Here is a 57,671-nt window from a genome sequence, read left to right as displayed (position 1 = left end):
GGCCAAGGCAGTGCGCGCAGTAGTCGATACTTCCGCCGAGGCAACGATCGAAAACCTAGAAATTAGGCCGGTCGTAAAAACCCCCACCGCCTGAAAGAGGCATCCTGATAAACTTCACATAGTTCCTATCCAGATGGAGAAGCTATGTCCCTTGAAGAAGCCCAACAGGATCTCTCGGATCCGCAGCTGGCACCCATAAGGTTGCAGCAGATCGCGGGGGAGTTCCCGCAGCTGCGCCCGCAGATTGCCTTGCACCCACAGGCCTATCCGGCCCTGCTGGAGTGGCTACAGAACCTTGGGGATCCGCAGGTGCAAAAGGCGCTCTCGCGGCGCAGAGCTTTCGAGAGGTTGGGTGGGCAGGCTGGGGGTGCTGCCGCCGCTGCCATCGAAAATGTGCCTCCCGAGGGCCCCGACCCTGACGAATCGACGTTGGAACAGGAACCCGAAAACATGCCGGCCACCCCCGCCGAGGACGAAGCTGAGGGGCAGGGTAAAGCCGAAGAGCCCGCATTTGAAAAACCGGAACCCCAGCCGGAGGTTACCTACACCCAGGTGGAAGTTCCCCGGCAGAAAGATGAGCAGGTGTCCGGGGCCGGCTCGTCTCCCGCTAACGTTGAAACTACTAGCGTGGTAGCTGGCGCGGGTAAACAAGACGCAGCGGCACCAACCGTCTCCCCACAGAAAGAACACGCAAGTAACGGCCCGGAAACTATCTCGTACACCTCCGCCTACGGTGGTCAGCAGCAAAATCCAGAAGAGACAGTTGTAATACCCAAGTTTGAACAGGACCGACTGAAGCGCGAATATCAGAATATGCCTGCGCCCTCGGCAGCGGCTAGCGCCGCTAAGAAGCCAAAAAAGTCCAAGGCAGTGCCGATCTTGGCAACCCTGCTGGCCATTGCACTAATTGTGCTCGTGGCTTCGGGGATTTTACTGTTTAAAAACTGGTCTCACAGGTCCGAACCGGCCGCGAAACAGACCCAAACTCAAAGCCAGGCGCCTAGCCAGAGCGCTGAGCCTGCTTCACCTGAACCAACAGAATCCGAAAGCCCAGAGTGGACGGACCCCAACAAGGCGCCTTTCCCGATTAGCGGGCAGTACGTGCAAGCTGGGGCATTCGTTATGCCCTCGGGAAACATTGCCTGCAAACTGGAGGGCGATACCGCCAGCTGTACTGTTTACGAAAACGACTACCGGAACGCCGGCTTCGAGAACTGCGGAGAAGGCAAAACCACCATGGTAGTAAGCGGGGACGCGGCAGCTGCGCTTCGGTGTGGCGTCGACGCGCAGACAGAATCCACCAGGCCGCTGCAATACGGCCAGACTGCCTTTAAAGATAAGGTTGCGTGCTCGGCCACCCAGGATGGGGTGAAGTGCTGGAATCTGGATTCAGGCAAATCCTTCTTTGCTAACCGCCAGGGCTGGTCTCGCGGTTCTAACGGTCAGAATCAGTGAGTCTGCGCAAGCTAGACGCGGCACTGCGAAAGTGCAATTTTTCCCCGGCGGGCTTTGCCACAGAGCTAGGGCAGGCCTGGCAGGATTGGGCGCGCGGGTTAGAATCGCCCACCCAAAGAGCGGTTTCAAAATGGTTGCAGCTGGGTGAGTTGAATGCGTTGCGAGTCGCGATCGCGTTGTTCGTGACGGGCCGTAGCGTTCCAAAAGAGCAGGTAGAAGAGTTTTTACCAGAAGCTACCTGTTTGTGTGAGGGGCAGCAGAAACTGCGCGCTCGCTGGCGCCTGTCGCCGTTGCAAATCAGCATAGACGGCAAGGACCACACCTGGTTTGTGCCTTCGGATCCGCGTTCGGTACCGGGGGTGCCGCTTCCGGCAGACCACGTGCTGGGCTTGGGCGGGGCAACGAATTCGCTCCTGGCGTGGACGCCCAGGGAACACTTCGGTACCGTCCTCGACCTGGGGTGCGGATCGGGAGCGCAGGCGTTGGCTGCCACGGCACACGCCGATTCGGTTACTGGCGTAGATATTTTGCCGCGGGCTCTTGCAGCGGCAGGCGTGGCGGCGCAGCTTGCCGGTGAACCCATTGAGCTTTTGCAATCCGACATGTTTTCGGCGGTACGGGGGCGTCGCTTCGACCTGATCGTTTCCAACCCGCCTTTTGTGATCACCCCGCAGCGGGCGCGCGAGGGCGAGCGGTTCACCTACCGCGACGGTGGGCGTGACGGGGACGATTTGGTTGCCGAGCTAATCGCAGCCCTGCCCGAGTACCTGACCGAAGGTGGGGTGGCCGCCCTCATTTGTAATTGGCAGATTACGGGGCAGTGGCGCGAGCGCTGGGACTCATGGTTGTCCCACAGCCCGCTGGATGCTTGGGTGTGCTTGCGCGAAGTTGCCTCGCCGGCCGCATACGCGAAAATGTGGTTGCGCGACGAGGGACTTATTCCCGGAACCGCCGAATACGCTGCGCGGGAAGCTCTGTGGCTTGACGATTTTGACCGCCGCGGCATTACGGGAGTTGGCTTTGGCTACGTGCTGCTACATAGGGGGCAGGGTGTCCCGGTACGCCGTTTTGAGGACGCGTTGGGCACCGACCGGGCGCCGGGCAGCGAGTTCGCCTCACATCTGCTAACGGCTTTCGCTAGAACGCGAGGGGGCGGGCTTGAAGACGCGGCTCTGAAAGAGGCGCGGTTGGTTGTGCCCCGCGACGTTACTGAGGAACGCTTTTACACGCCTGGGGCGCAGGATCCACAAGTAATCATGTTGCACCAAGGGGGCGGAGTAGGTCGCCAAATTAGGGTAGATACCGCCCTGGCAGGGCTGGTGGGCGCCTGCGATGGGGAGCTTGCCATTGGGCAGATTATTGGGGCCCTTTCGGTGCTTCTAGACGCAGATAAGGGTGAATTGGAGCGCGAATTGTTGCCGCGGGTGCGCGATTTGTACTGGCAAGGGTTCTTGCGCGAGACCGCCGGCTAGCCTGCGCGGTTTTGAGTAGAGGATTTTGAAGCTAGGGGGCTTGTTTTGTTAGAGGGCGCATTTGACACTCCTGGGCGTAGGGGTGCCTTTACTGCAGGAGCATCCTTGTGCGGGATCGCACTTGGTTGCCTAATCGGGATAATTATTATGGCGGTGCGCGCCCGGTCAGTTGCTTTCCCCGTGTGGGGAGCAATTGCAGCCAGCTCGTTTGCGGCCTGTGCGTTTGCTACGTGGAATACGTTGAGGGCGGACCCTGGCAGGGCTGGGCGTACGTTTATTGCTACAGGCGTGGCGGCATTACTAGTTTCTGTGGTATCCGCAGTGGTTGTTGCTTTAGTCTTCTAACTTTGCCGGCTTGGTAAAGCCTGCTGCCGGGTCTCCGTTTCGTGGTCTTTTTAGTTGCCTTCTTGTGCGGGCTTCAATCGGAAGATAAGTCGCGCCACGACACAGAGGCGATGACTCTCCCGGCCTGCCCCAACTCCCATGCGCGAATCATTGAATAATAATCAATAGGGGCGGCATTCTGAGGGCTGTCCAAAGTTTGCGTGAAAGATTAATAAATACTAATTAGCTATTAATGATAGATGCTCTGAAATGTGTGCGACGTGGGGGTATAGCAGGTTAAAACATTAAGGTTTGAATTGGTATCCACAAGGCGTTATTCTGGGGCGGCGCCTGGAACTGGGCGGTGTATGCCCCGATATGCGTGCGGCATCGGTGGCGGCGTGATTGGAGGTGTCGGTGGTGCACTCAAGGGAGCGGCAGACCACTGCTTCGGTTAAGTTCTATATGCTGTGCTTCATTGCGCAAGTAATTATTTTGGTTGGCAATATTTTATTGCAGTGGAGCCTCGGGGATTCATTTAAACAAGCCACACACCATTCACTAAATTATTTCATTGGCATTTTTATGGTTATTACCGTTGTGATTGGTGTTGTCGCCTTCAGACGAGCAAACGCGGGCCGCTGAGACAGGGCTCAGGGTAAGCCTCAACTTTTCGGTCTGCAGTCCAAGTCTGCTGGCGGGGCCGGTGGCCCTGCCAGCAGACTATCTATTTAGATGATTTCTTCGCAGCCGTCTTCTTGGCTGCGGGTTTCTTTGCAGTAGTCTTTTTCGCTGCAGCCTTTTTGGTAGTGGTTTTCTTAGCTGTGGTTTTCTTGGCTGTGCTCCGCTTCGTGGTCTTCTTAGTTGCCTTCTTGCGTGGGCCCTTCGCCCTCTTGTCGGCAAGCAACTGGAAGGCCCGTTCCACCTCTAGGTGTTCGATACTTTCGCCGCGCGGCACGGTCACGTTCGTGGTGCCGTCAGTAATGTAGGGTCCGAAGCGGCCATCCTTGATAACTACCGGTTTTTCGGTGGCCGGATCGGTGCCTAGCTCGCGAAGGGGCGGTTTCGCTGCTCGCCTACCGCGCTGCTTGGGCTGGGAGTAGATCTTCAGCGCCTCTTCCAAGGTGATGGTGAACATCTGCTCTTCAGTCTCTAACGAACGCGAATCCTTCCCCTTCTTCAGGTAGGGGCCGAAACGCCCATTCTGGGCGGTAATGACCTCGCCAGATTCCGGATCAGTGCCGACCTCACGGGGCAGAGACAGCAGTTGCAAGGCGTCCTCGAAAGTAATGTCCGCAAGGTTTTGAGTCTTCAGTAGCGAAGCAGTCTTGGGCTTAATCTTCTTCTTTCCAGTGCCCTGTTCCTCCTCGGGAATGACCTCGGTGACATAGGGGCCGAAACGCCCGTTCTTAGCCACGATGGTGCGCCCAGTGTCGGGGTGTACGCCCAGTTCGCGGCCGTCGTCTGCGGCAGCAGCGTACAGTTCCTTTACCTTTTCGGGGCTCAGCTCGTCCGGAGCCACGTCGTCAGGGATGGAGGCGCGCTTGCCGTCCTTATCTTCCAGGTAGGGGCCGAAACGCCCGACGCGCACGGCCACGCCCTCGCCCAGATCGATGGTGTTGACGGCGCGGGCATCAATGTCCCCTAGCGAGGAAACCGCATGCTTCAGGCCTGCCACATCCCCTGATCCGTCCGCGCCAAAGTAGAACTGGCCAAGCCATTCTTTGCGGTCTGCATTGCCCGCCGCGATCTTATCCAGATCCTCTTCCAAAGAGGCCGTGAAGTCGTAGTCAACCAAATCGGGCAGGTTCTGTTCCAACAAGCGGGTGACCGAAAAGGCCAGCCAGGTGGGGATTAGGGCCTGTCCGCGGTGTAGCACGTAGCCGCGGTCGCCGATAACGCCAATGGTGGCGGCGTAGGTGGAGGGGCGGCCAATGCCTCGTTCTTCCAAGGCTTTCACCAGGGAAGCTTCGGTGTAGCGCGGGGGCGGGGTAGTGGTGTGTTCGCGGTCTTCGTAGTCGACCTTCTTCACCTGCAGAGTGTCACCCTGGGCAAGCTTGGGTAGGCGCACGTTCTCGCCAGCGCTTTTACCGTAACGTTCCTTGTCGCGCCCTTCCTCGTAGGCCGCCAAGAAGCCGCGGTCCGTAATGACTGTGCCCGAGGCCGAAAAAGTGGCTTTGCCCTCGGAAGAGTTGGCCTCGATGCGCACGGTGGCGGTCTGCCCGCGAGCATCATTCATCTGCGACGCCACAGTGCGCTTCCAGATCAGGTCGTAAAGACGCAATTCTGCACCGCTGATCTGCCCGGCCACCTGGTCTGGGGAACGGAAGTGGGCACCCGCTGGGCGGATAGCTTCGTGAGCCTCCTGCGCGCCCTTGGACTTGGTCGCGTAAAAGCGCGGCTTGGCGGGAATCGAGGTGGCTCCGTACAGCTCGCTGGCCTGCTTGCGGGCCGCAGCAATCGCCTGCGACGACAGCGCCGTGGAGTCGGTACGCATGTAGGTGATGAACCCATTTTCGTAGAGCGTCTGGGCAACCCGCATGGTCTGGCGCGAAGACATGCGCAGTTTGCGGGAAGCCTCCTGCTGCAACGTCGACGTGGTGAAGGGCGCCGCCGGCCTGCGCGTGTATGGCTTAGTGTCCAGTTTCTGGACCGTGTACGGGGACGTTTTTTCCAGTGCCTTGCCAAGGGCAGAAGCCTGCTTCGCCTGCAACACGTGCACCTTGGCCAGCTGGGCCTTCTTCGTTAGCTGACCGTCGTCGCCAAAGTCGCGCCCGGTGGCAAGGCGATGGCCGTCGAGCTCTACCAGCTTGGCCTCGAATTCGCCCTCGTCGTTGGCTAAAGTAGCGGCAATGTCCCAGTAGGTTGCGGGCACAAATTCGATGCGCTCGCGCTCGCGGTCGACTACCATGCGAGTGGCGACGGATTGGACGCGGCCCGCAGAAGAACCGGCTTGCACTTTGCGCCACAGTAGTGGGGAAACTTCGTAACCGTACAGGCGGTCGAGCACGCGGCGGGTCTCCTGTGCGTCCACCAAGGCGGTGTCCAGTTCGCGAGTGTTGGCAAGAGCGTTAGAAATGGCGTCCTTGGTGATTTCGTGGAACACCATGCGGTATACGGGAACTTTAGGTTTGAGCACCTGCAAAAGGTGCCAGGCGATGGCTTCCCCCTCGCGGTCCTCATCAGTTGCCAGGTAGAGCTCGTCGGCTTCCTTTAGAGCTTTGCGCAACTGAGTTACCGTTTTCTTCTTGTCGGGGCTAACCACGTAGTAAGGGTCAAAGCCGCCGTCTACGTCAACGGCGAACTTTCCGTAGGGCCCCTTTTTCATGTCGGCGGGCAGGTCGGAGGGCTTGGGTAAGTCGCGCACGTGGCCTACCGATGCGAGCACGTGAAAAGACGGTCCCAAATAGCCAGCAATAGTTTTAGCTTTGGCCGGAGACTCGACTATGACTAGCTTCGAGTTCTTATCTGCCTGCGCCACTGCTTCTCCTTATATATGTAATAAAGCCAACTGCCTGAACTGTACTATGTTCCCCCGTCATATGAGCGAGTTGGCTAACGGCTTTCCCTTCACAAAGACAGAAGGTAAACCCGGCGCAGATATTACCGTTGCCAGTAACGAAGGCGCTGGTAGCGAGCGTTTTTAGGGAGTGTCAGAGAAGGTGGGGATGTGAAATGTAAAGTGGGGGATTTCACAAGTAGGAATAGTTTGTTGATATAAGGGCGAGGGCGAAAGGTGCTTTGCCGTGCGGTTGCTAGGGTGGGACCATGGCAAGTTCTGCAGGTGGCGGCGCAGCGCGAGCGCGCGGAGTTTTTATAACGTTTGAGGGCGGCGAGGGCGTTGGCAAGTCGACCCAGGTGAGGGAGCTGGCGCGCAGATTCGAAGAGGCTGGCAGGCAGGTGCTCACTACTTTCGAACCCGGCGATAGCGAGCTGGGGCGCGTGTTGCGCAAGCAGGTCATGAATGGCCCGCAAGATATTGACGCTAAAACCGAGGCGCTGCTTTACGCTGCCGACCGGGCCTATCATGTGGCTACGGTTGTGCGTCCGGCTTTGCTGGCGGGCAAGGTTGTTATCTGTGATCGCTATATCGATTCGTCTGTTGCGTACCAGGGGTCGGGCCGGAACTTGGGGCCCGAGGAGGTGCGCCAGCTTAGTGAGTGGGCTAGCTCTGGCTTAGAACCTGATGCCACTATCGTGCTGGAATTAGAACCTGCGGCGGCCAAAGCGCGTTTGGCTGAGCGGGGTGGCGCTCCCGATCGGATTGAAGGTGCCGGTGCCGCTTTCCACGCCCAGGTTAGGGCTAGTTTTGGGGAGTTGGCGCGGCAATTTCCGCACCGGGTGCGCGTTGTTGAGGGGAGTGGCACCGTAAGTGAGGTGACAGATAGGGTGAGCGCCGCCCTCGTCGAATTGGGGGTGCAATTGTGAGCGTCTGGGATCAGCTGGTTGGCCAAGAAGAGCAGGTACAGGTACTGCAAAAGGCTGCTTTGTCGGCTCGGCGGTCGGTGCAAACCCGCGCTAGTGGGGCCGAGGACGGGGGGCGGCAGATGGCGCACGCTTGGCTCATTACCGGGCCTCCGGGGTCGGGCCGTTCGCTTGCTGCAAAGGCGTTTGCGGCGGCTTTGCAATGCGAGGGCGAGCCGGTGGGGTGCGGCAGGTGTGCTGGGTGTACGCAGACTATGGGAGGTACACATCCTGATGTGCGGTATTTGCGTACCGAGAAGGTGGTTATTTCTATTGACGAGGCCCGCCAGCTTATAGGGGTGGCTTCTCAGGCTCCCTCGCAGGGGAAGTGGCGGGTTATTGTGGTTGAGGATGCCGATCGCATGGTTGAGCGCACCTCTAACGTGTTGCTCAAGGCTATCGAGGAGCCTCCTGCTCACACCGTGTGGTTGTTGTGTGCGCCTAGCCCCGAGGACATGATTACTACTATTCGTTCGCGTTGCAGGGCGTTGAATTTGCGGGTGCCTCCGGTGCGGGCTGTGGCGGAGTTGATTGTGGGGCGTGATGGGGTTGACCCCAAGGTTGCCATGTCCGCGGCGAGGGCGGCGCAGTCTCACATTGGATTGGCGAAGTATTTGGCTACCGACCCGCAGGCTCGTGAGCAACGGCGAAAGACTTTGCTTCGCCCTGCCAGGGTGCGTTCTGTTGCTGATGCGGTGTTTGCGGCTGGGCAGATGGTCGATTTGGCTAAGGCTGAGGCCGAACGTCTGACCTCCACTAAGGATGCGGCAGAGCTGGGGGAGTTGAAACGTTCGCTGGGGTTGGATGCGGATGCGAAGGTTCCTCCTGCTTTGCGTGCCCAGGTTAGGCAGTTGCAGGAGGAGCAAAAAAGGCGGGCTACTCGGGCGCTGCGCGACCAGTTGGATCGGGCGATGACAGATTTGATGTCTCTGTATAGGGATGTCTATGCCAGGCAGGTGGGCGCCGACGTCGATTTTGTAAATGATGACATGGTTGACGTGATTGCTGATCTGGCAGGTCAGATGGATCCGGCGGGTACGGTCGCGAAGATGGAGGCTATTGATGTGGCTCGGCGTCGGCTCGCGCAGAACGTTACTCCCGTGGTAGCAATAGAAGCGATGTGTGTGGCATTGAGGCCGCATTCTAAGCCAACCCCATGGGAGTGACTAATGGTTAGACGGACCGGCAAACTGCTAGCAGCTGGTTTCGCCGTGGCTGCCCTTTTAGGCGGATGCGGTTTAGGGCAGAGTGATCAGCCTTCCCGGCAGGAGCGTCTGGAGCAAAAGCAATCTGCGCCCGACCCGCAGTTGCAGAAGTTCTACGATCAACGCGTCAAATGGGCAAAATGCGACCGGTCTGTTACTACGGACAAGGAATTGGAGTGCGGCAAGGTCGAGGTGCCGCTTGACTATGCCAACCCGGCTGGGCGTACTTTGCAGCTGCAGATGGCACGCAAGAAGGCGGACTCGTCTAGGCCGCAGGGTTCTTTGTTTACTAATCCGGGCGGGCCTGGCCAGTCTGGGGTAGAGTCCCTTTCAGGCCTCGTGAATGGCGCTATCGGTAGGCCTGTGCAGAAGGTCTACGACGTGGTCAGCTTTGATCCGCGCGGGGTGGCGGCTTCAGCTCCCATCCGCTGTTCTACCGATGGGCAAAAGGATCAGTGGCGTTCACAAGATCCTACGGGTGATCCAGAAAAAGATAAGCAGCAGGCTAAAGAGCAGTCGGCCCAGTTTGGCAAGCAATGCCTTGATAAAGATGCCGACCTGGTACGGCACATGGATACCCTGTCTGCGGCAAAAGATTTGGATGTGATGCGGGCGGCGGTAGGCGATAAGAAGCTCAACTACGTGGGTTATTCTTACGGCACGCTGCTTGGTTCTACCTACCTGGGCGAGTTCCCCAAGCAGGCAGGGCGCATGGTGCTTGACGGGGTAGTGGACCCGAAGGCGGACATGGCTGATTTGTCGTTGGGGCAGGCTGAGCATTTCGAGAAGTCGTTGGCTAAATTCGCTGATGAGTGCGGCGATTATGCCAATTGCCCTTTGAAGTCGAAGAACGCTAAGGGGCGTCTAAAAGAGATTGACTCTTTTTTGAAATCCTTGCGTGGCAATCCGCTGCGCACAGCCCAGGCTGATCGTCCGTTGACTCAGTCGTTGGCAGTTGAGGGCACGGTTGCGCCGCTGTACAACTATGAGTCGTGGCCAACTTTGGTTGATGCTTTAGACAGAGCCATTAGGTTGCACGACGGGACTCAGCTGCAGTACTTGGCTGATTTTTATGCTTCAAGGCATTCGGATGGCAAGTATGCCGACAATTCGTTTGATGCCATGAGCGTAATCAACCAGTTGGATTACCCAATAGTTGGCGATCCGCAGCAGTGGGATCAGCAGGCGAAAAAGCTCGACCAAGTCGCCCCGATCATTGGCGCAACGTTCAAGTACGGGCCCTACGCGGCGCAGGCTTCCCCAATAAAGCCTGCCGGCAACCCCGAACCTACTTTCGAGGGCGTCCCCAAGGTGGTTCTGATTGGCAATAAGAATGATCCTGCTACCCCGTATAAGTTTGCGCAGTCGCTGCATAAGCAGATCCCTGGCTCTTCGCTGATAACGCTGGATTCGTGGAACCATTGTGGTTACACGGGCATTTCGAAGTGTGTTAGCAAGGCAGTCGAAGGCTACCTAATCGAGGGCGAACAGCCGAAGACAGAAGTTAGCTGTAAGTTGGACTGAGCGATTGGCGCCACATTGGTTTGATTTGCAGGTGAAAGCTTAGGTAAGCTTTTTCCTGCTGCGCCACCTTAGCTCAGTCGGTAGAGCGATTCACTCGTAATGAATAGGTCGCGGGTTCGATTCCCGCAGGTGGCTCCACATAGACGCTGGATTTGATAGGTAGGCGTCTCGTAGCTCGACAGCATCGTGATCGTTCAGATCCAGGAACAACTTCGATAGCGGTAATAACGTTTTGGTGCTCGTTCGCCTCATGCTAGGCAATAACTTGAATGATTAGTTGGCTTGAATTGCCCATCGAACTTCCCCTTGTTACAGACACTATCTCGTAAAAACGTATATTTCATATACTCGAAGATGGGCATGTCATCTCGCTATTTGTAGGCGGTTTTGAACTTGGCAAGTTTTGCCCGCTTGGAACCGCCACTTACCGGTGAAACAGTTCGTCGTGGGATCCGGTTCGCTGAAAATAGGCAAACTCGCCGTCAGTCTTCCAGATAACTAACCAGTTGCCAGCATTCGCAACGTGACACTCGTTGCTGCCATCCCATTCGCCAGAGAGCCTGTGCATCCGATGCCTGCGTTTTAGGACTCCAATAGATTCCTGTGTGTTCTCTAGAACCAGGTCGATAACAGATTCCAGTTCTGCAAGGTCCCATTGCCGTTTGGTGGCTTTCTTTTTCAGGTCTCTGCTGAATGTCGAAGTGAATTTCGCCTGTAGGCGCCTGCTCATGCCAAGGCTGCTTCGATGAGGTCGTGGCCAGTCGCATAACTTTCGCTGCCGCCTGAGGCAATCATTTCCTGAGTCTCACGGATAGCTTGAAGGCTCTCCTCATTTGGACGCTTGTAATCGAAAGACAAAGGAATCGAGTTGGTATTCACCATTTCCGTGAAGAATGCCCGCACGACGGACGATAGATCGAGCCCGTAGGATTCCACGACATTTGCCGCCCCATCCTTCAACCCACTATCAAGACGGATAGTCAGACTACTTGACGCCATTTCTCCTCCAGCCGTTAACTGCACTCACATTTTATTACGCTTGTCAGTGCAACAGCAAGCGCATAGACGCCTCATCTGACCACCACTCAACACCGATAATTCCACCCCTATGGCAATACCCATTAACGGAAGGTCAAAATCGCACCCCTAGGTCGACCCCAAAGTAAAACTAGCCGAGGTTTGAAAGCAAAAGCTGCCGCGCTGCGGGCGACGACTTCTACTAAATCCACGCCAGAAATAACTAAAACCGCTAGTCGGGGAGACTTGTAGAGAAGCTGGGCTTTTGATCATTTCCGACGTCTTTGTCTCCACTCTTACGGCGGTAAATAGTGCTAAACGCAATGCAGCTGCACTGAGATACTACTGCGATAGTGCGCGGTGAATTATTTTTCTTTTTCTTTGGGTAAAACGGTGCTTTCCAGCCCTGCTAAAAGGGCTCTTACCATGGTGTCGAAGTACTCCCGGCTTATCTGTTCTTCGTGTTTAGGGTTTGTTAGGGGCAGTAGGTAGTTATCGAGCATGTAGGTTAGTGCCTCAGAGTTCGCAGCTAGAGGTTGAATCTGGGTCACGGTACGCTCCAGGTCATGCCGTTCACTCACGCGGGTGTGGCTGCGCAGATTACGAGCTGCAATGATCCATAGAATTGTATTGATGATCATTGTGTAAGCCTGAGCAATGTGGCGGCGAAATCCTGCTTCGCGCAGTTTTTTGAAGGAGGCTTCAAGAATCGGCAGCATTTCGGCGCTAAAATTGCCGCGCATCATCCTTTCGGTTGCGCCCGGGTGCTCCAGCAATACTGGGCGAGCATTTTTAGCCAAACCTATAAACCACTGCTTCCACTCTAAGCTTTCGTCAGGAAGGGTAATGGACGCAACTAAATCAGCTATTACGGCGTCAACTACCGCGTCTCTATTGGCGAAATAGTGGTATATCACTGAAGGAGCAACTTCTAGCTGTACTGCCAGATCGCGAATAGACCAATTATCCAACCCATTTTCGCGGGTTAGAGTTTTTGCCGCTCGGCGTATTTTTTCTTGGTTCAGGCCGACTCGTCTGCCTGTGTTTCCGGTCTTAGCGCGCATGACAACAGCATAGCGGGCCAGCACGTTGACAGTACTAGAACACTGTTCTAGTATTTGGTTCATTCATTTCCAGTCTCTAGAAAGGAACCTACATGTCTGATGCAACCGCGCAGGTCAAACAAAGGGGTGCGGAAGGTGCAAACCGCATCCCCGGCATTTTGCCGCTTTTTATGGCGACATTGCTGGCGTATATGGGGCAAATGATTCTAAATCCGATAATCGCGCCGCTCTCGCGCGAAATTGGGCTCAAAGAGTGGCATATCGGGGCAACGATCTCATTGGCCGCAATCGTGCTCGCGCTTACCTCTACAGCTTGGGGGAGGATTTCTCTGAGGCGAGGAACGCGCTCAATTTTGGTTGCGGGTATGGCCGGTGCAGCCGTGTCACTGTCGGGTTTCGCTGTGGTGGCTTGGTTCGGATTAAAAGGTGTGCTTACGGGGGGCGCTCTAGTTGCTGGGGTAGTGCTTACTAGAGGGTTTTTCTATGGCGGTTCAATCGCTGCGATTACTCCGGCCGCCCAGACCTACATTGTCACTCATACGTACAGCGAGGCTCAGCGCGTCAAAGGTGTAGGTATGCTTGGAGCGGCTCAAGGCTTTGCCACGATCTTGGGGGCACTAGTTGGCGGGAGCTTAGCGGCCTTCGGGGGATTTATGTTGCCTTTGGTGGTGATGCCGGCCATGATTGCGGTGGCAGTAGTGGTGTTACTTGCAACATTTAAACCCACTCACGGTAAGGGACAGGTTGGTAAACCGGCCAAAGTTAGTTATTTTGACGCCAGAATCTTCGCCTTTCTGGCATGTGGATTTTTGATGTTCACGGTATTTTCTACGTTGACCACAGTGTGCGGATTTTTGTTACAGGACGCGTTGCGTCTGAGCGCAGGCGAAACCGCCGGATATACGGCATTGTGTATGACGGTAATGGGCGTGGTAATGATTATTGCCCAAGCAGTAGTTGCGCCCAGATTGGGCTGGAGTGCGGTGCGGCTGTTCCGTAGAGGGCTTGCGATTTCTCTCGTAGCGGTGGCGCTGCTAATTCATCCGACACATTTATGGGTATTCGTAGTAGCGTGCGTTTTAGTGGGGATCGGTTCAGGGCTGGCCATGCCGGGGTATAACGCCGCGCCTACACTTCGGATGGAGTCCCGCGAACAGGGAAGTGTGGCCGGACTTATCAACGCTAACAATGGTGCCGCATACGTGTTAGCGCCGGTGGCGTCAACTGCCTTGTATGGCGTAACAGCGTGGATGCCGATAGCGGTGTGCGTTGTGCTGTTGGGGTTGGGCCTCTCGGTGAGTCTGCTGCACCCGACGTTTAGGCAAGAGGGCGTCTCTGGCACCAAAAATAGCTAGTAGTTCTGCGGGACGTTAGCAGCTAGGTGCAGTTGGCTTGCTTAGGGTTATCCTTGGCGTTGTTGTACCTAGCTGCTATGCGTTAAGCGTTCTGCCGAATTATTTATTAAAATAAAATGAAATATTTTAATGGAAAAGTTGGGATCGGAATCATATTAACCTCCCGTTGTGGATGAGTGTTGTTGCAGCTCATATGGATAATTCTAGTGCGCGCAAAGTATTGGACGTGCTAACGCGTAGTTGGCATGGGATGAGATACGGGTAGGCGGCGGGAGAAAGATTAAAAGAAAATTAGATTTCTATAATGTAGCGTACATCTGATGTTTATATCTAATTAACCCCTAAAACGTAGTAATAGGGTTTCTGTGATGGTAGGCTCAGTTGTGGCGCGACGGTGCGCCGTTCCATGGATCGACTATAAGAGGGGTTCCTCGTATGTCAAAAAAAACAGTTCTTCAACTAGCAGTAACAGTCTCACTGCTGGCACTGATGCCAGCTACCGCAGCAGCAGGTCCCATGAGTAGCTCTACTGCCAGTACGTCCGTGTCTACTATTAGTTCTCAGCGGGTGTTAAGTGCTAGAGGTAAATGCTGGGGCAGAGTCAGTAAACCAATCACCGTTGGAGGTGAAGTATGGGCTCCCGCTACCAGGAACGGTGGCTCGGTAAATTGTTATTTAGAAGTGGATCAAATAAACCATAATTATGCTGTACGTGCCCTGCAATATTCGCTGAAATATGGGGAACGTATATCGTATGTATCTATTGATGGGTATTACGGTCCTTCTGTTAGAAGAGCTATTAGTAGAACTCAGAATATATACGGGCTTGCGGCGGATGGTGTTTATGGGCCTGCGACCGGGTCTCGCATGTTGTGGCATCATAATTTCTACGGAAATGGGCGCTGGAAGTAATGGCTGATTAGGTGGGCGTCATGATGGTGGCGCCCACCTGCTATCTTTATTTAGGTTTGTATTTATGCGTTCAATAAAGGCGGCAATTCTCTGTATTTGTTTAGGGCTTGCGCTATCTGGGTGTAGTTCTGGCTCAAGTAAAAATGCAAATGGTAGTGAGAGCAGTAAAAATTATCGTATTTCTACGGATGTGAAAAAGGATGAGGGTAGGTGGACGTTACCCACGGACCCTTATTTGGGTGCTCCTGCGAGTGAATTAGATATGCTTGCGCAGGAATTACTAACCTCGCGTTGTATGAAGGATAAGGGGTTTGATGATCCCGTAATTACTGATTTATCTGCGCCTAAACCCGAAACATTGGCGGGGGACGGGATTTCTAGTATTTTTAACGTGCAGTTAGCGAAGAAGTACGGCTATAGGTTCGCTCCGGATCCGCGCAACACTGCAGAAGAGGCGATACATGAGGCCGGAGAGGGCGGCCTTTATGCGAATAAGAGCAAGGATTTCCTGGATGCGCGCGACAAGTGTCTAGACAAGACTAGGGAGCGTCTGGCGGATCCGAATGAGCCGACAGAAGAGCCTAAAGAATTAGATGAAATAGAGCCAGATCTGGATAGTGTAGGATCCCAGCTCAATCGGCTGCATGTGGATTATGCCTCGGTGCCGGCGCTGGTTGACTCTGGTAAGCAGTGGCGCGAGTGCATGCGGCCTTTGGGTATAGCTGGTTTGCCTGATTATCCCTGGCAAACGGACACCATGTTGCCTCAAGCCCTGTTGGATAGGTGGCCGCAGTGGACGCCAACAGGGAAGCCTTCTTCAGAGGAAATTGAGCTGGCAACTCACGATGCCAAATGTAGGGAGCAGTCGGGATGGATCCACAATCTGTATGAGGCGGAATGGGATTTGCGCAAGAAGTTCGTGGAAGCGCATAAGGCAGACTTGGATGCTGACTTGAAGAAGGATGAAGAAAAAGGCAAGCGCGCGCTGCAAGTGATTGACGAATACGAAAAATAAATGCTGAAACAATTTAGTTCTTCCAAATACGTGGCAATTTTAGTTGTGGTTGGTGCGGTGGTTCTGGTATGCGGAACCTGGTTTTTAGCAACTCGTTTAGTATCTCCAACCCAGCGGCAGGCGCAAGCCAAACCCCCGGCGGCTCGTGCGGTCACAGCCAAAATTGTGCGACAGGATTTGGCAGAGACCACTACCGCTAACGCCAAGGCCGAATTTGCTGAAAGTACTGATCTTCCCATACCTGCTGGTGAAGGCGGTGGGGTGATTACGCGCAGTGGGGCAGCAAAAGGGGAAAACGTCTCCTCTGGCAGCGTGCTGGTCTGGGTAAATGGACGCCCCCTATTTGTCTTTGCCGGAAGTTTTCCGCTCTACCGCGATGTATCCGAGGGCATGAGCGGAGACGATGTTCTGCTAGTACAAAAAGCGTTAAATGCGGCAGGCTACCAGGTGCGTGCGGACGGAACATTTGGCTCCTACACAGCAACCTGTATTAAAGGCCTGTACCGCAGGGCCGGTTCTAAAGCCCAAATAGGGGAAAGCTCTCCAGAGAACGAAGCAGAAGGTAAAGATCCAGGTAGGGGCAAAAAGAGCGAGTCTAAAGCACCTTCTGCCGGTAAAGTAGTGTTGCCTGCTAGCGAGGTTGTGGTCTCGGACAAGCTGCCTGCAAAAGTAGTGGATCTGCCAAATGTGGGCACTAGCGTAGATGGGAAAAACACCAAAGTGAAACTCTCGGGTGGGAAAATGTCTTTGGTGGCAACTGTCCCGTCAGCTGTGGGGGTAAAGGTAAAAAACGGCCTGACCGGAAAAGCTGAGGCATCAGGAAAAACTCTGCGAGTAAAAGTTGCCCAGGTTCAAACCCAAGAACAAAAAGATAAATCCGAGCCCGCCCCAGAACAGGGCGATGCTCCAGAAGGCGCTGATACCTCCCAGAACATGTCACGAATCGTGTTTTCGCCCTCGGAAGCAGACATCCCAGAAGAATGGGCCGGAAACGATGCGGTACTCGTAACGCTCAACTTATCCGAACCCGTAAAAGGAGCCCTAGTTGTTCCCCAACGCGCTGTAGCTTTCGGAGCAGACGGGGCAGCGAACATTTTGCTACAAAAGGGCAAAACATTTACGAAAACAAAAGTTGTTAGCAACAAGTGCATGCAAGGAATGTGCGCAGTCGAAGGGGCCGGAGTGCGCGAGGGTGCAATAGTGCGGATAGACCGATGAGCGAACTCGTAACCAAGGGGCTATGCAAAACCTACGGGCAAAAAGCCCAGGTGCAAGCCCTACGCGGGGTAGATATTCGCATCCGCCAAGGCGAATACGTAGCCATAGTAGGCCCTTCAGGATCAGGCAAATCCACCCTCCTCAACCAACTCGCCCTCTTAGATAAACCCACCAGCGGCGAATACTTTGTAGACGGGGTAGAAACCACCGCGCTATCCGATAGGCAAAGAGCCAGGGTGCGCTCAGATAGATTCGCCTTTATTTTTCAATCCTTCCACCTGCTAGCCGGTAGAAATGTACGCAACAACGTAGCGCTAGGAACCCTCTACCGCGGTCTAAGCGAAGCTAAACGTAACACCCTCGCTGACCAAGCGCTCGACTTTGTGGGGCTAGCACATAAAGCGGACGTAGACGTAGCCGTGCTCTCGGGTGGGGAACGCCAAAGGGTAGCCATAGCTAGGGCCATAACCTCGCGCGTGAGTGTTCTTTTTGCCGACGAACCCACCGGAAACCTAGACTCCGCCTCCTCTAACGCCATTATGGATGTGCTCGAAAAGCTCAACCGCTCCGGGGTTACCGTTGTTGTCGTTACCCACGACAGTCAGGTCGCAAACCGGGCTCGCCGTCGCCTTAGAGTAGTAGACGGGGAAGTTACGGAAGAGGCCCCTCGAACAAGCGGAAACGAGACGCAAGAATTAGCGGTCCAAGAGCCCCTAGGGCAACCATCCACCCTAAAATTTACCGAATGCCTCAAAGACGTGTGGGCATCACTGCGGGCAAAACCCAGTAGAACCGCAGCTTTAGTCGGCGCAGTCGCGTTAGGTGTAGGCCTAGCGCTAACTACCATTGGTCTCGCTCAAACCGCGAGCGGGCAAGTCTCAGATCTTTTCGATGCGCAGCGAAATTCAAGAGTCACAATGTCAGTGTCCGGGCTAGAAGCAACTAGTCCAGCAGCAGAACAGGCCCAGAGCACCCAGTCTCTTGCGCGCGTGAGGGGGCTTGCAGGGGTAAAAGCTGCCTCAACCCTTATAGGGCATAATCCAGTTGCCGCCAGCGGGCGCCCAGGGGAGGCGCGGACGCCCTCTACAGAACTAGTAGGCCTAGTTGGCGGAAAGGTTCCAGCAAAACTCTTCCACACCACAAACGGGTCAGGAGCGGTGAAAACAATAGAAGATGGTCAAGTGCTAGTAGGCAAGCGCCTGGCCAGTGACATAAAACTGGGGCCTTTGATGGCGGACCCTGTTATTTGGGTAAAAGGCAGGCCCCTAAACGTAGTTGGGATTATTGACGACGCAGGCTTACAAGTAAAAATGCTCTCTGCCCTCACATGCACCGAGACCACCGCAGCCGAATTATCTAAACAGACTTACGCCGCAGTGGAAATAAAAGTCCAGCCTGGGGCGGGGGAACAGGTAGCCAGGCAAGCTCCAGCCGCATGGATCCCCGCAGCTGAACGGGTCAACGTTACTGCACCCCCGGACCCAAAAGGAATGCGCGAACAGATAGAAACAAACCTGAAAACTATGCTTGCCACACTCACAGGAGTGACGCTGTTAGCAGCCGTACTTATGCTTACCAACACGATGACCACCTCAGTCTTTCAGCGTGCTGGAGAATTCGGTTTGCGCAGAGCCATAGGGGCACGCAAAAAACACGTAGCAGCCCTAGTACTGACCGAAGCCGTAATCACAGGAATTATGGGCGGAATAATCGGCAGCTACCTGGCAGTACTAGCCATCTTGGGGGTAACAATTGCTAGAGCCTGGCAGCCCGTTCTGGACATGCGCCTCATCCCCCCAACAATACTTGCAGGTGCCCTAGTCGGCTTAGTCGGGGGAGCAATAGCCACCTGGAGGGCCAGCCAAATCCAACCCTCCGACGCCCTCAGAAGCTAAGACGTATAACAGCGGCTACATAGGTGGGCGGTAACGGGTTGTTGGCCATAAGTGGGGTAGCGTCGCATTAGGTTTTCTTCGCAAAAGAGGAGCAAGCTGTGCAGGTTACGCGCAGCCCCCTCAACCGCAAAGAACCGCTTACCGCGAAATAGTTAAAAACTAAGTATTCCTAACCTGGGGTTTTGTCCTGTATTATCTCTGACGCAAAGTTTTAGGTAAGGTTAGGAGAACCTTAGTGAAGATTCCCCAGAAGGGGATGTATATCCCCAGGGCCGCCCTCGTAGTAGGTGTGGGCCTAAGCTTGTGCGCGGGTGCCACTTTCGCCAGTGCGACGCCACGCGTGAATGACATTACTCCGAATCTTTCTGCCCCCCTGCAGAAAGAAATAGCGGCATCAGGAAACTCGGCGAAACAACCAGTAATCATCGAAATGACTGCCAAAGCTGACGTTGCAGAAGCTAAAGCAGAAGCGGCAGACGACGCCCTTTCGCAGCGAAAAGCAGTAATCGGAGCGCTGACAGAAACCGCCACCGAATCGCAAACCCCGCTACTCGACGTGCTGAAAAAGTACGAAAAACAAGGCAAAGCAAAAAATGTAGAAAGCTTCTACATTGTAAACGCTATAGCCGCAGAGCTAAGTGGTTCCCTAATCAAACAAATTTCCCACAGAACCGACGTAAAGTCGGTGCGTCTAAATAAAGAACTGCACCAAGACCAACCAATCGTTTCCCCCAAGGAAAAAACGGATAAGTCTGGAATAGAGTGGGGAATCTCGGCAATCGGTGCCCCCCGCGTATGGGATGAGTTAAAAATTGACGGCAAGGGGGTAACCGTAGGCATTATCGATTCGGGAACCAACTACAAGCATCCGGCAATTGCCACCCAGTTCAATGCCTACGACAAAGACTACGGGCTTTTTGGGGTGGACCGCAGCTATAAGGATTTCGTTACCACCGACAGGGCAGAACTCACCGATCCCTCTCACGATCACGGCACCCACGTTGCCGGTACGATCGTGGGCAAGGCAGGAAGCAAGAATCAAATAGGGGTGGCCCCGGGTGCAAAATACGTTGCAGCCCGCGCAATTGGCACCGGGGCCGGAGATGAAGCAGACATGTTGCGCGCCGCCGAATGGATTATGAAACCGGGCGGGCGTGCCGAGAACGCTCCCCGCGTCGTAAACAACTCTTGGGGTGGAGACAGCGAAAAGAGTGACTGGTTCGCCCCCATCGTGACCCGCTGGCGGGAGGCAGGGATCTTTCCCGTATTCGCTGCGGGCAACACCAACGACTACCCTGCCGATGGCTCCATTGCTAACCCGGGCAACCTGCCCGGCGTATTTTCGGTAGCTGCCTGCGATCGCGCAGGCAAGCTAGCCGACTTCTCGCGCGTCGGCCCCTCCCCATTTAGCAAACAACAGGTTAAACCCGACATTTGCGCGCCCGGGGTGAACGTCCGCTCCGCACTAGCAGGGGGTGGATATGCCGCTTGGTCAGGAACCTCTATGGCTGCCCCGCACGTAACTGGCACGGTTGCTTTGATGTTGCAGGCCAACCCCAAGCTTACAGTCGAGCAAATCGAACAGATCCTGCGCTCTACTGCGATCGGAGCCACCGACCTCCGCTACCCTAAGAGCCCCAACATGGGCTACGGCTACGGTAACCTGAACGCCTACGACGCCGTGCGCAAAGCAAAAGCACTGAAGGACGGCAAGCAGCAAGACGACACCCTAACAATTACCGGCCGCGTGTTGCAGAAGGGCAGCGACAGGGAAGATCCCACCATTGAGCCGATCTGGCCCAAGCTCGCTTTTGCTGGTCAAGCTATAAAGCTAGCGGCCAAGGTCGCCGACGATACAGCACTGACCTCCGTGAAGGCCTACTACCGGAACGGGAAGGCAGGCGCATTTGCTGAACTTCCCATGCGCCAGCTAACTGGCACGGCCCGCAAAGGTAATTACGAGGCCAACATTCCGGCCTCGGCGATTTCCGCGAAACAGGTGCAGGTGAAGATCGTAGCCAAAGATTTCGCAGGCAAAGAAGTCGGTGCCGCGAAGGTGCACACGATAGAGGTAAAGCCCGGAATCCGCCCCGGCGAATACGCTAACGATTTTGAAGACAATGTCGACGGCTGGCAGTTCTCGGGTAGTTCCGCGGCAGGCCCGGTGGCTGGTGACTGGAACTGGTCCTCACCTGCGCAGCCGAACGAACCGGCTCCCATCGGGAAAAAGCTCATAGGCACAAGGGTCGGGCACCGCACCCCAACGAGGCAGATCGATTCATACGCCACAATGCCGCCACTGGATCTATCCGGGCTGCGCGGTAAAAAACCGGCATTGGCCTATGACGAATACTTAGGGTTTAACGGCGTTACCACAGCAAAAATTCAGGTATCTACCAGCGAAAATGGCAAGTGGGAAGACCTGGACGAAAAGCTGATTCCTCCGGGCACTTCGCCCGCCTGGAAGCGCGTCTACTATAGCCTCGAGAAGTGGGCAGGGCACGAAGGCCCGATCTTTGTGCGATTCGCCTTCCGCTACCCAGACCACGGTACCGGCGCAGGCTGGTACATCGACAACGTAAGTGTTGATGCGGCAGACAAGCTGGCGCCCTCGCCAGTAACTTCCTTGCAGGGCACTCAGCGGGGGCCAGGTGTGGAACTGAACTGGTCTGCGGTGGCAGATAACGACGTGACTGGATATGCCATTTACCGAGGCAAAGACCTAGCCACTGCGCAAAAGATCGCCACCGTAGACAAAGACGCAGCTAAACTTGCCTACCTCGATACGACGCTTGAAATAGGCCAGAAGGCGGTTTATGCGGTGCGTCCTGTAGATAGCTTCGGCAACGAGGCCGCGGTAGAAAAATCCGTTTCGCTAACTCGCGCCAAGTTGGAAAATGTGGCCTCTTACAGTGGCACCGCAGCAGACGCCTTCACCACGGGAACCATCGAAGGCCGTGCCAACGACTGGCAGGCGGGGGTCCCCCTGAAGGTAGCGGATTCCTCTTCCACTTTGCCGTTGCGGCAGGCGCAGCTCGGTCTGCGCGAAAAAATTGCTCGGGGCGATTCGGTGTGGGGCACAAACCTAGGCCGTCCGATTGCGGGAAGTGATTTGGCCGATGCGCGAGTATCGCGCCAGCAGCATTCCTACGTGCAAACCCCTTTCCTTATTCCTACCAAGGGATCGGTGTTGGAATTCGAAAGCTACAACGCCCAGCAGTATCTAGGCGAATACCAAGACAATCTGTCCAGCGTCGAGGTAGTGAAGCAAGATGGCACCGCCACAACTTTGCTCGACGCTGCGCAGATCATGGACAACGGCACTAAGTTCACCTTTAGGTGGATTCAGGCAGACCTGGACAAGTATGCGGGCCAATCGATTGCGTTGCGCTTTGTACAAAAGACCGGTAAGAACGTGGTCAACGACTACGAACTGGGATGGTATCTGGACAACATTCGGGTAGGAGCCCCGTCAGTGCCAGTTGAATCCGGCAAGGATGTGGCCGCGCAGATTATTGCGGCAGGGCAGAAGTTCACTCCTCAGTCCTTTGCCGAGGGCGCCAAGCCGGCTCAGGTTGATACCGTTCCGGTCCCGGGCGCTCGCGTCGAGGTAACCCAACTTGACAGGAAAGTTCCGGTAAACGAAGCAGACGGTTCATTCAACCTGAACATTTCTACTGGCACCTGGACGGTAAAGGCGAGTGCTTACGGATTTGTCAGCCAGCAGCGCCAAGTATCGCAAAACGCGAACCTGGAATTTGTGCTCGAGAAAGCTGTCCAGTCAGATTTTGCAGGCAAGGTTCTAGATGCTGGTGGAGCTGCTGTGCCCGGCGCGCACGTGCGCGTAGTTGAGGATGCCAATATCGCTCCGGCGAAGGTGGAAGCCAGCGGAGCATTCGTTCTGCCGGGTGTTTACCGGGAGGGGAAGGTTACTCTGCGAGCCTTCGCGCCCGGATACAAGCCCGCTGACCTTGTAGTTGGCTCTGACGAAGCTGTTACCGGGCATGTGTTCAAGTTGGAAAAACTTGCCGGTTCTTCTGCAAAGGTGTCTTACGACAACGGCACTGCCCGCACAAACGTGGTCCATAACAAGGCGGGCCGAGGGGTGGCGGTGCGCTTCTACCCCGCTAAGACCCCGGCGACGCTAGCTTCCGTAGACGCATACGTGCAAAAGACGAACACTGCCAACCGGGATGTGAAAGTGCTAGTGCTTGCCGAGGACGAAAATCAGCGTCTGCAAACCCTTGCCCAGCTAGACAAGGTAAAGCTGAAAGACGGGTGGAACAACATCGACCTGTCAGGGTACGCAGTACCTGCCAACTCCACCTTCTACGTGGCCGTGGTGCAAAACCATCCCGGCCCGGATGCTGTAGGGGTAGCAGTGGATACGCAAGGTACCAATGCGCAGGCGACGCGCAGGACCTACCTATTCAACGGAGCATTCACGCCCGCGCTCGACGCGAACGTGGTAGGCGCCGGCATGATCAGGGCGAACCTCACCTACGCGGAAGGGGCAACGGATTCTATTCCGGAGCCTGTACCTGGCCAAAAAGCGCCGGAAAAGGTAGCCGAGGCTAGCCAAAACGATTTCGAGTGGGAGGTCTTTGCCGACCACGCGGTGGTGAAGAAATTTACTGGCAAATATAAGAAGGTAGAGGTGCCCGCGTACTACGTGGATCCGGCCTCTAACGCCCACCTGCCCGTAACTGTTCTCGCCAGCAACGCTTTCGCCTGGAAGTACTTGGAATCGCTCAAGCTACCTGAAGGTCTTACCACTATTGAACCAAAGGCCTTGACCTTTGCGATTAAGAAGGAGGGCACCTTGCACGTCCCCTCCACAGTCAAAGAGCTGCAGGCAGATTCGTTGGCGCAAACTGGTGCTCAGCGCATAACGGGCATGGCGGGGATTACCCACATCCCGGCCGGTGCCTTCACTGACACGCATGGGGCGATCATCGACATGCCGAATGTGAAGAGCATAGACCCGCAGGCCTTCCGCATGACACGCGAACCCTGGGACGCTGACTACAACCAGATCCTGACTGCCCCCACCAACCCTGCGAAGTTGACCTCGGTGGATAAGCTGTACCTGGTCAACCCGGCACAGGTGGAAGTATCTGTAGAAATGGTAGGCAGTGAAAAGCAAGAAAAGTTCGCCACCTACCTGGGACCGGATTTTTCAGGCACTTCGTACTCCTACACTCGCAAGGCGTCTGACTTCTACCAGCTTGGGCAAGAAGTTACTATTTCTGCCCCGCGCAACAAGCTCGTCTCATACCTGGAAGAGACTAAGAAGGTGACGCTGAAGAGCAGGCTCACTAAGGTCAATTTCCTAGCTGCGGACTTAAAAGGCAATGTGCGCGAACCATTGGTAGAGGGTGACACGAGCGTGCTTGGCACCGCCTTGCCGGGAGGTACCGTGCAAGTCAGCCTCTGCGGAGACGGAATAGTCGATCGCTCCTGCACCGATTTGCCCGCGGTAAATACCGACAAGTTGGGCCAGTACCGTATCGACCTGCCGCAGCCACTTCTGTTGGGGCTCCGCGTTAAGGTGGTAACCACCGACAAAGCTGGAAAAAGCTACGAACGAGACCTACTCAGGGTGGTCGAAAAGTCCAAGGCGCCGTTCCTGATGGCCCCCAATTCCAGAAACATTTTGCTTCGTTACCTGGGCGAAGGGGGGCCGCTAGACTTCCCGTCCTCGGCCCCCGACAAGAACGGGACCGTTCGGCCGGTAAATAAGGTGGGCGAATTCGCGCTCGCGGGAAGGTCCGTTACCGAAGCGAATAACTTGGGGAAGCTAGGCACCCTAAGTGCCATTGGCGACGGGGCATTCGCGGACAACGCTCTGAAGCGAATTGAATTTCCGGTGAATTTGCGCCAGATAGGTGTTGGAGCTTTTGCGCGCAACCAGTTGCAGGAAGTTGCGTTGCCTTCTTTGATGCACAAGGTGGGGGCAGGCGCATTTGCTGACAACCAGATTGGCAAGCTGACCGCCGGCAAATACACCAACCACTACGGGGCCTACGCGTTTGCCAACAACCAGTTGCAGGCCGTGCACTTTGGTTCCCGCATAGAAGAAATTGGCGAGGGCGCATTTGCGAACAACCAGCTGACTTCGGTGGAGTTTGAGCCTCCTGTAGCGATTGAGCCGCAGGCAAATATTCGCCTCTTCTCGGATAAGTCTACTGAAATCGCGGCTAAAGCTTTTGCCAATAACCGCCTGGTCGAGGTGTCGTTGCCGGCGCGCATCGGTGCTGTGGCAGACGATTCGTTTGCGGGCAACGGGCGTTTTGTGAACCTGATTTCTGACAACCAGAATATTCGTGATTCGGTTCTGGCCCCCTCTTCAGGGCACATAGTAAATGGCGCGTCTGCTACGCTGCGTTTCTTGGACGAGGCCGGCAAGCCCGTTGCACGAGACCAGGTGTGGGTTGGCCCAGGGCTTGTCGAACGTACTGGAGCCGATGCGGGTGCCTTCTACCGGATTGGCCAGGAATATACGGTTCAGGCTCCGCAGATTGCTGGCTACCAGATTGTCACAAAGCAGGTGAAGTTCGCTGCGAACAAGGCTGCGGGCACCATTGTCGAGCTGAAGTACAAGAAACTTTCCGACCCGGAAAAGCCCGTTGTGCCCGAAAATCCTGTTGTGCCTGAAAAGCCGCAGGATCAGCCCAGCCCTTCCGAGGGCGATCCCACTTCGGATTCGGGCAAGGTTACCCCTGGCGGGCACGTGGTTATTCCCGGCAAGCCGTCTGCAGGTAAACCCGCAGTGGTAGAAGGCCAAGGCGAGGTTCACCAAAATTCGGATGGGTCCCTGCGGGTGGACGCCTCAAAGAAGGCAAAGCCTGCTGGGCGCATTGTGGTCGAACTTCGTGGAAAAGACGGTAAAGTACACCGGCGCATCGCGGTACGTGTGGTGGCAAATCCGCTTGCTTCCACGGGTACGGTGGCCAGTGTGGTAGCTGTGTTGGCAGCTGTGAGCATAGCCGGAGGGGTAGTGCTCAGAGCTAGAAAGCGGCCCTAATTTGGGGTAGAAATTGAGGTGCCGGTTCGGAATTATCCGAACCGGCACCCTTTGTTTGCTCTGAAAATAGCTGTTAGATGTGGCGCTTCTTCAGGGCCACGCCCAGAGCTAGGAGCGTGCCGGCAACTGCCAGCGCTGCGACGGGCGCAACACCAGTGGAAGCCAGAGCCTCAGAAGTCTGAGCCTGCTTGTTTTCAACCTTAGGGGTCGACTTCTTTACAATTACGCGTTTTTCTGTAACGGTGCCTGCAGGTTTGGTTTGCTTCTGCTCTGCCTTAGGAGCCACGTTCTGCTCCGGCGCGGCGGGAGCTGGCTTTTCTCCAGGTGTGGGCTGCTGCTTTTCAGGTGTGGGTTGCTGCTTTTCAGGGGTAGTCTTCTGCTCTTCGGGCTGAGTGGGCTCGTCGGACACAGGAAGAGCCAACACGTTGATGAGCACGTCGTGGGCGAAGTTCAGGTGGAAGGCCTTCCCGTCGGCGGGCTTGCCCGCCAAGTAGCCGCCGTTTTCGGCAAAGGTATCGTAAGACAACTCGGTACCGTTTAGTTTCCACGCGTCAGCAGAAACCGCATTTACATTGTGGAAAATGATTTGAGCCGTGGCCTTCGGATCCATCTTGGGGATAGGTACAACGACTTTGCCCGATTCGATCTTGCCGGGGTAGGACTTGCCATCTATTACGAGCTCAACCGACTTAGCGGTTACCCCCTTTGGCAGGGCTGTAGTGAACTCGCCCGCGCGGACTGGCGCATGCCCATCGCTGGTTAGATCCAAGGTGAAATCGAAATCCTTAGTTGCAATCTGTTTTGCCAGATTGTTCTTCTCGCTCAAGCTCAACTTCAAGTGAGATCCGGAGGTAATCGTTGCGCCGGTAAAACCAGAGAGGGCAATCGCCTTCTTGTTCTCCAGGCCGGTGTGGTCCTGCCGGGAATTTGCGGTGTTGAACCCGACGAATAGGCGGGTCACGCCCTCGGGAACCTTCCACACAAATCCCTGCGTGCCGGCGGTAGCTAGATCAGTGACAGCAGTGGCCTTGGGCTGTAGGCGCTCGTTAGCCATCCACCAACGCGGGAAGTCGGCAATGGTCTTGCCTGTAGCGTCGTAAAGTAGGGTGCCAATCTGATCTATGCCGCCGGTCTTCCCATTAGAAACCCACGAGGGCGTAACTACGATTTCGCTGCCCGGGGTTACGTCCACCGCCTGGCGGATTCCCATGTTGAATTTGGGAAGCGAGTTCACTCGAGTACCCAAAATCCAATAGGTGGTGTCGGGGAAAGTAGCCTTCACGCCGACACGGTAAATGCCGATTCCGTTTACATTTTCGTCTGTGTTGGGATCGACAAAAGTGGCAGTTTCATTTTGGTCGACTAGCGAATTTGGCTTGCCGTTCTTTTGGCATAGATCCCAGCCCCACTTGTTGCGTTTTACTTTGCAGTAAGTGCCAGTCACATACTCAAAAGTGGTGTCTTTTGGCATTTTGTCCGCGTTATTGATGTGTTCGCGAGCAATATATTCCTTAGTGGTGATGGTATTTATGTCGCCTTTAGGGGCGTATTTACCCAACCAAATGATGTTCTTTTTATTTTCTGGGTTAACTACTCCGTCGGCTCCGGTGCCTTCTTTGTAAGCTTTCCCTGTCTTGGAAAGCGAAACGGCACCATCGATGGTCCACCCGAATTCTTTTGCATTCTTGTTGTCGGGGGTTTTGAAACCGGGGAAAGGCCGCGTGTCGTAGATCGAGTACGGTACTGGGTCGGTGGGAGCTGAGACAGAATCATCGAACCTGTCGACTATGGACTGATGCCTGCTCTGGTCCCCTTGCCAATTGGCGTTATCTGGCAAGACAGATAGATCGGAGTTTGTGAAGTTCTTGGTCTCTACCAGGTTCTTTTCTGCCGAGTCGGCCTTGCCAGTCACCTCCCCAGCCACGGTTGGGGTGCTGGCATCCGCGTTGTTTCCAGGTTCTGGAGCCGCGAATGCTGTGCCGGTAGTAGAAAGGGAAGCTAAGGCAATGGTGGCGCCACACGCCAACCACTTTCGCTTACCTAGCGAAGGGGCTAACTTCTTTACACTCATCAAGTATTCCTTCGAGATTTATCCGAGAAAGGCAATTTATGCAAAATTGCATATGCATCCAACATGGATGTGTACTTTAAATCTAATATATTTCAAGAAGTTTAACGGGGTGGCTGTGATTCTTTGCTAGGAAGTGGTCGTAGTCCCAGTTGGGAAGCAGTTTAAATATTAATTCGTTGCCAAATAAGTGGAGTATTTTTTGGGGTGTTCGTTGTAAATGTTTGTATGGTTGATTTTTCAAATACCTACACCGATTAGGCGCAGTATAAGCAGTGAGTGCGAGCCTTAAAAACTGTTTGCCTAAATAAACTTACCGGTTGGTGGGCTCTCCCGTACGTTCGCCGGGCGGTGGGGCCGTGAAGGGGTGATCCGTTAGGATCTAGGCGTGAGTTCAGTAATCCAGCCCGGCCTGGCTAGCGTGGTGATCCCCGCGGGGGAAGTCAATGAGTGGTGCGCGCAGGCGATCCGCTCTGTGCTCGATTCTACTTACAAGGAGCTAGAAGTAATTCTAGTAATCAATTCGCCCAAGCCCGATAGTGCTCATCTGCCAGTTGACGCGCGGCTAAGAATTATTCGTTTCGATACACATATAGGGGTGCGGCGTGCCAACCAGCTAGGGGTGGACAAAGCGCGCGGGGAGTTCCTTGTGCAGCTAGACTCCGACGACCTGGCTGCAGGGGACAGGATTGAAAAACAAATCAGCTACTTGCGTGAACACCCAGATTGTCTGGCTGTAGGTGGACGTACTCGCTTTATCGACGAGGACGGAAATGTAGGGGGACGCTTAGACGTTGGGGTAGGCAATGACTTACGCCCAGAACTGACTAAATGGTGCGCGTTGGCGCATTCCGCAACGACTTACAGGACGGAGGCTGTACGTCGGGTGGGCGGATACGATCTGGAGCTAATGGAAGATTACGGGCTGTTGTTAAAGCTGGGAATGGAAGGAAAGATAGCCGGGTTGGCAGATGAGGTCTGTTACTACAGGCTGCACCCCAAGCAAACGATTTCCGCATACAAACCCTACGCGAACTATGTTCGCCAAATAATGGTTTTGCGCTCGCAGCTGGCAAAGAAACTAGGAGTCTCCCTCTGCAGGAGGGCCTACAACGACCTGTGGTATTTAGCTATTCAATGGGGCATGTTCGTAAAAGGAAAACTTAGTTAATCCCCGCGTCGGCCCCAAGGCTTTATAGTGAATTAGTCCCCGAGCCCACCCTCGCCGTCTGCTCAATGCGCGGTAGTGAAATGTGAAGGTACCCTATGCCCATGTGCTAAGTGCCGGGGCTTGAAATGTGATGGAGAGTCGAACTCCGACCATTACCCCACTGGCTACCACAGGTGGACCAAAAGGTCCGGGTTGCATTCGCCGCAGATGGCTACCGACAAATTCAAATTAGCTCAGTTGTCCAATTGAGCTCCTGCAACTTCAGGTCTAGCAGGCGATATTCTTTAGCTGCCTGATCAGCGCGCTCGCGCAACGTTGCAACTGGAAAGGCGGGCACGAACTTTACCTCCATGCGAGTAAAGCGATCCTGGCGTTCAGCTGCCTTATCGGCCAGCACGGTGAAGAATTGGTAGCGGCGTTGGGCATCGTCACGATCGGCTAAAGCATCCGAAATAGTAGCTTCGCCGGAAAAAGAAGTAGCTGCGTTAGTGCGGTTAATGCGAACCACCAGCTGGCGGAGTTTTAGATGCAATTCTTCGGCCTGCTCAATGAGCTGGGCCGGATCCTCGGCAGGAGTCTCGCCCTCCTGCACCCGAGCCACGTTCTTAGCGCGTTCTAAAAGATGCGACAGACGGGCTTGGATCTGCGAACGCTCGGACAGGGCTTCTGCAAGTTTCATACTTCCTCCTCGAAACATTCTAAAGCATCGTGCCTACGGGGATCGTGCAAGGTAGAGGTTGGGGCAGCACCCTAAGCGTTGGCCCGCTATTTTGTTCGCCCGCATCCGATCCCTACCTTTGTGTTCGCGCTGGCGTTAGGTTTGCTCGACTGTTTAGGGGCAACTAGGTGGAAGAGAAGTTAAAAACAGTAGCGGGACGGCCTTGCCATCCCGCTACTGCGTTCCCCATCTCAGAAAAGAATATGAAGTTTTCCCCATCTAGAAGGAAGTCTTTCAACCCCTTGTGCCCACAACTATAGGGAAGGAACCTTGGGATAAAAGTAAACTTACCTTGGAATTTCCTGGCAATTTGGGTTCACCAGTGAAAATATGCCGAAAATGGTTTAAAAATGCCGTGTGAAAGTAGATGCGTGGCACTCCCGGCACCAGTCACCTCTAAAAAATTGCCGCAGCAGATAGCACAAGATACTGCGAGCACTCTGGGCTTAGATGGAGTGTGGGCAGCAGTTAAAAGCAGTAGCGGGACGGCCCTGCCGCCCCGCTACCATATTCCCCATCTCAGAAAAGATTATCTGTTGTAATCCCCATTGGAGGCCCTCCGGCCTCACAACCCCGATACTACGAACCCTCCCTGAGTGCTTAGTTAAGCGATCCTAAGAATTTCCTTAGGAAAATTATCTTCAGCAATTTCCGCCAATGCGCACCACCGTGCGACCTAAAGCGTTGCCCTCGGAAATTTGCTCCAAAGCTTGACCCACCTGGTCAAGAGCAACGGTTTGCGCGAGCGTTTGCAACAGGGCCCGATCCACGCCCTCCAGCAAATCCCCCCAAAGCTTCGCGCGCAACTGGTCGGGCAGGAATGTCACAGAAACGCCGAGCACATTAACTCCCCGCAAAATGAGGGGCAGCACATTGGTCTGCAACTTATTACCGGTGGCGTTGCCAATAACTGCAACTGAAGCGCCCGTACCCGCCGAACGCAAAACCCAATCGAGAGTTGGCCCGCCAACAACATCTACGGCCCCAGCCCAACGTGATTTTTCTAGAGGGCGCGTGCCAAAATCGGGGTAGGAGGTGACCTCTGCTGCTCCCGCCTTACGCAAGAGCTCAACAGCAGATTCCTTCCGCGAAAAGGCAATTACCTCCCGACCTGCCCCGGATAGCAGAGCCGTGGCCAAAAGCCCCGCTCCGCCACTAGCACCTGTAACCGCAACAGGCCCATCCGGCAAACCAACCGCATTGAGCTTGTGCACGGCCAAAGCCGCAGCATATCCAGCTGTGCCGAACGCCGAAGCAGTCCAAGTGTCCATTCCCTGCGGTAGGGGGGTAACCCAAGACGCAGGTACCCGCACGTACTCGCAGTAGCCCCCCGGATGCTTCTCGGAAAGAGAAGCACCAGTCACGGTAACCGCAGTGCCTAGGGCCAAATTAGAAGAACCAGGATCCTCGATTACCCCACTCACGTCACAACCGCCCACAAGCGGCAACGACCTAGCAATTGGCGCCTTCCCGGAGGCGGCCAAACCATCTTTGTAATTTACGGAAGAATATTCGGCTCGGATCAGAACGTCGCCCTCGCCCAGGGCATCCTCGCCCACCTCGCACACGCTCCCGCGGGCGCGCCCGTCACTATCTTCTAGTAAAAAAGCTTTCATAGGCTTAATGTTACAAACAAAGCTGTGACCAGGGAAGAAAAACCTATCTTTCAGATCTTGGACTCCAAAATGAAAGCTTTTAGGCTCCGCGCTAGCGTAAACACAAGCTAATAAGGAGTAGCACATGAGCACCATCGCAGGAATTGGCACCATCAAGCCGGAACCCGCCCTCGACCACCTCGACCTCTTGGCCCAACCCGTGGCTACAGGACTCAAAGCGGTAATTGACGCGAATCCGCATTTGGCCGAGCACGCGCTAACGGTAGAAATTGACCCCGATCTAGCCGACACCGAGACGATGACCAAGGCTTTCGGCATGGACCTTGCGCTTTCCGCAAACTGCATCCTCGTGGCCGGGAAACGTGCAGGCGAAGAACGCGTAGCCGCCTGCCTGGTGCGTGCCAACACGTTTGCCGACATAAACCACGTAGTAAAGAAAATCTTGAACGTGCGCAAAGCTTCGTTCTGGCCTCAAGAAAAAGCTGTCGAGGCCTCCGGAATGGAATACGGCGGCATCACTCCGGTGGGCATTCCCGGATCCTGGCGGCTCCTAATTGATGCGCGCGCTGCCGAAGGTTGGTCTTGCATCGGCTCTGGGTTGCGCAAATCTAAACTTTTCGTAACTGGTGAGCTGCTGAAGGCCCTGCCGGGGGCCGAAGTTATAGAAGGCCTCGCCACCGAAGCCAAGTAGGGGCACGGCCAAGTAGAATAGGCGGCGTGGAAACAATCCAGGGAAGTCGCGCCCAGATAGTAACCCAACTGTTGGTGCGGATCGGCAAGTTGCGCAAGGATCCGGCTGCGCGCCTACTAATTGGCATTGCTGGCTGCCCCGGAGCTGGCAAGACAACTCTCACTCACCTGCTGCTCGATGCCCTGCCGGAGGCAGGTTGGGTCCCTATGGATGGTTTCCACTTTTCGGATGCTGTGCTGGCAGACAAAGGGCTCTTAGAACGCAAGGGAGCCCCCGAGACCTTCGACACGGGCGGATATTTTTCGGCGCTCAGCCGCCTGAAGCAAGGTGGCGAGGACGTATACGTGCCCTCGTTCGACCGGGATTTAGAACAGCCGCTGGCAGCGGGCATAAAGATAAGCTCCACCTGCAAGACCATCATTTCCGAGGGCAACTATTTGCTATTGCCACGGCCGGAATGGGCGCGGGTGCGCGAATTGTTTGACGAGGTTTGGTTCGTCGACACTCCGCAGGAGCTGCGCATTTCAAGACTCGTCAACCGGCATATGCGTTATGGCAAAACTCCGCAGTTCGCCCGCGAATGGGTGCAAGAAGTGGACCAAACTAACGCTGCCCTGATTGAGGCGGCAACAGGCCGGGCTGATTTGGTGATCCCGTTCGACTAGTTGTCCCGGCGCAAACACCGTGTCGGGCCCGCTTCGCCCCTGAATAAAGCTCGAATAAAGCGGGTGGGGGCTGCCCTAAGGCAACCCCCACCGTGGATGTTAGGTGTTAGTTAGCTGAACTTGAACTATTCGCTTCTAACGTGGGGTGCTCCAAATTTGCGCCCTCGACGTCAAGCTGCGGCAGAATCTTATCCAGCCACTTCGGCAGCCACCAGGCAGCATCCCCGAGCAAGTGCATCAGCGCGGGAATGACCAGTAGACGCACAACGAAGGCGTCCAAAATAATTCCCAGTGTGAGGCCGAATCCGATCGACTTGATCATTGGATTCGAGTTGAAGATGAAGCCGGCAAAGACTGCCGTCATGATCGTTGCCGCTGCAATCACTACCGTGCGCCCCGAGTGCAGGCCTTCGCGCACCGCCTGGCGTGCTGCGATGCCCTTTGAATGGGCTTCCTTCATGCCGGAAACTAGGAATAGCTGGTAGTCCATGGCCAAGCCGAACAAAATGCCCGCCATCATGATCGGCAGGAACGACAGCACAGGGCCGGGGGTGGTGATGTTGAACAGCGAAGCCAAATGGCCGTCCTGGAACACCCAGGTGACGCCGCCGAATGCTCCCAGTACAGAAAGAGCAAAACCGAGCGTTGCGGTTAGCGGAACCAGGATAGAGCGGAACACCACCATCAAAATAAGGAACGAAAGCCCCACGACAATGATCAAGTAGGGAATAAGCGCGTCGGAGATAACTTCAGAGACGTCGATCATCGCCGAGGTAGTACCGGCAACTCCCATGCGGAAGTCTCCGTCCATGCCACGCAGCTGGTGGACCAGATCTTCCGTCTGCTTAGCGGACGGGCCGTGCTTGGGAATTATCTGGTAGGCGACCAGTTTGTGGTTATCGGAGATGCCGGCGGGCACCGCGGCTTCGACCTCGGAGAATTTGCTGAGGCGTTTGCCAATTTCTACCTGTTTTGCACTTTCGCTTCCCTTGTCGATGGGCTTGTCCATTTCAGCAACGGCAAGCAGGGGGCCATTCGTGCCTGCGCCAAATTTGTCTTTCATGATTTGGTAGGTCTGGTGGACCTCGGAATCTTTGGCCTCGGAGGAAGCGTCGGGTAGTCCCAGACGCATGTGCAAGGCGGGAATCGCTATGACCACTAGCACCGCGAGTCCAACGATAACGGTGGTTACTGCGCGAGTGGTGGACATGGGGGCAGGCAGTTGGTGCGGTTTGGGGTGGCGGCCAAGTCCGTGGCGAGCCTTCTTTGGCAGTATGTGCAGCCCAATTAGTTTCAAGAGGGCGGGGGTCAAAGTTACCGCTATCAAGATGGCTATGAGCACAGCAAAGGCGCCTACGGTCCCCATCATGCCGACGATAGAAATACCTGTGACGTTCAATGCCAGCAGGGCGATGATAACGGTGGAGCCGGCAAACACCACAGCCCCGCCCGAAGTGCCGTTGGCAACTCCGATCGAATCGATGAGTCCCATTCCGCGCAGCAACTGTTTGCGATGCCGGTTCAAGATGAACAAGGAGTAGTCAATTCCCACTGCCAGGCCCAGCATCAGGCCTAGTACGGGGGTAACCGAGAACATGTCAACTACGCCAGAAAATGCCATTGCGGTGGTTACTGCTACGGCAACACCCAGCAATGCATTCACCAGGGGCAGTCCGGCACCTATGAGGGTTCCGAGCATAACTAGCAGGACGATCCCGGCCACAACTACGCCTGCTATCTCGCCGGGGCCTACCATCTGTGGCATGGTGCGGGCCAGATCGTTTCCAAAGTGTGCTTTGACCCCGGCCATGTCAGTGTTATTGATGGCCTTCATCAGGTCGGCCTTCGTGTCTAGCGATACGTCAGTGAGTTCCTTGCGGAAAGAAATTGAGGCGATTGCGGCGCTTCCATCCTTGGAAACCATCCGGGTTCCGGAGGCAAGCTCCGCTAGGGCCTTGCCGTCTTCGAGCTGTTTGGTCTTTTCAGCCAACTTCGCCTTGCCGGCGTCGAGTTCTTGCTGCTTCTGCTCCAGCAGTTGTTTTTGCTGATCTAGCTGGGCTTGCCCGGCGGCAATTTGCGGCGCCTCGGGAGCAGCCGCCTTGGCCTGGTCCAGTTGCTTCTGGGCGGCATCGAGGCGTGTGCGGCCCTGCTCCAATTGGGCCTGTCCGGCGTCCAATTTACCGCGCGCCTGGTCTAGCTTGCCCTGGCCCGCAGTGACTTGTTCTTTAGCCTGATCAAGTTTTTGCTGGGCTTCGAACGGGTTAGTAACCGCCTTTACGTCCTTGAATTTCTTGGCGTTGGCCAAGGCGGAAGCAATGCCCTGTTTTTGTTGATCAGTGAACTTCGAATCAGCTGTAAAGACGATCTGAGAATTTCCGCCAGCAGCCTTCTTGAAATTTTTCGAAAGCTGATCTGCAACCTTCGAAGTAGGGGTGTTAGGCAGATTGATAGTAGTGGACATGGGGCCGTGGAACAGCCCGAATCCCACAAACGACAGGGCGAGGACAACTACCCACGTAGCTATAACCGCCCACGCGTGCCCGGCGCAAAATCGGCCCAGGCGTTGTAACAGTTTTGCCATAAGTCTTCCTTTAGGAAATAGGGACTTACCGGGCTAAGCCGGCACTCAGACGCGCAAATGCGATTTGCAGGGTTTCCTGCCATTGCCGGCGAGCTTCAGGGGAAACTTTGCCGGGAATGGGGGAATACTTTTCAACCCATTGACGGGCACACACAGACACGGCAAAAAACAATGCTCCGACCGTGAGGCGCATATCAAAGACGGAAACATTGGGATATTTGCTGGTCAGCCGCTTCCGAAAATCGATGCTGAGCTGACCAAAAACTTGCTCGGACAGCTGCCGTGTTTTTGTCTGCCGCTGGCTAAAACCCTTTATTACCTGATCAAAATTAGCGATTAGGTCGGCGAGGTCGGCCTCGAGCAGCGCCGTGGCAGTATTTTGGAATAAGTCGCCTGCATTCGCGGTGGGCGAAGGCTCGCCGTGATCCAAAATTATGTTTCCCAGGGTGAGTATTTTCTGGGCACAATATTCGACTACTGCCTCGTCCAATGATTCAAAGTGATTGAAAATTGTACGTCTGGACACGCCTGCTTCGCGGGCAAGTCCGGTTGCGGTAAGCGCGCCCAAATTGCCGCCCTCGATAATAGTTTCGAGGGCGGCAAGAATAGCCTCCTTAGATGAAGGTGCTGGGAGCGTCTTACGTTTTTCGTTCACGGGAAGACTCTACGCTGGCGTTGCACTCAGTGCAATAGCGCAGTTGAGAGATCTGACACTGTAGAATGTTCTACCAGGTGGCGGATACCTGAGTGTGCAGAGGTCAGTCGAGTCCGATGTCGAAGGCGGCGTCTAGATCCTCGCGCGAGTAAGTGCGGAAGGCTAGATGGGTAATTAGTTTTTCCACGCCGTCGACCTTTGCAATCTGATCGGAAATAACATTCGCGATGTCGTCGTGGCTGGCGACTCGAACAATGGCAATAAGATCTGCCTCGCCAGTGGTTGAGTAAACTTCAGCTACGCCGTCGATGGCAGCTACCTTTTTGCCCACGCCGGTGATCTTGGCTGGCGTTATGTTGAGCATGACGATTGCAGTAAGCATTAAGCCTCCTAAAAGTTCACCTAACCTTACCTTTAAAATGGGGCAGATGGGATGTATTAGGTGTGCTCAGCGCCGCGCAGGAACGATTAGTAATTTCTAATGTGCAAGAAGTCGAAGCTGAGAATTACCTAGAAGGCTCCGCCCTCGTCCCTGTGAAAGGGGAAATTTGCAACGAAAAGAAAACCTTTTCTAAGATTCATTATCTATTGCATCAAAGGAAAAAATCGTTATACGGTGTGAGTGACCCGAAACCTACTAGGAGTACATAATTATGGCCAAGATGGTAAAAACAATTCTGCTCGACGACATTGACGGCTCGCAGGCTGCATCCACTGTTCAGTTCGGATATCAGGGCGTGCAATACGAGATCGATTTGTCTGAAGCGAACGCGAAGAAATTCCAAGATCTAATTCAGCCCTGGGTCGACGCTGGCCGCCGCACCGGTGGACGCCGCCGTTCCGGTACCGCAGTAAAGGGTAAGACCAAGGCCGCTGAAATTCGCGAGTGGGCACGCGAGAAGGGCCTCGATGTTCCCGATCGCGGCCGTATCCCAGTCGAGATTCGCGATCGCTACGCTAAGGAAGTTGAAAAGTAGTTCGCTGCATTAGTGCAGTTGAGCCATTAGTCCTCGCTCAAACGTGCCCAGAGCGTGAAAGGATAAAAGTATGACTTATAAGCTAGTGTTGCTCCGCCACGGGCAGAGCGAATGGAACGCGAAAAACCTATTTACTGGTTGGGTAGACGTGCCGTTGTCGCAAACCGGTCGCGAAGAGGCCGTGCACGGCGGGGAACTCCTAAAGAAGGAGGGCATCCTTCCCGAGCTGCTATTCACCTCCATGCTGCGCAGGGCTATCTCTACTGCAAATCTGGCGCTAGATGCTTGCGACCGGCACTGGATTCCGGTCCAACGCAGTTGGCGGCTAAACGAACGTCACTACGGGGCGTTGCAGGGAAAGAACAAGAAAGAAATTCGCGACGAATACGGCGAAGAACAGTTCATGCAGTGGCGGCGCTCCTACGACAATCCGCCGCCGCAGATCGAGCTGGGCAGCGAATTCAGCCAGGACAAGGATTCGCGCTATGCGGGCGAGCCCATTCCTACCACTGAGTGCCTCAAGGATGTGCTTGAGCGGCTGCTGCCGTACTGGGAAGAAACTATCGTGCCCGCGGTAAAAACCGGCAAGACGGTGCTCGTGGCTGCCCATGGCAACTCGCTGCGTGCACTAGTAAAGCACCTAGACAATATTTCCGACGAGGAAATTTCTGGGTTGAACATTCCTACCGGGGTGCCCCTTTACTACGAATTAGACGAAGAAACCTTGAAGCCAGTCAAGGCCGGTGGCACCTATCTAGATCCTGACGCCCAAGCCAAGATCGAGGCCGTAGCCAACCAGGGCAAGTAAGTTTAGCCAGAAATTAGGGCCGGGATAAATTTCCCGGCCCTAATTTTGTCCCCACCCCTGGGGGGAGTCAGTCTAGTTATTCTTGCGTGGTTGAAAAGTCCTGCGCGTGTGCCACCGCGATGCCCTGAATTTGGAACGCCAGTCGGCGTGCAACCGAGGTGGCGTGGTCGCCAAAACGTTCCAAGAAGCGAGCGAGCATCAGTACGTTAGACAGTTGGGGGCGAGTCAATTCAATGGATTCGTCCAAGGCTAACTTGTTTATCTCGATTTCCAGATCGTCAATCTTGTCGTCCTCGTCTTGAATGCGCCCCGCCAACTTTATGTCCCTATCGGTGAGCGCGTCCACTACGTTGCGCGCTGCCTGGACCACTAGTTCGGCCATCTGATCGATCTTCTGCTGAATGGGTTCTGGGGCAGGCTTGTGGGGGTGAGACTGTCGCACGATCTGGGCAATGTGACGAGCTAAATCGCCCATGCGCTCTAAGGTTTGCGATACGCGCATCGACGTAATAACAATGCGCAAGTCGGTGGCAACCGGAGCTTGCAAGGCCAGTAGCTGCAGACACTGGTCGTCTACGTGGTCGGCGAGCTCGTCAATGCGGTCGTCGGCGTCAATGGTCTGCTCAGCAACCACCACGTCGCACGTATCCATCGCCTCGATAGCACGCTCAATAGCGCGGCGCACGTAACGGGACATGCGCAGCAAGTCCTGATCCAAGGTATCCATCTGAGCAACAAATTCTTGACGCATGGGGCTCCTCTTAAGCTCTAATCGTTCACCGTGTACTTAACCAGTGCGCAGTGAACTGAAGTGAGTATCTAAGTGAACAATGGGTTAATCCTACAGTTACATTCGTCACTTCGTCGTGCTATAGCGTATGTTTGAGTAATGAGCTTAGGCGTAACCATACTTGCGGCGCTACTCGGCCTCACTGTGGGAGTAGGCTCGATGGTCGCATACATGGTATCCGAAAAATCCCGCCAAAAACCCGTAGAAGTTGAACGCCCCGTACTATCTTCGGATGTGCTTTCGGTACTGGCGGTAATTCCAGGTTCTGCAATCGTCCTCGACAGGCAAAACAGGGTGGTGCGCGCTGGCGCCTCCGCCCTCGCCTACGGCTTTATCCGCAACGACAAACTGGTGAACGAAGAACTGCTGCGCGACGTCAGCGAATTGCGTGCTCAAGGGCGAGTAAGTGAACGTACACTAACCGCCGAACGCGGGGGGCGCCCCTCTACCCCCTTGAGGCTGCAAATCCGGGTGGCCCCCATGGCGCACGGGCACGTCCTCATCCTAATAAACGACGTTTCCGCCGCGGAACGCGTCCAAGATATGCGCGTCGACTTCACCGCCAACGTCTCCCACGAACTAAAAACCCCTGTGGGAGCCATCCGCCTACTTACCGAAACAATTCGCGAAAACGCCGACGACCCTAAAGCCGTCGCCCACTTTTCAAAGAACCTCGAAAAAGAAACGGACAGGCTAGTTTCTCTAGTGCGTGACATTATGGACCTGTCGCGCATATCTGTCGAAGACCCCCTAAGTAAAGGCATCGCCGTAACCGTCGACTCTGTAGTGCGTGAGGCCACCGACCGCTGCAAAATACTGGCCGAAAACGCCGGCGTCACCCTAAAGGTGGGCGAACCCTGCTACGCGCGCGTCTACGGAAACCGCGACCAACTCGTAACCGCCGTTCGCAACCTAGTCGACAACGCAATCCGCTATTCTGAACCCAACACGCCCGTATCCGTATCCGCCAAAGTCGAGGACGACTTGGTCCGAATCGCAGTAGTCGATCGCGGCATAGGCATACCCGCCTCAGCGCGAAACCGAATTTTCGAAAGATTCTACCGAGTGGACAAAGCAAGGTCCCGGCAAACCGGCGGAACAGGATTGGGGTTGTCCATAGTCAAGCACATTGCCGCCCAGCACAGAGGCACCGTGACCTGCTGGTCTACCGAAGGAGCCGGATCTACATTTACTCTTGTATTGCCGGAGGCTTCAGAACTTAGCGGCAGCCAAAACTAACGCAGCGGTGCCAAACGCGGCAGCGCCAACAAAGGAGGGGCACATTCCATGGTCACGATCATGGTGGTAGAGGACGAACCGAACTTTTTGGAACCACTGACCTTCAACCTGGAAAAAGACGGCTACCAGGTAATCGGTTGTGAGGATGGGGAAACCGCCCTCAAAGAATTTTCGGCAAATAACATTGACCTAGTCGTATTGGACCTAATGCTTCCTGGTGTCGACGGGGTTGAAGTGTGCCGGACAATCCGCAAAACGTCCTCGGTGCCGATCATTATGCTTACGGCCCGCGACGATGTGGTGGACCGCGTGGTCGGGCTCGAAGTTGGGGCCGACGACTACGTGTCCAAGCCGTATTCCTACCGCGAACTCGCTGCGCGCATCAAAGCGGTGCTGCGGCGGGGAGGCGGGGACTCCATAGAATCCGAAGTGCTCAAAGTCGGCCACGTGCGCATGGACGTAGAACGGCACCAAGTGCTGGTCGGGCGCAAAGAGGTAACCATGCCCTTGCGCGAGTTCGAACTGCTTGAACTTCTAATGCGAAACCGGGACCGCGTCCTCACCCGCGGGCAAATACTGGATCGACTTTGGGGTGCAAACTTTATAGGCGATACCAAAACTCTAGATGTGCACATCAAACGCGTCCGCTCGCACATTGAACGCAATCCCTCCAAGCCAAAACTGCTGCTAACTGTACGCGGGTTGGGCTACAAGATTGCTACCCCCAGGGCCAATAGCCACCCCGCCAAGTCCGAGGGCGGTACCGACTAGGCTCCGTCGAGGGGGCGGGGGCGGAAACCGCGTTCGCCAGGCCCGTTTGCCCGCAGCGATAACCGCAAAAATAGAGGGTTCGAAATTTACGCGCATGTTAGAATGGAGGCCTAAAAACTATGGTTAAGGGGCTAGAAAATGACCTTTGAAGTTGGCGAAACAGTCGTATACCCGCACCACGGTGCGGCCGTGATCGAAGACGTATCGACTCGCATGCTCAAGGGCGAAGAAAAACTTTATTTGACGTTGCGCGTGGCGCAGGGCGATCTGACCATCCAGGTTCCTGCCGAAAATTGCGAGATGGTCGGCGTACGCGACGTGGTGGATCAGAAGGGCCTCAAAGAAGTCCACCAGGTTCTAATGGAACAAAATACCGAAGAACCTACCAACTGGTCGCGCCGGTACAAGGCGAACGTCGAAAAGATTGCCACCGGCGACATTGTGCGTGTGGCTGAAGTAGTTCGCGATCTGTCGCGCCGCGACAACGAAAAGGGGCTTTCTGCTGGTGAAAAACGTATGCTTGCCAAGGCACGTCAGATTCTGATTTCTGAGCTTGCTTTGGCTCGCGACACCAACGAGGAAGAAGCTACCGCGCAATTGGACAAGATTTTGGCGGAATCTGATCCCACGCTGCAGGCGCAGGCTAAGGAAGAAGCGAAGGAAGAAGAATAAGCCGGTGCGGCCCATCTGGGCGGTAGTCACTGCCGCCGGATCAGGGACACGGCTGGGGTGCGGTGGGCCCAAGGCACTAGTTCAAGTGGCGGGGCGCGCAATGCTCAGCCGTGCACTGGATATTTTCCTGGCAGACCCGCAAGTGCAGCGGATCTGCGTAACCGCACCCGCAAACTGGGTTAGCCGATTCCAGGAACTTGCCGGCCCCCAAGTACAAGTTGTTGCAGGGGGAATTGACCGCCAGTCCTCGGTGCGTGCGGGTATTGCTTGCGTAAGCCAAGATGAGTTGTGGCCTACAGGTGGCACTGGGGAAAGCGGCTTTGCTGGGGGTGCGGGCGATGCTAGCGGCAATAGTGTAAGTGGTGTGCAACAGGAAGTAAGTGGCGATCCTATTTTGCTAATTCACGATGCTGCTCGCCCGTTTACCCCTGCCGCAGTTTTGCGCAGAGTAGTTAGCCAGCTGGAAGCTGGAGCGCAGGCTGTTATTCCGGCCGTTGCGGTTACCGACACCATTCGGCAGGTAAGCCCCGGCAGTGAAAGTGGCACAGACTCAACGGTAGAGCCTGGCGCAGAGCAGGCGGGCGCCCTCGTCGATAGGGCTCAGCTGCGCGCCATGCAGACTCCGCAAGGCTTTGACGCGGGTTTCATACGCCGTGCATACCGGCAGGTAGGTGACGTATCTACATTTACCGACGACGGGGCTATAGCACAGGCGGTGGGAGCGAAGCTGGTGCTGGTGCGCGGTGATTCGCTTTCGTTCAAAATTACTGTGCCCCTAGATTTACGGCTAGCCGAGGCTGTAGCCGCCAGTCGGGTTGCACCCGGCACCTGCGTTACAAAAGACCTAGATAAGTAGAGCTCCTCGAAACGCGCCCCAGCGGGCGTACTTCGGTCAAACTACATGCTTTCTGCAAAATGAAGTGTGCCTCATCCAGGCCGAACTTGTCCACCGCCTGCAGAGTCAGCCTTAGTGGCGAATGTGCTCTAGGCGGGCTTCTTTTGCCCTAACTGGGAGCAGCAACAACAGCCCAACAAGTAGCACGAATCCAATGCCCAAGATGCCGAAGTATGTTGCGTTCTGCAATCCGGTGATTTTTCCGCCTATCCAGATGGACACCCCGAACATGGTGGGGGCGAGCGGGGTGGCGGCACGGCCTGTAGTTTGGTACAAGCCGAATACCTCGCCCTCGTTCCCCTCGGGAATGCGCCGTGCCAAGAAGGAACGCGACGCAGATTGAGCCGGCCCCACCCAAATGCAAAGGAACAGGCCCAATACCCAGAACACGGCCTTGCCACCGTTGTGGAGGAAGAAAATAGCGAGGGCGGCCCCCACCAGCGAGGTGAGGGACAGTACCATCAAAGTCTTAGGGCCGAATTTGTCGTCGAAGTAGCCTAGGCCGAAGGTGAAGATTCCAGCTACCACGTTTGCAGCGACCCCAAATAGCAAGACTTCGGCGGAGGAAAAGCCAAAGGTAGTTGCGGCGATCATGCCTCCGTATGTGAACACTCCGGAAAGACCGTCACGGAAAACTGCGGATGCGAAAAGGAAGTAAAGCAGGTGCGGCGATTTGTGGTACAAGGTCTTTACTGTGTCCCACAGGTTTTTGTAGGACTGGAGGAAAGATTCGCGCTCCATGTTTTCGGCCCCGGGCACGGCGCGGCCAGGAACAGCTTTGAGGACAGGTAGGTATAGCACTAGCGACCAGGCGGCGGCCACCAGCATGGCAATGCGAATAGGCCAACCGTTCTGGCGTGGTACGGGCACGAAGGCATCTTGAGAAATGAGTCCAAAGTTTAGTATTAGTAGCAGGAAAATGCCCGCGAAGTAGCCGGAGGCCCAGCCTAGCCCGGAGACGCGCCCCACTGTTGCGGGAGTAGAAACTCGCGGCAGCATTGCGTAGTAGTTGACAGAGGCGAATTCGGAAAACACCGTGCCCAGCCCTAGCAGAAATACCCCCAGGTAAAGGTATCCGGGTGCGGGGCGTACGAAGGCCATGGCTGCCAGGGAAGCCACCACGATCATCGAGAATATTCCCAGCCAGGCGGTTCCTTTGCCGCGGCGATCGGCTCGTTGGCCTGTGATTGGGGCAGTAAGTGCCACGAGCAGCCCGGCTATGCCCATGCCGATAGACACGGTTTGGGTGGTGTGGTTTTCGGTGCCGAATCCTGCGGAGGTTAGGTAGACGCTAAACACGAAGGTGGTAGCCACTGCGTTTATTCCGGCGCTACCCGCGTCCCAAGCGGCCCATGCCGCCACCTGCTTTTTACTTACTGTTCTTTCAGACACTTATTCAGGCTATAACGAATACTTGAACAGTAGGAATACTGGATGGTATTTGCAGGTAAAGTTGGGCCTCCAGCTGCGGCCCCTGAACGGGCGAGCCGGGTTAGTTTATGCTGGAAACATGACCATGATTATTCCGCGAGTGGGCGTGGCCACCGATGTGCACGCGTTTTCGGATGACCCTGAGTGCGAGCTGTGGTTGGCGTGCTTGCGTTGGGAGGGGCCCGGCTTAAAGGGGCATTCGGATGCGGATGTGGCGGCTCATGCGGCTTGCGACGCGGTGCTGCAGGCTGCCGACTTGGGGGATTTGGGTTCTAATTTTGGAACTGACCGGCCTGAGTGGGCGGGTGCTTCTGGGGCGGCTTTTTTGGGCGAGGTTGCGCGCCTGGTTGCGGCCAGCGGTTTGCAGATTGGCAACGTGGCTGTGCAGGTGGTTGGCAACAAGCCGCGCATGGGGCGGCGGTATGCGGAATGCAACGCGGCTATGTCGAGGGCGCTCGGGGCGCCGGTTACGGTGTCTGCTACCACTTCCGACGGGCTTGGGTTTACTGGTAGGGGCGAGGGCGTAGCTGCCGTTGCGACTGCAGTGGTATTTCCGAGGCAAGATGGCGCACAAGAAGACTAAACGCGCGAAGCGCTCTGGCGGGTCTGCCCTTTTGCCCACGCGCTTGGACACTGGGATGCAGCTGGCACAAGTGCGCGAGTGGGGCAGCGGGTGGATGCTTTACCTGGATGGGGCTGAGTCGTCTTTTATCGATCCGTCCCGCCCGGAGTTACTTGAATTCGAATACCACCAGCACATGGATTTGCTGGTACAGGTGGCTTTTGGCCAGGAGCCTGTGCGCGCCCTCCACCTGGGTGGGGCAGGGTGTGCGTTAGCTAGGGCGTGGGTTTCCACCCGGCCGGGAAGCCAGAACACGGCTGTCGAGATCGATCCGGTGTTGGCCCAGAAGGTGCGGGAATGGTTTGCCCTGCCGCGCTCACCCCAGTTGCGCATACGGGTTGGCGATGCGGCAACCGAGTTGGCTGCCACCAGAGCAGGTAGTTGGGACGTGGTAATTCGCGACGTGTTTGCAAATCGAAAGGTGCCTGCCTCCTGTACTACCCCAGGTTTCTTTTCTTCTGCCCTGCGGGCCGTTGGCGAGGGCGTATTTTTGGCGAACGTTACCACTGCAGAGGGGATTGGTAAGGCTAGGCAGCAATTGCAAATGCTTCGCGATGCGGCTGAAGAGCTGGGGCCTAAGTTGGCAATTACAGGAACTGAGGGGCCGGCTGTGGTAGCTGTGGCTGATCCGGCGGTAGTGAAACGCGCCCGGCACGGCAACATTGTGCTGGCGGGCCGATTGGGCGGTTGGGATGTGAACCAGATAGATCGCGCCTGCCGCCGTTTGCCCCTCCCGGCTCGCTGCTATCGTGCTCTTTAATAAGGCGTTAGAGCAGCGTTTTGGGCGTCGTGTTCGCTGGTGTGGGAATCTCTTTGGCTGATTGGGCGCTAGCGAACCAGGCCGAAATGCGGCCGACTTTCGTTGCATACAAGAAGATGGCTCTAACCCTGGGTTAGAGCCATCTTCAGAGCTGTTGCTACTTTTTAGAAATAGCAATACTTATTGTGCTAGTGCAGCGTCTTCCTGTTCTTGAAGATCGCGGAGCCAATTACGATTAGTCCCGCCGCCGCTAGCGAGAGCGGAAGAGCTACAGCCACACCGGTGTTAGAGAGGCGGGCGCGTTCTGCTGCCGGAGCCTTTTTCACCTCGCGGGACACCGGAACGGTCTGCCGAGCCGAGGGCGGTGCGGGTTTTTGTGCCGGGCTGGGTTCTGGTTGTGGGGTGGGCTTTGGTGCCGGGCTGGGTTCTGGTTGTGGGGTGGGCTTTGGTGCCGGGCTGGGTTCTGGTTGTGGGGTGGGCTTAGGCGTCGGGCCGGGCTCCGGTTGCTCGGTCACCAGTTCATAAACATAGGTGACCTCCTTTGTAACGCCTGCTTCAACTTTTCCAACTGAGGGCGAGTCGCTTGCTCCTACAGCAACGCCAGCCGCGTCGTAGACACGGCCATCCTTTGTGACGCCCTTCTTGGTAACCAGGCGGTACGTCTTTCCGTCCTTTTTGATTACCTCAGGTTTTTCTCCCTCTTCGGCAGCATTGTAATCAGAACCGGCTGCGCCGTCTTTAGTGTCCACTACCTTGTCTTTGATAACTTGGCCGGTAGTGTTGATGTAGTTGATGTTTACATTACCCTTAGTGGGCACCACTTTTTGGTAGACATAAGTGATTTCTTGGGTGATACCAGGCTTGAAGGATCCGGATGTTCTGCTCCCGTCTTTAGCGTAAGAGGGCTCGTTCTTCGGATTCTCGGCACGAACAAATTTGTAGGATTCGCGATCCTCCTTACCGGTGGAATAATGTTCAGTTTCGAGCCCTTTTTGTGGGAATTTAGTGACGGTTTCGTCAACCTTTAGTACGTTACCTGCCTCGTCGACTCTCTCGTAACGATGGGTCTCGATGAACATGCCTGGCTTATTATTGCCCTGACCAGAACTTGCACTATTGTTAACGCCGATCTGAATACCCATGGAATCATTCGGCCTCGAGTGGTTATCTTTATCTCTTACGGATAGCCAGTCAACGCTAGCAGTTCCTGCGGGATTTGCCGTAGTTATTACTATATATTTCTTACCGGCAGCTAGACCGTTACCTAGATTGACGCGCGTGCCGCCCTTTTCGTCTTTGTAAGGGGTAGCTTTCACCTCTTTGACATAGGCGGCATTCGGAGTCGGGTTAGGGCTGTCAGTGAAGGCCCTATCGTCAGTTACTTCGTAGACCTTGATAGATTCAAACGCGTCGTTGGTGTTGGATTCCCACAGCAACGTATGGTCTCCGTTGGGAATCGACTCCCCGTCGCGGTTGACGTGCCACACCTGAGTGATCCGTTTTTTGACCCCCGAAGAATCCACATTGATATTTGCCCCATGAACAACCTTATAGGAACCTTTGTCGCCGTTGCCATAATCGTACGAAAGCTCTTTCTTGTACGATTTCCCGCCTATAGTCAAGGCGACCGGATATAATTTCTTACTATCTGTTACCTGATCGTATTTTTGCCAAATGGGATCCTGGTAGTGAACAGTAACGTTATCCTTCTTTTCCACGTTCGCATTAAACCTGTGGAAAACGCGGTTACTTGCCGCATCGTAGACGATGTCAGTTATATATTTGCCCTCGGAAATCAGAGGGGTCAATCCAATTGGTGTTTCGATTCCCCCCGGCCGTACGTACTTGCCGTAGTCGATAATAAAGTAATCTCCGGCTTTCACGTCGTCGGGAATCTTCACGTTGAAGTCGATGTAGCCGGATTCGCCGATATAGGATCTAATGGGGTTACTTGGATTAAAATCCTTCAATTCAAGATTGCTGTAGTCGGGCTTCCAAGCGTGATGTTTAAAATCGAAGTTAGTAAACTCAAGCTTAGTGGAAACGTCTTTTCCGTTAGTCGGGGGAGCGGCGAAAGCGCTCGTAGTGCCAGCAATCATGCTAAGTGTTATAAGCATGGTGGCCAGTATGGCCGATATGTTTTTTGCTAGGCGCATACAACCTTCTCCTTCTGTTAGTTAGTGAGCAGTTTTGCCATAGAAAGCGGCGTAAGGATAGTGAAAATAGGCAGTCGCCTGCCGTGGCAGTGAGCATGTGTAGGGAATGGGAGTAAATGTGCCGGGCGCGAGAGTGCGCCGCGCTACCTGTGGACCTCCGGAGCTTTTGGGGGCGGGGCAGTGAATTCGTGTTTCGCCCACCATGGTATGCGCTTTAACTTTAAAGGTAAGAGTTTATTGTGAAATGTAATATTCGCCGCTAGTTCAATAGCGTATTAGCGCTGGTGGAAAGCGTTTATGCGGTGTCTACCATGGCGTACGTTGCGGTATTTTAGGTAAAGTATTCGCCAAATTGATTAGAAAATGTGACGCCGCCCCGGAGAGATATGCCCCGCTGTCGAATAAATGCGTGGCTAAACAATTCGCGACAGCATTACGGCAGTCTCGACGTGGTTAGTTTGTGGGAACATATCGAACATGCGCGCCCTGGTCGGCCGATAATTGTCTAATATCGCCAGATCCTTAGCGAGTGTCTTCGGGTTGCAGCTCGAATACAGGATGCGGCTGGCGCCGCCCTCATTTAGAACTGTGGCTAGCCTTTGGCCTATGCCTCGCCTGGGCGGATTTACCACAACGAGGGCGGGCACTTCAGTCTGTGCTAGTGCCCAGTCGGTTGCGTCGCCGATCTGGAATTTTGCTGGTAATCCTTGTGCCGCAGCGGCGTCGCGAGCGCAGCCTATTGCTGAGGCTATCGTTTCGACGCCGGATACCTCCCACCCGGCCTTGGCTAGGGTGAGGGCGAAGCCGCCTACCCCGCAGTAGAGATCCCACGCCTTGCCAGTAGGCGGGCCTGCCCATTGGCGGGCTTGCGCGTAAAGAGCGCGGGCAACTGTGGTGTTGGTTTGAAAGAAGCTGCGTCGGTCCAGTTGTAGGTCCACGCCTACGGGCATTGTCAGCCGGGCGCCCTCGGTAAGCGGCACCTCTTCGTCGCCTTCCAGCAAGGCTACGTGGCGGGGGTGCAAGTTGATGGAGGCGGCAACCAGGTTGGGCAGTTCAGCCTGCAAGCCGGCGAGGGCGCGCCGCAACGGCACGATTGAGGCGGCAGTGCGGCACACAAAACGTACTTGCAGTTCGCCGGCAGGGTTTGTACTAACGATTACCGTGCGCAGCTGGCCCTTGTGGGTGGCGGGGTCGTAAGGCTTCAAATCGGTTTTGGCTAACGCCCTCTTAAGGGGAGCGAAGGACGCCCTTATAGGCGGTTCGTAAAGGCCGCATGCAGTTAGATCTTGCACGCCCCCGCCGGGCGCCAAAATGCCCAACTGGTAGGGGCCGGAGCGGCCCTTTCGTCCCACAGCCAACTTTGCCTTATTGCGAAATCCGCGCTCAGGTCCGCAGAAAGGAGTATCCCAAAAATCCACCTTCGGGAGCAGAGCGGAAACTTTTGCCTGTTTAGAGACTACTTGGGCCTCATAGGGGGTGCCCATCAGGGTGCACGAGTGGCATTTTCCTGCATCAAAGTAGGAGCACTGCATGCCCCCTATATTAACCGCGTCGCTGTCTGCTTCGATACACTTGGATTGTGACTTTGAAACTACATGACTCCAAGACCCGTAAGACAACACCCTTCGAGCCCGTAAATCCGGGACAGGTTTGTATTTACGTGTGTGGGGCAACGGTGCAAGGAAGCCCGCACATTGGGCACATGCGCTCCGCGCTCGCTTTTGACGTTGCGGTCCGCTGGTTCCTGCGCTCGGGGTACAAGGTCACTTACGTGCGCAACGTTACCGACATTGACGACAAGATTCTGACCAAGTCGCAAGAGGAGGGTCAGCCCTGGTGGGCGCACGCCTACAAGTACGAGCAAGAATTTGCCAAAGCCTACCGGGACCTGGGCACGCTCACGCCCACTTACGAGCCACACGCTACCGCCCACATCCCCGACCAAATCGCCCTGGTGCAGCGCCTTATCGACGCGGGCCATGCCTACAGTGACGGCCATGGCAGCGTCTATTTTGACGTGCATTCGCTAAAGGATTACGGTTCCCTAACTCACCAGCGCCTAGAAGACCTTTCCACTACCGAGGACGAATCCCAGATCGACCAAGAGGTCGAAGCCGGCAAACGCGACCCACGCGACTTCGCCCTCTGGAAGGCAGCTAAAGACAGTGAACCGGAAACGGCCAAATGGGACAGCCCCTGGGGTAAAGGCCGGCCGGGGTGGCACCTGGAATGCTCAGCCATGTCGCGGCGTTACCTTGGCGACGAATTCGACATTCACGCCGGCGGAATAGACCTGCGTTTTCCGCATCACGAGAACGAACAGGCTCAGTCCCACGGGGCTGGCTACGGTTTCGCTAGGCGCTGGATGCACAACGCCTGGGTCACCATTAAAGGCGAGAAAATGTCTAAATCTTTGGGCAACTCCCTAATTGTGCAGAACATTTTGGAACAGTACCCGGCGGTGCTGGTTCGCTTCACCTTGGGTACGGTCCACTACCGTTCTACGGTCGAATACTCCGAAGAATCCCTGCAGGCAGCCGACGCGGTTTGGCAGAAATTGGCTGGTTTTGTTGCCAGGGCTCAAAAGGCTTTGGGCGGGGATGTGCTCGAGGGCGTCGAGGCGCCGAGTGGGGACCAGGTCTGGCGCCACTGGTACAAGCCGGAATCGTCCTCGGCAAAGCTGCAGTCCATCCCGGTAACAGATGCTTTTGCGCAGGCTCTGGACGACGACCTGAACGTAGCCGGGGCGCTCGCGGCGGTACACGAGCAGGTGCGCGAAGGCAACGCTGCCCTACAAAATGGGGACAAGGAAAGGCTGAGGCAGATAGTGCTGTCGGTGCGCGCAATGCTCGACACGCTCGGCCTCGACCCGGCCGGCGACCAGTGGGGTGGGGCACAAGCTGAAGATTCCCAGCAGGGCGCCCTAGATGCTTTGGTGCAAGAACTCATTAGCCAGCGCGCGAAAGCTCGGGCTGAAAAAGATTGGGCTAGCGCGGATGCTATTCGCGACCAACTAAAGGCCGCCGGCATAGTAGTCGAAGACGGTGCTGACGGAGCCCACTGGCACCTGGCTTGACCTGGTGCTTTGGTCCCACGAAGGAAAAGGTAAGGCCGCCTGTAGCGCTCCTCATAGAAAATGCGGATGTGGTATAGGCGGCATTTATCTTTAAAAATCGCAAACCGTGTGCGAAAGTTTGACCTTGTCGGTGTAATCGGACAAAGGGTACGTACATGAGCCAGATCGCCGCCTCACCTACCCAAAGCAAAAAATTGGGAATCGTTTACGAGGGCGCGGGGGCATCGTTTGCCCTCATGGTTGTGTGTTTTGCCGCCTGGGGAGTGGCCGCCACTATGACTGACCCCATGGTGAAGGTTTTTGGGTCGGTGTTCTCGATGGGGGCATTCCAGTCTTCTCTGGTGCAATCGGCCTACTATGGGGCGTACTTCTTTTTGGCGCTACCCGCAGCTTTTCTAAATGCGCGCTTGGGGTACAAGGCAGGCGTGCTTGTGGGCTTGGGGTTGGCGGCTGCGGGCGGTTTGATGTTTTACCCGGCATCTAAGGCCATGACTTTTGGGGTCTTTATTGCCGCCCTCTTTACGCTTGCTTCCGGCCTGTCTATTTTGGAAACGTCCGCGAACCCGTACGTGATGTCTATGGGACCGGAGGAGAATTCGACCCGGCGCCTAAATTTTGCGCAGGCATTCAATCCTATTGGGGCGAACCTAGGGGTTTTCATGGCGGCTACGTTTATTCTGCCCTACATAAGCCCAGCCACCCCAGCGGAGCGCGCCTCCATGAGCCCGCAGGTGTTGCGTGCCACCCAGTCTGCCGAGTTGCAGGCGGTGATGGGGCCTTACATTTTGTTGGCGGTAGTGTACGTGGCAATTTTGTTGGGCATTTGGTTTACCAAGTCGGCGGCTAGGGCAGGCCAAGCCGCATCCGAGGGCGGCTATGTGGCGGGCGATCCGCACGAGTCCCGCTTTTGGCGCCTTATGAAAAATAAGCACTACAGTTTTGGGGTGGTTGCCCAGTTCTTCAATTTGGGGGCGCAGACTTGCATTTGGACCTACACCCTGCACTACGTGACCGGTTCGCTTGGTATTTCGGATACGCAGGGCGGTTGGTGGCTGCAAGGTTCTTTAGGCGTGTTCTTGGTTTCCCGTTTCGTCATGGTTGCGATTATGGGCAAGTTTGATGCACGTAGGTTGATGGCGGCCATGTGTGCATTGGGAGTGGGGCTTACCTTGGTGGCGGTTCTTTCGGGAAACATTGTGGGGGCGGTATGCGTCGTGGCATTGTCGGCTTGTCTGTCTTTGCTGTTTCCCACTATCTACGGAGTAGCGTTGCAGGGGCTGGGTGACGACACGAAGTTTGGCGCTGCTGGCCTGGTCATGGCCATTTTAGGAGGGGCCGTGATGCCCATGGTGCAGGGGTGGGTGCTAGACAAGACCTCTGCTGCTTTCAGCTATCTGGTTCCGGCATTTTGTCTGGCGGTAATTTTGGCGTACGCAATTTATGTGGTGCGTTCGAAGGCCCCGCGCGCAGTGAGCGAGGTCGAGTAGTAAATCTGCTCCTTCAACCCTGGCTGGCCCGAGGCCCCTAGCGAAGTTGTCTTGGTAAAGACCGGGCAGGGCCTTCAGCGGGTTAGCAGGGAAAATCTTTAAAGTGACGCGCCCCGGGAGGACAGTGAAACCCGGGGCGCGCCTATATGGGATGGACTAGTTAGCGCAAACTAGGCCAGGGCTTTCAGGGCATTGTAAGAACGGCGAGCCATCTCGATCGGGCCTTCGCCTTCTGGGGGCTCTTCGTCGATCATGATGTCCTGTTCTAGGACGTAGTAACCGTCGAAGCCGGCTTCGTTCAGAGCATCTACCACCGCGCGGAAGTCGATGTCGCCTTCGCCAATGGGAGCGAACATGCCTGCGCGGACGCCTTCTGACCAGGTCAACTCGTGGGGGAGTAACTTGTCGGTCATATCCTTGTGGATGTCCTTGGCGTGGACAATGTCGACCCGGTCGGCGTATTTCTGGGTCAGTTTCACAATGTCGGCGCCACCGGCCGCCAGGTGGCCGGTGTCGAGGCAGAGCCCGATGGAGGATTCTGCCATCATCTTTTCGACCTCTTCGACGTTCTGCATCATGGTGCCCCAGTGCGGGTGCACGCAGGCGGTAACGCCATCCTTGGCGGCCCTTTCCTTGATGCGGTCCAAGTTGTGGAAGAGGGTCTTCCAGCCTTCGTCGTCCAGAACTGGACGGTCGTCGTATCCTTCGCGGCCGGAATCGCAGGCCAGGATCAAGTATTCGCCACCGGCTACCCGGAAGGCTTCGAGTTCCTTTTCAACGGCCGGCATAGGATCGTAGTTGGGATCGTGCATGATGGCTAGGAAGAATGCGCCAACCGGCTTTAGGTCGAACTTCGAAATGGCCTCGGCGCGGGCCTGCGCTTCAACGGGCAGCCAGCCTTGGGGGCCGAATTCGGTTGCGGTTAGGCCAATTTCTTTCATTTCGGTGAGCACGCGCTCCGGGCTCATCTGGTATCCCCAGTTCGGGACTTCACATACGCCCCAGGAAATGGGGGCTCCGGCGATTTTCATGTCTGTTCCTTCTTTGAGTTATGCGAGTGTTATTGGTTTGGAATTGTTGTGTGCGGATTCTTCTGCGGCTTCCGCAATGCGCAGGGCGGCGAAGCCGTCTGCTATGGAGGGCGAGATTTCTTCGCCTGCTTCGAGCGCGTCGATGAAGTGCCCCAACTCGAGGGCGTAGGCGTCGGCGTAGCGGTCTAGGAAGAAGTCCAGGTAGACGTCTTGAGCGTCGGTTACTTCGTTGTTTGAAAAGCGCACGGTGGTGGGGCGAATGTTCTCGGCGAACAGGGCCCCGTCTTTGCCGAAGGCTTCCAGGCGTTGGTCGTAGCCGGAGGAGCAGTGGCGCGAGTTGGTAATGGTAGCGACGGCGCCAGATTCGGCAATTAGGGTGATTACTGCTGCATCGAAGTCGCCGGTGTCGGCAAGTTCTGGATCCAGGTTCTGGCCGACTGCCTGCACGGTTTTGATTGGGCCGAGCATGAAGCGGGCAGTGTCGAAGTCGTGGATGGTCATGTCTTTGAAGATTCCGCCGGATACTGCGATGTACTCCTTTGGCGGTGCGGCCGGGTCGCGACTGATGATAGTTAGCTGTTCAATTTCGCCACCGATCTTGCCGTCGTTTACGGCCTTGCGCACTGCTGCGAAAGCGGGGTCGAAGCGGCGGTTGAAGCCGAGCATCACCTTGGCTTCGTAGCCTTCAATTCCCTTTAGCAGCTCAGCTTCGTCTGCTGAAGACATGGCGATTGGCTTTTCGCAGAGGGCGGCCTTGCCCGCTTTTACCGCAGCAGTAATGTGAGCTACGTGCAGCGGGGTGGGTGAACCGATGATTACGGCGTCGATGTCGTCTGCGTCGAACAGCTCCTGGGCGTCCGCCACTGCGCGGGCGTCGTAGGACTTTGCTAGTTTTTCGGCCGCTTCGATTACAGGGTCAGCGATTGCCACTAGACGGGCGTTCGGGTGCGCGGCTAGGGAACGGGCGTGAACCTGTCCTATTCGGCCTGCCCCAATTAGACCAAAGTTAATCATTTTTTCTCCTTATAGGTGAAGTGGAGTTAGGGACTTTTTGAAAATGCTGAAGGGGCTGATTCCACCGCGTGGTGTGTTAGCGAAATCAGCCCCTTCGCAGAATTGGTTACGGCTGCGGAAGAATGACGTCGCGGACGAGGGCGTCCAGGTTCGCGTTGTCGGCTAGGAAGCCGCGCAGGGTGCGAACGGTGGCGCCGAAGTGCAGGAATTCTTCCGGCTTCATGCCGTCGGGCTCGTAGGCGCGACGGAATTCGTCGATGGACAGCAAGGTCTTCATGATGTTCTCGGGGACGGGAGCGTCCCAACGTTCCACCATTTCGGCTCCGCCATCGTTGATGCGCTTTTGCCACTTGAACGGCGGGGAGACTACCAGGTCGCCACCGACGAGTTCTAGGTAGTGGTTGACGTTGCGGAAGGCCGCGGCGAGCATGCGCGAACGCAATCCGCGCTTTTCGAATTCGGCGGCGGCACGCTTGATTGCTGCGATGCCGGCCCATTCTAGGTGGCCGGGATCGATTACTAGGCGTTCGCGCTCGGCAACGATCTTGATCCAGTCGTCGAGGCGGCCGACCATCAAGGTTACTACGGGCCACATCTTCGAAATGTCTTTGCCTTCTTCTTCGCGGCGCTTCAGGCCCCGCTCAATGGCTTCGCCGGCTGCGACGGCCTGTGGGACGGTGAAGGAAACGGTTACGTTGCAGACGACTCCGCGGTAGGTGGCCTCTTCTAGCGCTTCGATGCCCACGGCCGTGGCGGGGATCTTCACGATGATGTTGGGAGCCATTTCAGAGAAGTGGACTGCCTGCTCAACTAGTTTTTCGGCGTTGCGGTAGTTGGCGGGAGTTGTCTGCACCGACAGGCGCCCGTTCTTGCCCTTGGATTCCTCGAAGGCTGGCTCCAAAAGCTTGGCAGCTTCGATAGACATGTCTTCGACGGTCTTCCAACCGATCTCGTTTTCGGTGGCCGTGGGCATTTCCTCGGCCAGCTTCTTGATGTGGGGTTCCCACACGTCCGGGTGGGCCTTCAGGGTGTTCAGAGCGATGGAGGGGTTGCAGGTTGCGCCCACCCCGCCCATCTTGATGGATTCGCTCAGTTCGTGGAGGTCGGACGAGTCGTTCCAGAGTGCTGTTTTAGTCTTCTGGGAGGCTTCGTAAAGCGGCCCGGGGGTGTATTCCTTCGTCATTGAATCTCCTGGTAATAGTCAGGATCGGAGCGCCTGCGCTGGCGGCTCCGTGTGAACAATGACAATAGTAATCAAAGTTAGGACAATACGTCAATCCTTTGTCATAACAAATTGTTCTAATTATTGGTTAAATTCATCGTAAAGGAATACAAAGATGCCCGGTAGACGTGGGTTCCATACTCGATGGCGCGCCCCTCGGCGTCGTAACCAATGCGCTCCATTGTCAGTACAGCTGCCCCACGCGATTCCTTTAATAGCTCGGATTCAGCTTGCGTGGTTTTGCGCGCGCTGATCTTCTGGTGGGCGGTGCGCACCTGGAAAGAATGGTTTTTCATTGCCTGGTAGAGCCCATGCTTGTCTAGTTCTGCCGGCGGGGGAGCGATGTCCACAGGAATGTAGTTGGTCATGATGGCTAGGGGTTCCCCGTCTGCCAGGCGCAGGCGGCGAATGTGGGTGACCGGTTCGTTCTGATCTATTCCGAGGGCGTCGGCAACGTGGGAGGGGGCGGTTTCAATAGCGTACTGAAGCACCTTTGTGGTGGGTTTTTTACCGGCCCTGTTCAGGTCTTCGAATAGCGAGGTAAGTTCCAGGTCGCGGTGAATAGCTTTGGGGGCAACGATTGTGCCGATTGCCCGTTTGCGGATTACCAGCCCCAAATCTACAAGGTTTTGCAGGGCTCGCCTAGCGGTTGGCCTGGATACGCCTAGACGTTTCGCCATTGAGAGTTCGTCTTCTAGACGGGTGCCCGGTTCGAGTTCTCCGCTAGTGATGAGTTTGCGCAAGGGTTCGCTGATTTGGTGGTATAGCGGTACAGGCAGCGAGTGGTCTACTCGGATCTGTGGTGCCGCAGGAGCTGTTCCCGGCATGATCTACTTACCTCCAGTATTTGCCTTTGAATGGGATTCACCTATGTCTCCAAGGCGTGGGCACGTTGGTGCTCAAAGGGTGCTTTGTAAAATTGAAGCGGCAAACTGGGACATAGTATAACTGGAACTTATCCGCCTAGCCAAGCGGTAAATTAGCTGAACTTGGTGGCGCGGACCGTCTTGTTAAAGAATTTCCCACTAAGATTATACGTAAAAATGTAGTTACAAATGAAAAATATTGTTAGGCTAATTGGCAGTAGATCTAGTCAGCTCAGTTGCGCTCCTTGGCTATCCCATGTAGGCGCGGCGCCTGCAGGTAGCTTCGCGCAGTTGTGGCATATGTGAGAGGACGAAGATGTCTGATTTTAGAGCTCAGCTGCCGGACGGGCGGGTGCCTGCTAAGTCGGAGGTAAGGCGCCTCGTAGGCAGTATAAAGGCCAGCGGAAAGCACCGCGCCCCAGTTGTACTTGCGGTCGTAGCTACCATTGGTTCGTTTCTGTTTGGCTATGACACCGGGGTTATCGCGGGAGCCCTGCCTTACATGTACCTTCCCCACGCAGCTGGAGGGTTAGCGCTAACCGCCTTTTCCGAGGGGGCTGTGACTGCCGTGTTGGCTTTTGGAGCCGCATTCGGAGCATTCTTTGGGGGGCAAATAAACGATCGCATTGGCAGGCGCCGCTCCATTTTGTTCTTGGCTTTTATGTTTTGCTTGGGTACGGTCGGTTGTACGCTATCGCCGAACGTGCTCGTGCTGTACCCATTCCGCTTTATTTTGGGCTGGGCAGTTGGCGGTGCGTCCTCGACTGTGCCGCTGTATTTGGCGGAAACCGCCCCCAAAGCTATTCGCGGCCCCATTGTGGCCCTAGACCAGTTCATGATCGTGTTTGGCCAGTTCGTTGCCTACTCGATGAATGCGGTGATTGCTCACTACAACGAGGCTCCGCAGGCAGTAGTTGGCAACGATCCCTCGGGCACCTACCAGCGCGGAGATGTAGTTAGCTGGGACATATTGAAAAATATGGCGGACGTAGCCGTATTGGAAGGTAACGGGCACGCCTGGAGATGGATGCTGGTGCTCGCCACCATTCCCGCTATTGCGCTCTGGCTGGGCATGCGCCTCATGCCGGAATCGCCCCGGTGGTACGCGGCGCGCAAGCGCTACTACGAGGCAATCGCAGCCATGAAGCGCCTGCGCAACAGCGACGCAGAGGTGGCCGACGAGGTTTGTGAAATGATCGACCTCGAACGCGCTGACGAAGCCCAAGAAAAATGGGGAATGGGGCAGGCCTTCAAAACCAAGTGGACGCGGCGCATCATCTACATTGGCATTGTTCTTGGCATAGGGGATCAGCTCACGGGCATCAACACGGCGATGTGGTACATGCCCAAGATTTTGCACTCGGCAGGGTTTGCCACCTCAGATGCCATTACCTTGAATGTAATAACCGGCTTTGTGTCCGCGGTTGGATCCCTGGTTGGCATGTGGCTTGTAGGCAAGTTCATGCGCCGGCACGTGGGAATGAGCCAAGAGGCGGGCATCGCCGCCTCACTGCTCACGCTCTCGGCGATCTTCCACTTCGGAATTGAGCCCTACACCGACGCGTCAGGAAATATTAGCGGGGCTATTCCAGCCTTCATTCCGTGGCTCGTCGTTCTGGTAGTTTCGCTCTTCGTGTTCGCTAAACAGGCGGGGACGGTTAGCTGGGTGCTCATGGCGGAAATCTTCCCCGCCAAGATCCGCGGCGTCTCCCAGGGCATCTCGGTGGGGGCGCTATGGCTGT

Annotated in this window: 45 protein-coding genes and 1 tRNA gene (2 of these 46 cut by a window edge); 28 read left to right on the top strand and 18 right to left on the bottom strand. The window is 55.6% G+C overall.

From position 1 onward, the window contains the following. From G437_RS0107820 to G437_RS0107805, 4 genes are all read left to right on the top strand, one after another. Positions 1-94: the 3' portion of an SDR family oxidoreductase gene (locus G437_RS0107820; RefSeq protein WP_024332006.1), read on the top strand. The gene continues 611 nt to the left of window position 1, outside the view; 94 of the gene's 705 nt are visible here — the last part of the coding sequence; its start codon lies beyond the left edge, outside the window; the stop codon is at positions 92-94. A 50-nt stretch (positions 95-144) separates the two neighbouring features. Further along, the gene (locus G437_RS0107815; RefSeq protein ID WP_024332005.1) at positions 145-1,455 is read left to right on the top strand and encodes a variant leucine-rich repeat-containing protein; all 1,311 of its coding nucleotides are present in this window, start codon (positions 145-147) and stop codon (positions 1,453-1,455) included. Then, the gene (locus tag G437_RS0107810; RefSeq protein WP_024332004.1) at positions 1,452-2,927 is read left to right on the top strand and encodes a methyltransferase; all 1,476 of its coding nucleotides are present in this window, start codon (positions 1,452-1,454) and stop codon (positions 2,925-2,927) included. Before G437_RS0107815 ends, G437_RS0107810 begins: the two co-directional genes overlap by 4 nt. 147 nt (positions 2,928-3,074) lie before the next feature. Then, complete coding sequence (locus G437_RS0107805) at positions 3,075-3,272, top strand: hypothetical protein (RefSeq protein ID WP_162138739.1); 198 nt, start codon at positions 3,075-3,077, stop codon at positions 3,270-3,272. A gap of 706 nt (positions 3,273-3,978) precedes the next feature. On the opposite strand, the gene topA is transcribed toward G437_RS0107805, so the two are convergent. Continuing rightward, entirely contained in the window at positions 3,979-6,732 is a 2,754-nt protein-coding gene (gene topA / locus G437_RS0107795) for a type I DNA topoisomerase (RefSeq protein ID WP_024332001.1), read from the bottom strand. A gap of 287 nt (positions 6,733-7,019) precedes the next feature. On the opposite strand from topA, the gene tmk reads away from it, so the two are divergent. The 4 genes from tmk (at position 7,020) to G437_RS0107775 (ending at position 10,582) form a co-directional block, all read left to right on the top strand. After that, positions 7,020-7,679 carry a dTMP kinase gene (tmk, locus tag G437_RS0107790; protein WP_051141917.1) on the top strand — a complete coding sequence of 220 codons (660 nt, stop codon included), beginning with the start codon at positions 7,020-7,022 and terminating at the stop codon, positions 7,677-7,679. Beyond that, on the top strand, positions 7,676-8,881 hold the full coding sequence (locus tag G437_RS0107785) for a DNA polymerase III subunit delta' (RefSeq protein WP_029769463.1): 1,206 nt from the start codon (positions 7,676-7,678) through the stop codon (positions 8,879-8,881). The genes tmk and G437_RS0107785 overlap by 4 nt, the downstream gene beginning before the upstream one ends. Positions 8,882-8,884: 3 nt before the next feature. After that, entirely contained in the window at positions 8,885-10,444 is a 1,560-nt protein-coding gene (locus tag G437_RS0107780; protein WP_024332000.1) for an alpha/beta hydrolase, read from the top strand. A 62-nt stretch (positions 10,445-10,506) separates the two neighbouring features. Next, positions 10,507-10,582: transfer RNA gene (locus tag G437_RS0107775), tRNA-Thr, on the top strand. 286 nt (positions 10,583-10,868) lie between these two features. On the opposite strand, the gene G437_RS10615 is transcribed toward G437_RS0107775, so the two are convergent. From G437_RS10615 to G437_RS0107760, 3 genes are all read right to left on the bottom strand, one after another. Next, positions 10,869-11,174: a type II toxin-antitoxin system RelE/ParE family toxin gene (locus tag G437_RS10615; protein WP_024331999.1), complete on the bottom strand. Its 306-nt coding sequence runs from the start codon at positions 11,172-11,174 to the stop codon at positions 10,869-10,871. Further along, positions 11,171-11,443, bottom strand: a complete 273-nt coding sequence (locus G437_RS0107765) for a type II toxin-antitoxin system RelB/DinJ family antitoxin (RefSeq protein WP_024331998.1) — start codon at positions 11,441-11,443, stop codon at positions 11,171-11,173. The genes G437_RS10615 and G437_RS0107765 overlap by 4 nt, the downstream gene beginning before the upstream one ends. Positions 11,444-11,826: 383 nt before the next feature. Further along, on the bottom strand, positions 11,827-12,588 hold the full coding sequence (locus G437_RS0107760) for a TetR/AcrR family transcriptional regulator (RefSeq protein WP_231782304.1): 762 nt from the start codon (positions 12,586-12,588) through the stop codon (positions 11,827-11,829). Positions 12,589-12,617: 29 nt separating this feature from the next. Here G437_RS0107760 and G437_RS0107755 point away from each other — a divergent pair, with 29 nt between their 5' ends. The 6 genes from G437_RS0107755 to G437_RS0107735 all read left to right on the top strand — a co-directional run bounded on the left by G437_RS0107755 (position 12,618) and on the right by G437_RS0107735 (position 25,947). After that, entirely contained in the window at positions 12,618-13,880 is a 1,263-nt protein-coding gene (locus G437_RS0107755) for an MFS transporter (protein ID WP_024331996.1), read from the top strand. A 435-nt stretch (positions 13,881-14,315) separates the two neighbouring features. Continuing rightward, on the top strand, positions 14,316-14,792 hold the full coding sequence (locus tag G437_RS11660; protein WP_081638938.1) for a peptidoglycan-binding domain-containing protein: 477 nt from the start codon (positions 14,316-14,318) through the stop codon (positions 14,790-14,792). Between the two features lie 295 nt (positions 14,793-15,087). Then, positions 15,088-15,807, top strand: coding sequence for a hypothetical protein (locus G437_RS0107750; protein WP_024331995.1), 720 nt, complete (start codon positions 15,088-15,090; stop codon positions 15,805-15,807). Continuing rightward, entirely contained in the window at positions 15,808-17,025 is a 1,218-nt protein-coding gene (locus G437_RS0107745; RefSeq protein ID WP_024331994.1) for a peptidoglycan-binding domain-containing protein, read from the top strand. Further along, positions 17,022-18,920 (top strand): ABC transporter ATP-binding protein/permease, encoded by a 1,899-nt coding sequence (locus G437_RS10975; RefSeq protein WP_024331993.1) that lies wholly within the window; start codon positions 17,022-17,024, stop codon positions 18,918-18,920. The genes G437_RS0107745 and G437_RS10975 overlap by 4 nt, the downstream gene beginning before the upstream one ends. 235 nt (positions 18,921-19,155) lie before the next feature. Beyond that, on the top strand, positions 19,156-25,947 hold the full coding sequence (locus tag G437_RS0107735; protein ID WP_024331992.1) for a S8 family serine peptidase: 6,792 nt from the start codon (positions 19,156-19,158) through the stop codon (positions 25,945-25,947). A 73-nt stretch (positions 25,948-26,020) separates the two neighbouring features. Here the strand turns inward: G437_RS0107735 and G437_RS0107730 are convergent, their stop codons facing one another. Further along, positions 26,021-28,018, bottom strand: coding sequence for a hypothetical protein (locus G437_RS0107730; protein WP_024331991.1), 1,998 nt, complete (start codon positions 28,016-28,018; stop codon positions 26,021-26,023). Positions 28,019-28,403: 385 nt separating this feature from the next. Between G437_RS0107730 and G437_RS0107725 the strand changes: the two genes are divergently transcribed. Further along, complete coding sequence (locus tag G437_RS0107725; protein WP_024331990.1) at positions 28,404-29,186, top strand: glycosyltransferase; 783 nt, start codon at positions 28,404-28,406, stop codon at positions 29,184-29,186. A gap of 223 nt (positions 29,187-29,409) precedes the next feature. Here the strand turns inward: G437_RS0107725 and G437_RS0107720 are convergent, their stop codons facing one another. Both G437_RS0107720 and G437_RS0107715 read right to left on the bottom strand, forming a co-directional pair. Continuing rightward, positions 29,410-29,865, bottom strand: a complete 456-nt coding sequence (locus G437_RS0107720; protein WP_024331989.1) for a DIP1984 family protein — start codon at positions 29,863-29,865, stop codon at positions 29,410-29,412. Between the two features lie 680 nt (positions 29,866-30,545). Beyond that, positions 30,546-31,520 (bottom strand): acrylyl-CoA reductase family protein, encoded by a 975-nt coding sequence (locus G437_RS0107715; RefSeq protein ID WP_024331988.1) that lies wholly within the window; start codon positions 31,518-31,520, stop codon positions 30,546-30,548. A gap of 124 nt (positions 31,521-31,644) precedes the next feature. Between G437_RS0107715 and G437_RS0107710 the strand changes: the two genes are divergently transcribed. Beyond that, a complete protein-coding gene (locus tag G437_RS0107710; protein WP_024331987.1) occupies positions 31,645-32,211 on the top strand; it encodes a YbaK/EbsC family protein in 567 nt (188 codons plus the stop codon). A 26-nt stretch (positions 32,212-32,237) separates the two neighbouring features. Next, positions 32,238-32,876, top strand: a complete 639-nt coding sequence (locus tag G437_RS0107705) for a nucleoside/nucleotide kinase family protein (protein ID WP_024331986.1) — start codon at positions 32,238-32,240, stop codon at positions 32,874-32,876. Positions 32,877-32,982: 106 nt separating this feature from the next. Here the strand turns inward: G437_RS0107705 and G437_RS0107700 are convergent, their stop codons facing one another. The 3 genes from G437_RS0107700 to G437_RS0107690 all read right to left on the bottom strand — a co-directional run bounded on the left by G437_RS0107700 (position 32,983) and on the right by G437_RS0107690 (position 36,494). Continuing rightward, positions 32,983-35,457, bottom strand: a complete 2,475-nt coding sequence (locus G437_RS0107700; RefSeq protein WP_024331985.1) for an MMPL family transporter — start codon at positions 35,455-35,457, stop codon at positions 32,983-32,985. 25 nt (positions 35,458-35,482) lie between these two features. After that, positions 35,483-36,112 carry a TetR/AcrR family transcriptional regulator gene (locus G437_RS0107695; protein ID WP_024331984.1) on the bottom strand — a complete coding sequence of 210 codons (630 nt, stop codon included), beginning with the start codon at positions 36,110-36,112 and terminating at the stop codon, positions 35,483-35,485. 103 nt (positions 36,113-36,215) lie between these two features. Next, on the bottom strand, positions 36,216-36,494 hold the full coding sequence (locus G437_RS0107690) for an Lrp/AsnC family transcriptional regulator (protein WP_024331983.1): 279 nt from the start codon (positions 36,492-36,494) through the stop codon (positions 36,216-36,218). A 271-nt stretch (positions 36,495-36,765) separates the two neighbouring features. Between G437_RS0107690 and G437_RS0107685 the strand changes: the two genes are divergently transcribed. Then, positions 36,766-37,089, top strand: a complete 324-nt coding sequence (locus tag G437_RS0107685) for a histone-like nucleoid-structuring protein Lsr2 (protein WP_024331982.1) — start codon at positions 36,766-36,768, stop codon at positions 37,087-37,089. 70 nt (positions 37,090-37,159) lie between these two features. Then, positions 37,160-37,897, top strand: coding sequence for a phosphoglyceromutase (locus G437_RS0107680; RefSeq protein ID WP_024331981.1), 738 nt, complete (start codon positions 37,160-37,162; stop codon positions 37,895-37,897). A 76-nt stretch (positions 37,898-37,973) separates the two neighbouring features. Here the strand turns inward: G437_RS0107680 and phoU are convergent, their stop codons facing one another. Next, a complete protein-coding gene (gene phoU, locus G437_RS0107675) occupies positions 37,974-38,648 on the bottom strand; it encodes a phosphate signaling complex protein PhoU (RefSeq protein WP_024331980.1) in 675 nt (224 codons plus the stop codon). Positions 38,649-38,786: 138 nt separating this feature from the next. Between phoU and G437_RS0107670 the strand changes: the two genes are divergently transcribed. The 4 genes from G437_RS0107670 (at position 38,787) to G437_RS10970 (ending at position 42,225) form a co-directional block, all read left to right on the top strand. Next, a complete protein-coding gene (locus G437_RS0107670; RefSeq protein WP_024331979.1) occupies positions 38,787-39,926 on the top strand; it encodes a sensor histidine kinase in 1,140 nt (379 codons plus the stop codon). Between the two features lie 48 nt (positions 39,927-39,974). After that, complete coding sequence (locus G437_RS0107665; protein WP_024331978.1) at positions 39,975-40,697, top strand: response regulator transcription factor; 723 nt, start codon at positions 39,975-39,977, stop codon at positions 40,695-40,697. A gap of 138 nt (positions 40,698-40,835) precedes the next feature. Beyond that, positions 40,836-41,369: a CarD family transcriptional regulator gene (locus G437_RS0107660; protein WP_024331977.1), complete on the top strand. Its 534-nt coding sequence runs from the start codon at positions 40,836-40,838 to the stop codon at positions 41,367-41,369. A gap of 4 nt (positions 41,370-41,373) precedes the next feature. Beyond that, positions 41,374-42,225: an IspD/TarI family cytidylyltransferase gene (locus G437_RS10970; RefSeq protein ID WP_024331976.1), complete on the top strand. Its 852-nt coding sequence runs from the start codon at positions 41,374-41,376 to the stop codon at positions 42,223-42,225. 111 nt (positions 42,226-42,336) lie between these two features. Here the strand turns inward: G437_RS10970 and G437_RS0107650 are convergent, their stop codons facing one another. Next, positions 42,337-43,656: an MFS transporter gene (locus G437_RS0107650; protein ID WP_024331975.1), complete on the bottom strand. Its 1,320-nt coding sequence runs from the start codon at positions 43,654-43,656 to the stop codon at positions 42,337-42,339. Positions 43,657-43,774: 118 nt separating this feature from the next. Here G437_RS0107650 and ispF point away from each other — a divergent pair, with 118 nt between their 5' ends. Both ispF and G437_RS0107640 read left to right on the top strand, forming a co-directional pair. Then, entirely contained in the window at positions 43,775-44,278 is a 504-nt protein-coding gene (ispF, locus tag G437_RS0107645) for a 2-C-methyl-D-erythritol 2,4-cyclodiphosphate synthase (protein ID WP_024331974.1), read from the top strand. Then, on the top strand, positions 44,259-45,077 hold the full coding sequence (locus G437_RS0107640; RefSeq protein ID WP_029769456.1) for a spermidine synthase: 819 nt from the start codon (positions 44,259-44,261) through the stop codon (positions 45,075-45,077). Before ispF ends, G437_RS0107640 begins: the two co-directional genes overlap by 20 nt. 188 nt (positions 45,078-45,265) lie before the next feature. Here the strand turns inward: G437_RS0107640 and G437_RS11350 are convergent, their stop codons facing one another. Then, positions 45,266-47,233: an Ig-like domain-containing protein gene (locus tag G437_RS11350; RefSeq protein WP_024331972.1), complete on the bottom strand. Its 1,968-nt coding sequence runs from the start codon at positions 47,231-47,233 to the stop codon at positions 45,266-45,268. A 413-nt stretch (positions 47,234-47,646) separates the two neighbouring features. Continuing rightward, positions 47,647-48,765, bottom strand: coding sequence for a methyltransferase domain-containing protein (locus G437_RS0107625; protein ID WP_024331971.1), 1,119 nt, complete (start codon positions 48,763-48,765; stop codon positions 47,647-47,649). A 47-nt stretch (positions 48,766-48,812) separates the two neighbouring features. On the opposite strand from G437_RS0107625, the gene cysS reads away from it, so the two are divergent. Both cysS and fucP read left to right on the top strand, forming a co-directional pair. Further along, a complete protein-coding gene (gene cysS, locus G437_RS0107620; protein WP_024331970.1) occupies positions 48,813-50,309 on the top strand; it encodes a cysteine--tRNA ligase in 1,497 nt (498 codons plus the stop codon). A 155-nt stretch (positions 50,310-50,464) separates the two neighbouring features. Next, complete coding sequence (gene fucP / locus G437_RS0107615; RefSeq protein ID WP_024331969.1) at positions 50,465-51,796, top strand: L-fucose:H+ symporter permease; 1,332 nt, start codon at positions 50,465-50,467, stop codon at positions 51,794-51,796. 170 nt (positions 51,797-51,966) lie between these two features. Here fucP and G437_RS0107610 read toward each other — a convergent pair whose 3' ends face one another. The 4 genes from G437_RS0107610 to G437_RS0107595 all read right to left on the bottom strand — a co-directional run bounded on the left by G437_RS0107610 (position 51,967) and on the right by G437_RS0107595 (position 55,890). Further along, the gene (locus tag G437_RS0107610) at positions 51,967-52,827 is read right to left on the bottom strand and encodes a sugar phosphate isomerase/epimerase family protein (RefSeq protein ID WP_024331968.1); all 861 of its coding nucleotides are present in this window, start codon (positions 52,825-52,827) and stop codon (positions 51,967-51,969) included. 18 nt (positions 52,828-52,845) lie between these two features. After that, a complete protein-coding gene (iolG, locus tag G437_RS0107605) occupies positions 52,846-53,841 on the bottom strand; it encodes an inositol 2-dehydrogenase (RefSeq protein WP_024331967.1) in 996 nt (331 codons plus the stop codon). Between the two features lie 106 nt (positions 53,842-53,947). Further along, positions 53,948-55,024, bottom strand: coding sequence for a transaldolase family protein (locus tag G437_RS0107600; protein WP_024331966.1), 1,077 nt, complete (start codon positions 55,022-55,024; stop codon positions 53,948-53,950). A gap of 116 nt (positions 55,025-55,140) precedes the next feature. Continuing rightward, positions 55,141-55,890: a GntR family transcriptional regulator gene (locus tag G437_RS0107595; RefSeq protein WP_024331965.1), complete on the bottom strand. Its 750-nt coding sequence runs from the start codon at positions 55,888-55,890 to the stop codon at positions 55,141-55,143. Between the two features lie 355 nt (positions 55,891-56,245). Here G437_RS0107595 and G437_RS0107590 point away from each other — a divergent pair, with 355 nt between their 5' ends. After that, positions 56,246-57,671 carry the 5' portion of an MFS transporter gene (locus G437_RS0107590; protein WP_024331964.1) on the top strand. Its footprint extends 182 nt past the window's final position, so the window shows 1,426 of its 1,608 coding nt (coding positions 1-1,426); the start codon lies at positions 56,246-56,248; its stop codon lies off the right edge, out of view.

Source organism: Winkia neuii subsp. neuii DSM 8576 (assembly GCF_000420405.1).
GTDB lineage: Bacteria > Actinomycetota > Actinomycetes > Actinomycetales > Actinomycetaceae > Winkia > Winkia neuii.
Note: the sequence above shows the minus strand (reverse complement) of the source record. Positions and strands in the feature narration are given on the sequence as shown.

What these genes read in the sequence shown, in the direction of transcription:
- G437_RS0107700 (WP_024331985.1), bottom strand. Translation starts at nt 35,457, where the DNA reads ATGGCAAAACTGTTACAACGCCTGGGCCGATTTTGCGCCGGGCACGCG.
- G437_RS0107595 (WP_024331965.1), bottom strand. Translation starts at nt 55,890, where the DNA reads ATGCCGGGAACAGCTCCTGCGGCACCACAGATCCGAGTAGACCACTCG.
- G437_RS11350 (WP_024331972.1), bottom strand. Translation starts at nt 47,233, where the DNA reads ATGCGCCTAGCAAAAAACATATCGGCCATACTGGCCACCATGCTTATA.
- G437_RS0107805 (WP_162138739.1), top strand. Translation starts at nt 3,075, where the DNA reads ATGGCGGTGCGCGCCCGGTCAGTTGCTTTCCCCGTGTGGGGAGCAATT.
- G437_RS0107745 (WP_024331994.1), top strand. Translation starts at nt 15,808, where the DNA reads ATGCTGAAACAATTTAGTTCTTCCAAATACGTGGCAATTTTAGTTGTG.
- G437_RS0107625 (WP_024331971.1), bottom strand. Translation starts at nt 48,765, where the DNA reads ATGCAGTGCTCCTACTTTGATGCAGGAAAATGCCACTCGTGCACCCTG.
- G437_RS0107710 (WP_024331987.1), top strand. Translation starts at nt 31,645, where the DNA reads ATGAGCACCATCGCAGGAATTGGCACCATCAAGCCGGAACCCGCCCTC.
- G437_RS0107765 (WP_024331998.1), bottom strand. Translation starts at nt 11,443, where the DNA reads ATGGCGTCAAGTAGTCTGACTATCCGTCTTGATAGTGGGTTGAAGGAT.
- tmk (WP_051141917.1), top strand. Translation starts at nt 7,020, where the DNA reads ATGGCAAGTTCTGCAGGTGGCGGCGCAGCGCGAGCGCGCGGAGTTTTT.
- G437_RS0107670 (WP_024331979.1), top strand. Translation starts at nt 38,787, where the DNA reads ATGAGCTTAGGCGTAACCATACTTGCGGCGCTACTCGGCCTCACTGTG.
- G437_RS0107665 (WP_024331978.1), top strand. Translation starts at nt 39,975, where the DNA reads ATGGTCACGATCATGGTGGTAGAGGACGAACCGAACTTTTTGGAACCA.
- G437_RS0107715 (WP_024331988.1), bottom strand. Translation starts at nt 31,520, where the DNA reads ATGAAAGCTTTTTTACTAGAAGATAGTGACGGGCGCGCCCGCGGGAGC.
- G437_RS0107680 (WP_024331981.1), top strand. Translation starts at nt 37,160, where the DNA reads ATGACTTATAAGCTAGTGTTGCTCCGCCACGGGCAGAGCGAATGGAAC.
- G437_RS0107690 (WP_024331983.1), bottom strand. Translation starts at nt 36,494, where the DNA reads ATGCTTACTGCAATCGTCATGCTCAACATAACGCCAGCCAAGATCACC.
- iolG (WP_024331967.1), bottom strand. Translation starts at nt 53,841, where the DNA reads ATGATTAACTTTGGTCTAATTGGGGCAGGCCGAATAGGACAGGTTCAC.
- ispF (WP_024331974.1), top strand. Translation starts at nt 43,775, where the DNA reads ATGACCATGATTATTCCGCGAGTGGGCGTGGCCACCGATGTGCACGCG.
- G437_RS0107600 (WP_024331966.1), bottom strand. Translation starts at nt 55,024, where the DNA reads ATGACGAAGGAATACACCCCCGGGCCGCTTTACGAAGCCTCCCAGAAG.
- G437_RS0107780 (WP_024332000.1), top strand. Translation starts at nt 8,885, where the DNA reads ATGGTTAGACGGACCGGCAAACTGCTAGCAGCTGGTTTCGCCGTGGCT.
- G437_RS0107685 (WP_024331982.1), top strand. Translation starts at nt 36,766, where the DNA reads ATGGCCAAGATGGTAAAAACAATTCTGCTCGACGACATTGACGGCTCG.
- G437_RS0107760 (WP_231782304.1), bottom strand. Translation starts at nt 12,588, where the DNA reads ATGAACCAAATACTAGAACAGTGTTCTAGTACTGTCAACGTGCTGGCC.
- G437_RS0107750 (WP_024331995.1), top strand. Translation starts at nt 15,088, where the DNA reads ATGAAGGATAAGGGGTTTGATGATCCCGTAATTACTGATTTATCTGCG.
- G437_RS10615 (WP_024331999.1), bottom strand. Translation starts at nt 11,174, where the DNA reads ATGAGCAGGCGCCTACAGGCGAAATTCACTTCGACATTCAGCAGAGAC.
- G437_RS0107610 (WP_024331968.1), bottom strand. Translation starts at nt 52,827, where the DNA reads ATGAAAATCGCCGGAGCCCCCATTTCCTGGGGCGTATGTGAAGTCCCG.
- G437_RS0107720 (WP_024331989.1), bottom strand. Translation starts at nt 29,865, where the DNA reads ATGAAACTTGCAGAAGCCCTGTCCGAGCGTTCGCAGATCCAAGCCCGT.
- phoU (WP_024331980.1), bottom strand. Translation starts at nt 38,648, where the DNA reads ATGCGTCAAGAATTTGTTGCTCAGATGGATACCTTGGATCAGGACTTG.
- G437_RS11660 (WP_081638938.1), top strand. Translation starts at nt 14,316, where the DNA reads ATGTCAAAAAAAACAGTTCTTCAACTAGCAGTAACAGTCTCACTGCTG.
- G437_RS0107660 (WP_024331977.1), top strand. Translation starts at nt 40,836, where the DNA reads ATGACCTTTGAAGTTGGCGAAACAGTCGTATACCCGCACCACGGTGCG.
- G437_RS10975 (WP_024331993.1), top strand. Translation starts at nt 17,022, where the DNA reads ATGAGCGAACTCGTAACCAAGGGGCTATGCAAAACCTACGGGCAAAAA.
- fucP (WP_024331969.1), top strand. Translation starts at nt 50,465, where the DNA reads ATGAGCCAGATCGCCGCCTCACCTACCCAAAGCAAAAAATTGGGAATC.
- G437_RS0107815 (WP_024332005.1), top strand. Translation starts at nt 145, where the DNA reads ATGTCCCTTGAAGAAGCCCAACAGGATCTCTCGGATCCGCAGCTGGCA.
- G437_RS0107730 (WP_024331991.1), bottom strand. Translation starts at nt 28,018, where the DNA reads ATGAGTGTAAAGAAGTTAGCCCCTTCGCTAGGTAAGCGAAAGTGGTTG.
- G437_RS0107640 (WP_029769456.1), top strand. Translation starts at nt 44,259, where the DNA reads ATGGCGCACAAGAAGACTAAACGCGCGAAGCGCTCTGGCGGGTCTGCC.
- G437_RS0107755 (WP_024331996.1), top strand. Translation starts at nt 12,618, where the DNA reads ATGTCTGATGCAACCGCGCAGGTCAAACAAAGGGGTGCGGAAGGTGCA.